The sequence below is a fragment of the Streptomyces sp. NPDC030143 genome, from assembly GCF_055573695.1.
The window spans coordinates 434,342-491,313 of record NZ_JBVIAY010000004.1; the positions used below are offsets into that span (position 1 = coordinate 434,342).

Genomic DNA, 56,972 nt, shown 5'->3' on the forward strand with positions numbered 1-56,972 from the left:
CGGTCGGTGTGGGGCGTGCGGGTGAGCGCTGGACGTCGGTGTCTGTCTGCGGGCTCGGGGCCGCTTCCGTGGCCCGGTCCGGGGTGGTGGTCGACGGTCCGTTCGTGGGTGTTGCGGTCGGTGTGGGGCGTGCGGGTGAGCGCTGGACGTCGGTGTCTGTCTGCGGGCTCGGGGCCGCTTCCGTGGCCCGGTCCGGGGTGGTGGTCGACGGCCTGTCCTGGGGCCGTGGCGCGGGGCGGTCGGCCGGGGGCTTGTGAACCGGCGGCTGGGTCGGCGTGGGGGCGGGGAGCGGGTGCGCCCTCCGCACCTCGGTGCCGGGCCGCAGGGCCGGAGGTGCTGCGGGCCGGGCGGGTGCCGTGGGGGACGGTGACGCCGTACGGTCCCTGGGCGCTCGCCGGACGGCGGGGCCGCTGTCCGGCGCCGACGGGCGCGAGGGCGCGGAGTGACGGTCGTCCGCCGTATCCGGAACGTCGATCTGCCCTGGACCGGGGGCCGTACCGGTGGGCGGGGCCATGGCGGGGTCTTGGCCGCGTACCGGGAGCTCAGCTTGCGAGACGCGCGGCACGGGATCCGTCTGCGCCCGCTGCACGACCGGTGCGACCTCGCCGGACGCCGGAGCGGCCGGGGCCGCGGCCGACGCAGGGCGGGCAGCGGGCGTCGTCCCGGCGGTCGCCGGCTCTCCGTGCGGCTCCTCGTGGGCCGGCTCCTCGCGGGCCGGCTCCGCGCGCTCGCCGGTGGCCGCGGGGGTCTGAGTCCGCGTCGCCGGGACCCGGGCGGGCAGGCTGCGTCGTTGCACCGGGGCGGTGGACGACTTCGTCAGGGCAGTCGGAGCCGTCGCCGGGCGCGGCGGCGCCGGGTGCACACGGACGCCCCGCGTCGACGGCTGCCGCACCACGGGGGCGGGCTCGACGGACGAGACGGGGACGACGGGCAGGGCGTGGACGGCGGGTGCGGCGGACGGCGCGGGTACGACGGGCCCGGCGGCCCCGGCCCCTGTTGCCGGCGGTGCCGCCACCCCCGGCCCCGGCGCCTCCCCCACCGGCACCCGCTGGACCGGCACCGCCGCTGCCGGGTGTTCCGTCCGGGCCCCCGGCGTGAGCCCCAGGTGTCCCAGCAGGGCGCCCGACGCGCCGTTCAGGACCGCGGGCGAGGCGGTGACCGTGAAGGACGGGTTCTGCCAGGTGGCCAGACGGTCGCCGAATCCGGGATCGGCGACGCCCGCGGGGCCCCGGTCCGCCGCAGCCCGCTGGAGCGGCGGCAACGCGGGCCAGGCGGCGGCCCTTCGCGGACGCACCGCCTCGGCGCCACCGGCCGGCTCCCCGGCCGGCCCGCCGGCCCTGCCTCCACCGGCCGACGCCACCACCATGTCGGCACCCGCCGAAACCGCCGTGTCGCCACTCGTCGGCGTCACCGCCGTGCCCGCGCCCGCCGCGCCCTCCGGCCCCGTCCGGCGTCGCAGACGATCCAGGAACCCCATGTCTCAGCCCTCCGCCCCTGAAGCGCGCGTCACCAGGTGGGTGATCCGGTCCGTGTAGCGGCGGCGGTCGTGGTGTTCCAGGTCCAGGATCTCCTCCTGGCTCCAGTGGAAGTGGAAGGCGACGTACGCGATCTCCTCGTGCAGCCGGTCGGTCGCGTACGTCACGATTCCCCCAGGCGGCTCCCGCCGAGTTCGACCTCGAAGGGCTCCGCGCAGTGGGGGCACTCCACGGTCGCCCGGGTGTGTCCCTCCGCGTTGACCTGCCGGTAGAAGTCCTGGAGGAACGCCAGGTCGGAGGCGAACATGTTCTCCACGATCCCGTCGTGGACGAGCGGCAGCGTGCCCAGCCGGGTGATGACCCGGCCCAGCAGGACCACCGACAGGTACGCCGGGTTCTCCTGGACGCGGATGTCGCGCAGGGGGACGAGTTCGTCCCGCGCCGTCGCCAGCCGCATCACGCCGTCGCGGTGGACGGTGCCCGCCTCGTCGACGTAACCGCGCGGCAGTTCGAAGGGGAACTCCGTCTGCAACCGTCGCTGGACGGGCGCGGGCGCCGGGGCCGTGGGCGCGAGCGGGGCGTGGCCCTGCTCCTCGCCCGTCGGCGCCGGCACCCGCACGGCCGTACGCCGCATTACTCGATGACCAGTTCTTCGAACGTGATCGTCACCGTCTCGGTCAGCGCGGACGCTTCGCCCGCCTTCACCGTGCTGGTGTCGATCTTGCTGCACCAGGCGTTGCGCATGTTGTACCGCTTGACCGGGTTGTTCTGGTAGTCCATCACCATGATCGTGGCGTTCTTGCGGGCGCTGCCCATGACGCCGTTGATCGACTCGGTGATCCACTGGTTGAAGGCCGCGGACTGCGTCATGCCGCGGACGACCGTGCAGGTGCCGGCCTTCTTCACGCCCGGCAGCTTCTTCGTGACCGGCTTGCCCTGCGCGGAGACCTGCTGGTACTCGATGACGTCCTGTTCGAGGCTGAGGCCGCTGACCTCGGCGAGGTACTCGACCATCACGCCGTCGATCTGGAGCCCGAAGTTGTGCGAAGTGAGGGCGTCACCCGGCTGGAGACTCATCTGGCTTTCCTTCTGAGGATGTTGACGACAGGGGTACGGGAGCAGGCGTGGCTACTCCTCCAGCTCCCCGCTGCCGCTGGAGAACTGCGCCAGTCGGAAGATCACGAACTCGGCGGGCTTGACCGGTGCGATGCCGATCTCGCAGACGACCCGGCCGACGTCGACCGACTCCGCGGGGTTGGTCTCCTCGTCGCACTTGACGTAGTAGGCGTCCTCGGGCCGGGCGCCGAACAGGGCGCCGCTGCGCCACTCGTTGACGAGGAACGCCGAGACGTTGCGCCGGATGCGCGCCCACAGCGCGTGGTCGTTCGGCTCGAACACCACCCACTGGGTGCCGATCAGGATCGACTCCTCCAGGTAGTTGAAGTACCGGCGGACGTTGAGGTAGCGCCACGCCGGGTCCGACGACAGCGTGCGGGCGCCCCAGACGCGGATGCCGCGGCCGGGGAACGCCCGGATGCAGTTCACGCCGATCGGGTTGAGCAGGTCCTGCTCCCCGCGGGTGATCTGGATCTCCAGGTCCACCGCGCCGCGCACGACCTCGTTGGCCGGGGCCTTGTGCACGCCGCGCTCGGCGTCGTTGCGGGCCCAGACGCCGGCGACGTGACCGCTCGGCGGGACCAGCCGGGCCTGGCCGGTCGCCGGGTCGAAGGACTTGATCCACGGGTAGTAGAGCGCCGCGTACTTGGAGTCGTAGCCGGCCGTCTCCTGCCGCCAGACGCGGATCTGGCGGGCGTTCAGGCCGGGCGGCGGGTCGATGATCGCGACGCGGTCGCCCATCAGCTCGCAGTGCGCGATCAGCCCGAGCTGGACCGCCTTCACGGCCTCCAGGTCGATCGCGCCGCGCTGGTAGGCGGCCATCAGGTCGGGCACGGCGACCATGGAGATCTCGTCGACCGCTTCCAGGCCGCCGAAACCGGTGCGGTCGGCGCTGTCGCCGAGGTACTGCGCCGGACCGGCCTGCCCGGACCGCTCCTCGGCCGCGGGGGCGGCGGGGGCGGCGGGCGGCGCGGCCAGCGCCACCGTCTGGTTGTCGGGGCGGGCCAGCTGCGCGGACGGCGCGGCCTCCGCGACCGTGACGAGCTTCGAGCGCTCCTTGACCTGGGTGACGACGTAGGAGCGGTTGCCCTTCTTCGCGGTCACGTCGAACGTCTCGACGGCCCGGTCGCCGTCCTTGACGATCAGCCGGAAGCGTTCGGCGGGGCCCTCGCCCTCCGCGTCGGCGACCTCCACGCTCAGCGCGCCGCCGTGGGGCCCGGGCGCGGTGGCCGTGACGGTGAACGTGCCGAGCTGCGCGGGCTCGCCGGCCGGCAGCGCGGCGGGCGCCGCGCCGGAACCGGTCACGGCCGCCGGGGAGCCCGCGGGTGCGCCCTCGCCCGCCTCGCCGGCCGCACCCGCCGGGGAGCCGCCCACCCGGACGACGTACGCCGCCGAACCGCCGTTGTTGAAGAAGCCGTAGACCGAGTGCGCCAGGTAGTACCCGTCGGTGAAGTCACCGAACGCCGCCACGTACTGGGTCCAGTTGGTCACCAGCGTCGGCTCGTTCAGCGGGCCGGTGGGCGCGAGCCCGACGAAGGCCGCGACCGAGGTGCCCACCCCCTCGATCGGGCGCGAGCCGCTGGCCACCTCCTCGACGTATACGCCGGGCGACAGGTAGGACGGCATGCTGTGCTCTCCTCGGGGTACGCGTCAGGACGTCTCTCACCGTCACGCGCGCAGCGCGTCCGCCGAAACGGCCCCCGGTGCCATACCGGGGGCAACGTTCCTGCCCGCAGGGGCAAGCACGCGGAGCGGGACGGGCCGCGCGCCCGAAGGCCGGTGCGGGGGACACGGCCGGGGCAGCGCGGGAGGGGACGTTCGGGCAGCGGCCCTGCCCCGGCGCCTCTGACCCGGGCCGCCGCCCTCGCCCTAGCGTGGGCGCGTGAGCCTGTGGACCTCCCTCGAACCCTCCTCCGCCACCGTGGACCCCGGTGCCCGCACCCGGGTGCGGCTGCGGGTGCGCAACACCGGTGACGTCGTCGACGAGTACCGCTTCGAGCCGGTGGGGAGTGTGGCGCCGTGGACGACGGTGGAGCCGCCGACCCTGCGGTTGTATCCCGGTACGACGGGCACGGTGGAGCTGTCGTTCGCGCCGCCGCGTACGCCGGACGCGACGGCGGGCCCGAACCCGTACGCGGTCCGTGTCACGCCGACGGAGCATCCCGACGCGGTGACGGTGCCGGAGGGCAATGTGACGGTGACGCCGTTCACCGAGGTGCGGGCCGAGCTGGTGCCGCCCACGGTGAAGGGGCGTTTCCGCGGCAGGCCCCGGCTCGCCGTCGACAACCTCGGCAACACCCCGGTGACGGCCTCCCTGAGCGGAAGCGACACCGGTGACCGGCTGTCGTACGAGATCCAGCCGGGGAGTGTGCGGATCGAGCCGGGGCGGGCGGTGTTCGTCGACGCGACGCTGCGGCCCCGGCAGATCATCTGGTTCGGGTCGAAGGAGGAGCAGCCCTACAGCCTGGCGGTGCGGCGGTCGGGGGCGGTGCCGCTGGAGGTGGAGGGGACGTTCGTGCAGCGCGGGTTACTGCCGCGCTGGCTGGCGACCGCCCTGAGTGTGACGGTGGCGCTGGCGATCGCGTTCGTGATGATCTGGCTGGCCTACCGGCCGCAGGTGCGCAGCCTGGCCTCGGAGAAGGCGGCGGACGCGAACGTCTCCACGCTGCCTCCGCCGACCCCGTCCGCGGCGCCGAGCGCTCCGCCGCCGCCGAGCCGGGAGGCGGCCGCCGAGCCGGAGGTCCCCCTCCCGGCCGAGACGGAGAAGGCCCCCGGCGGGGGCGGTGGCGGCGGAGGCGGTGGGGCGAGCAAGGAGCCGCAGCCGCGGGAGGAGACCGCCGCGACGGCCGTGCAGCAACTGGCCGCCCGCAGCGCGGGCCGCCACATCTGCTATCGCGCCTATGTCGCCGACCGCGGCTGGCAGAAGCCGGTGTGCGACGGCGCCGAGGCCGGCACGGTCGGCAAGGACCTGCCCATCAAAGCCCTCAACATCGCCGTGGCGGGGACGAAGGGCGTGGCGGGCAACGCGGCCCACGTGGTCGAGGGCTGGAAGACCGGGGACCGGTGGTCCTCGGCGGCGGACGGCATCGACATGTACATCGGATCCTCCAAGGAGGCCGTCTCGCCGCTCCAGGGCTACACGATCCAGGTGCGGGACGGCTCCGTCTGCCAGAACCCGAACGTCGCGACCAAGGGCTGGATGGGTCTCGGGTGCACCGAGCCGGGCGCCTGGATGTACGGCGGGAGCCCGATGGAGGAGCGGCACCAACTGGAGGCCGTCCGCTTCACGGTGTGAGCCGCCCGCGCCCGCGGGGAAAGGGCACGCCGGGACTACCCCTTCGGGCACCGGTCGTGCCCCGCGGCTTCCTGACGGGCCGCCGCCCGCCGTCTTAGCGTCGACAGGTGACTCTGTGGACTTCCCTGGAACCGGCATCCGCGACGGTGGACCCCGGCGGCAGCACGACCGTGCGGCTGCGGGTGCGCAACACCGGTGACGTCGTCGACGAGTACCGCTTCGAGCCGGTGGGGAGTGTGGCGCCGTGGACGACGGTGGAGCCGCCGACCCTGCGGTTGTATCCCGGTACGACGGGCACGGTGGAGCTGTCGTTCGCGCCGCCGCGTACGCCGGACGCGACGGCGGGCCCGAACCCGTACGCGGTCCGTGTCACGCCGACGGAGCATCCCGACGCGGTGACGGTGCCGGAGGGCAATGTGACGGTGACGCCGTTCACCGAGGTGCGGGCGGAGCTGGTGCCGCCCACGGTGAAGGGGCGTTTCCGCGGCAGGCCCCGGCTCGCCGTCGACAACCTCGGCAACACCCCGGTGACCGCGTCCGTCGCGGGCTCCGACACCGGTGACCACCTGGCGTACGAGATCCGGCCGGGGAGTGTGCGGATCGAGCCGGGGCGGGCGGCGTTCATCGACGCGACGCTGCGGCCCCGGCAGATCATCTGGTTCGGGTCGAAGGAACAGCGGCCCTACGCGCTGACCGTGCAGCGCTCGGGCGTGGTGCCGCTGACCGTGGACGGGACGTTCGTGCAGCGCGGGTTCCTGCCGCGCTGGCTGGCGACCGCCCTGAGTGTGACGGTGGCGCTGGCGATCGCGTTCGTGATGATCTGGATCGCATACAAACCGCAGGTCAACAGTGGTGCCTCCGAGAAGCTGGCGGAGGCCGGCAGCACCGCGCTGCCCCGTCCCGTCGTCTCCGCGCCGTCCGCCCCGAAGACCGACGCCTCCGCCGAGGCGCTGCCCGAACAGCCGGTACCCGCCCCGCCCCCGCCAAAGGAGGACAGCGGCGGCTCCGGTACCACCGGGGCGGCGACGTCGGGCGGCGGCGGGGAACCGGACGAGGACGACGGCGGGGGCGCGGCGCCCGAGGCCGAGCCGCGACCGGTACCCGGCGTGCTGATCATCGGCCGGGGCTCCGACCGGTGCGTCGACGTCACCGACTCCCAGGACGGCAAGGGCCGCGACGGCACCCCCCTCCAGATCCGGGACTGCACCGGCACCGCCAACCAGAAGTGGGACTTCCGGGGCGACGGCACGGTCCGCTCGCTCGGCATGTGCATGGACGTCGCCTGGGGATCACGCGAGGACGGCGCCGTCATCCAGCTCGCGCGGTGCAGCGGCAACCCCGCCCAGCAGTTCGTGCTGAGCGGTGAGGGCGACCTGGTCAACCCGCAGGCCGACAAGTGCGTCGACGTCAAGGACAACGGCACCGGCAACGGCGCCAGGCTCCAGCTGTGGACCTGCGCGGGGACCCCGAATCAGAAGTGGCGCGTGGAGTAGCGGCGGGCGGAGCGGGTCCCGGCGAGGCCGCTACCAGGTGGCCTCTCCGGGTACCAGACGGCCCGCCTTGCGGTACTCGCGGCGGGCCCCCTCCAGCAGGTCCCGGTCGCCGACCGGTTCGCCCCGCCCGGCGGCGAGGTAGGCGGCGGTGACCACCGCGCTGCGGATGGACCCGCCGGCCAGCTCGAACTCCCCGGCGAGCGGCGCCGGGTCGACGCCGTCGGCGCACGGCAGGTGCGTCAGCCCGTGCCGCCACAGCGCCAGACGCTGTTCGGCGTCCGGGAAGGGGAAGTCGACCACCAGGTCCAGACGGCGGGTGAACGCCTCGTCGATGTTGGCGCGCAGGTTGGTGGTGAGCAGCGCGATGCCGTCGAAGGACTCCAGCCGCTGGAGCAGATAGGCGCTCTCCATGTTGGCGTAGCGGTCGTGGGAGTCCTTGACCTCGGAGCGCTTGCCGAACACGGCGTCGGCCTCGTCGAAGAGCAGGACGGCGTCGGTGCGGTCGGCCTCGGTGAAGATGCGCTCGAGGTTCTTCTCGGTCTCGCCGACGTACTTGTCGACGACCGACGACAACTGCACGACGTACAGGTCCAGGCCGAGTTCGGCGGCGACGACCTCCGCGGACAGGGTCTTGCCGGTGCCGGACTCGCCCGCGAACAGGCCGAGCACGCCCCGGCCCCGGCCGCCGCCGGCGCTCAGCCGCCAGTCGCCGAGGACGCGGTCGCGGTGGCGGGCGCGCAGGGCCAGCTCCCGCAGCTGGGTGAGGGGCCGTTCGGGCAGGACCAGGTCGTCCCAGGTGACGTCGGGCCGGATACGGCGGGCGTGCCGTTCCAGGCCGGACGCCGACTGCTGGCGGGCGGCCAGCCGGACGTGGTGCGCGGTGAGCGGGCCGCCCTCGAAGGCGGCGAGGCCGAGGGCGGCCCGCGCGGCCCGGGCCACCCGGTCGCCGCCGAGCCGGTACGGCGCCACGGCGCCGGCCAGGTCGAAGCCGGCGGCCGGTGCGCCCAGCGCCGCCGACCAGGCATCCGTCCCGCCCGCCCGGCGGCGCGGCGCGTCCAGGACGAGGGGGTCGCGGGGGCACCAGTCGGGATCGTAGGGGCGCGGGTCGGTCAGCAGCACCGTCAGGTCCGTCGCCGCGGTCAGCGCCCGCACCAGCGGGCCGGGCCGCTCGGGCAGCCCGGACAGCACGACGGCCCGTCCGGTGAGGCGGGCCTCGCGCAGCAGGTGGGGGACGTGGTCCTCGGGGCCGGTGAACCGCAGCGCGCCGAGCCCGGCCGTGTCCAGGGCGGCGGCGAGCGCGGCCGGCCCGTCACCCTCGCGGTGTTCGCGCAGGTACGCGGTGCACGGCCCGGCGGTGAGCCGGGCGGCGAGCCGGTCGGTGAAGCGGGCGTCGTCACCGGGGAGGGGGTCCGGCATGGGGAGCAGCCCGCCGTGCAGGGCGGCGTCCGGGGTGTCGTCGCCGAGGAGGTGCGCGAGCACCCGGTCCGGCACCCGCAACGAACGCGACAGGAACGGCCGTTCCGGCTCCTCCACCTCCAGCAGGCCGAGGGCTTGCAGGGGCGCGGCGGCGTGGAGGCGGGAGCGGGCCCGCACGTCGTGCGCGGGGACGCCGCACAGGTCGAGGGCGAGCCCGACGGTGGCCCGGCGTCGGCTCACGTCGTCGTTGAGGTAGCCGTAGAGCGGTTCGAAGGCGCGGTCCAGGTCGGGGGCGAGGGCGACGAGGAGGATCGCGCTGTCGAGGTCGGTGAGCGGGAGGCGGGGCAGGAGCGGGGCGGTGACCGGGAGACCTGCGGACGCCGTGTCCGGCGCCCGGTCCAGCAGATGCCGTACCGCCGTCTCGGACAGGTAGAGGCCGCGCAGCGGGTCGGTGGCCGTCGGGTCGGCGGCGCCGCGGTGGTCGACGAGGGCGGCGACGTGCTCGCGCAGGGCGGCGAGATGCCCCAGCAGGGCGGTGAGGCGGGTCTGCGCGGGCGTGACGGCCGGGGCGGTCACCGGCGCTCCCGGGCCTCGCGGGCCGCCGCGACCTGGTGGGGGCGGTGGGCGCGTCCGGCGGAGGCCGGCGGGTCGTCGTCCAGGCCGTGGACGCGGACCACCGCGCCCTCGGTGACGGGCGGCCCGGCGTCGTACTCGGGGTAGGCCGGAAAGGGCGCGGTCACCACCAGGTCCAGGGACGGCTTGAGTTCACCGCCGAGCGCCGACCAGATCTCGGCGAGGGAGCGCGACTCGGTGTGCAGTCCCGCCACGGTCAGCGGCACCGCCAGGCCCAGGGCGCCGAGGGACCCCGGGAATTCGTCGGCGGGCAGCAGCTCGCGCGGCAGCAGGGTCGCCAACACGGCCGACAGCAGCCGGTGTTCGTCCTGCGGGGTCCGGGTCCACGCCGTCACCAGGTACGACAGCCGGAACCAGCGCGGGGGCTGGCGCCGCCGTACGACGACGTCCCGGGCGTCACGCACCGCCATCTGGCCGCGCTGGCGCCGGCTGACGTCCTCGCGGATGTCGTACAGGTAGGCGTTGACGACGGGGGCGTTGCGGCGGGCGGCCCAGTCGCGGGTCGGGGCCTCGAAGGAGACGTCGATGCCGGAGCCCGTGAGGGCGCCCCCGCCGAGCAGGCCCTTGAGGACCTCGTCCACCTCGTGGATCACCGTCGTGCCGCTCCTCGGTCGCCTCGACCGTCGTGTCCCGTACGGCCCTTGTCCGGTTCTGATCGTGCCGTGCGGTGGGCGGGGGCAGCGAGCGCGCCGGGGTCGGTGGCCGGGCAGGAACGCTGCCCGCGTGTCCGCCTTCGATTGCCCGTTCGGTCAGATGTAGCCTTCCCGGAGGGCATATGCCACGGCGTGCGCCCGGTTGCGCAGATGCAGGCGTGTCGTGAGTCCGTGCATCACGTTCTTGACGGTTCGTTCGGAGTAGGACAGCTTGCTGGCGATCTCTCCGGTGTCGAGGCCCTCGGCGACCAGCCGCAGGACGTCCACCTCACGGGGCGCGAGTCCCAGCGAGGGGGCGCCGGGCCGGCTCGCCGCGCCCCGGTGCAGCGTGCCCACCTGGCTGATGAGCCGGCCGAGCAGGTCGGAGGGCAGGTCGCCGTCCCCCCGCGCGGCCGCCAGCACGGCCTGCACCAGCCGGTGCGCGGTCGCCTCGCGGCGCCAGACGATCGCCCCGACCCCGCACTCGATGACGTCCAGCAGTTCGTTCTCGCGGATCGTGCCCACCACCAGCACCGCCCGCACGCCCTCACCGCGCACGATCCGGCGCAGCCGGGCCAGCGCCGCCTCGTCCAGTGTGTCCTCGATCAGCAGGGCCACCGTGCCCGGGCCGGACTCCTCGCGCAGCTCGACCTCGGGGCGTGAGCGCAGCTGTCCGACCGCGCCCTCGCGGGAGATGGGATCGCCGGCCTGCACGGCCACCGGCGTGCGGCGGGCCGTTCCAGCGGCGCTGTTCGGTGTGCGGGATGCGCTGAGCAACCGTCTCTCCCCTGTTCACGGGCCCGCCGACCGACGCAGGCCGGTGACGGAAGGGCGGCTTCCACACTTCTGTGGCCGCTGCGGCCGGCGCAATCGTGGAGCACCACGAGGCGTACCACGAGACCAGGGCCGCGGGTACCACGAGAAGCCGCTGCGGCGGGCGTTGTCGCAGGTCAGGAAGGGTTCCGTGGGCCGGCTGGCACGTCGGCCGCGCGCAGTGAGCCTCGCCACAGCGGGCAGCGGGTCCGCGCTGCCCCGCATCTCCCCTCCCGCCGACGCCGTGCGCGTCGACGCCGGAGCGCGCCCCCCGTCGCCACCGCACGCCCCGTCTCCACCGCGGGTTCCGGCCATACCGCGTGCCCCTTCGCCACGGCGGGTTCCGGCCATACCGCGTGCCCCGTCACCACCGTGGATCCCGTCCGCACCGACGACCCCGTCGACACCTCGGACGACGTTCACACCGCGCACCCCGTCGACACCGCCGACGTTGACACCGGACCCGTGACACCGAGGACCCCGTCGACACCGCTGACCCGGCGGACACCGCAGAGACCCGACCGGCACCAGGACCCGTGCACCCCCCAGGACCCGACACACCCCAGGAACCGCCACGTCCCAGGACCCGTGCACACCGCAGACCCGACCGACACCACAGGACCCGTGGACACCCGCAGACCCGACGCACACCACCACCCCGTCCACACCCATCATCACCGGAGGCACGGATGACCGGACCGCTGCTGGAACGCGCCGACGCGCTCGCGCTGCTCGCGTCCGAGACCGAACGCGCCCGCGCGGGGAGCGGACGGCTGGTCCTGCTGCGCGGCGCCACCGGCACGGGCCGCTCCGCCGTCCTGGAGGCCGCCGCCGCGCGCGCCGCCGCCGGCGGACTGCGGGTCCTGCGCGCCCGCTGCTCCCCCGAGGACACCGCCGTGCCGTTCTCCGCGGTCCTCCATCTCCTCGGTCCCGTCCCGGAGTTCGCGGACGTTGCACCCGGCGGCGACGACCGCGGCAGCGCGGCCCGGCTGTGGCGGCTGCTGCGCTCCTACGCCGCCGAGACCCCGCTGCTGGTGGCGGTCGACGACGTCCACCTCGCCGACGACGCCTCCCGCCGCTGGCTCGTCGAGTCCGCCCGCCGCGTCGACCGATTACCGGTGCTCGTGGTGGTCACCGAACGCAGTCAGTACGACATCGCGCCCCAGCCGGCCGGTCTCACCCAGGCCCTGTCCCCGTCCCTCGTCCGCACCCACACCCTCGCCCCGCTCACCGACGACGCCGCGGCCGCGCTGGTCCGCGCCGCGTTCCCCACGGCGATGCCCGACTGGATCGCGGACTGCGTCCGCGCCGGCGCGGGCAGTCCGCTGCTGCTGCACGCGCTCCTGGAGGACCTCCACGGCACCCCGCCCCCGAGCCCCGTACCGCACACCTGCGCCGCCCTGTACCCGGGCGCCTACCCGGCGAAGCTCTCATGGTGGCTGGACACGACGGGCCCGGCGACGGCCCAGGTCGCACGGATGCTGGCGGCACTGGAGGAGACGGACCGGCACGACCCGGGCCCGCCACCGGCCACCCCCGTCACCGTGCCCATCACTCCGGCCCCCGTGGCCCCGCTCCTGGCCGACGCCTCCGGTGCCGACCCCGCGCGGGTGGCGGGGTGGCTGACCGCGATGGGGCGGCTCGGACTGGTGCGGCCGGACGCGGACGGCCGGCCCCGGTTCGCGCACCCGCTGCTGCGGGACGCCGTGCTCAGCGGCTGGCCGGCCGGGGAGCGGCAGGCGGCGCACCGGGCGGTCGCGGAGGCCATGCTGCGACGCGGCGACCGGGTCGAGGCGGTGGCCCGGCAGTTGCTGGGCAGTACGGCCGTCGGCCGGCCGTGGGCGCAGCGCGTCCTGCGCGACGCCGTCACCGTCGCCGTCCGCGCCGGCCGCCCCGACGACGCCGTCGCCTACCTGCGGCGCGCCCTGAACGAGCCCCTCGTCGACGACGCGCGGCAACGCCTGCTGACCGAGCTGGGATCGCTGGAGTACGCCTCCGCCGACGCCCTCGCGGGCATCCCCCGGCTCGCCGAGGCGCTGAACCTGCCCGCCGAGCCCCGCGACCAGGTCCGTACCGCCATCGCGCTCGGCACGGCCCTCGCCGGCCGCGGTGAGGTCCGTACGGCCGTGGAGGTGCTGCGCCGGCTGGAGGTGCGGCTGGCCGGCCACCCCGAGCTGGCCGGCACCGTGCAGACGGCGTCCGCGCTGCTGTCCGACCAGGACCAGACCGTGCGCGGGGAGGCCTACCGGTGGCTGACCGACACCGCCGAACGCTCGCCGGAACTCGTCGGCGCCACCGGCCGGGCACTGCTCGTGCGGTACGCGGCGACCGCCGGCGCCACGTCCGCCGAGGCGGCGATGGCCCGGCTGCGGACCCTGCTGACCGAACCCGCCGACCCGCTCGCCGAGCCCTTCCTGCTGGGCACGGCCGCCGCCGTCGCCCAGTGGGCCGACGCGCTCGACGAGGCGGAACGGCTCGTCGAACGCGGCCTTGCCGGCCAGCGCCCGTCCCTGCTGCACCCGATGGCCCGGGCCCTGCGCGACGTCCGCACCGACATCGCCGCCGCCCGCGACGACTACGCGGCCCTCCTCGCACCGCGCCGGGACGGCACCCGCCCGGGCCGCCCCACCAACGCCGACGCCCACGCCGTGCTCGCCCTCGTCGAGACCGGCCGCAACGACGAGGCGCGGCGGCTCGCGGCCGGGTTCGACCTGCGCGAGGCGCCGGACTCCTGGGAGCTGAACCGTTTCCTCTATGCGCGGGGCGTGTTGCGCCGCGCCGAGGGTGACGCCACCGGCGCCCTCCACGACTTCCTGGAGTGCGGCCGGCGTCAGACGGCCCGGGCCGTGGCCAGCCCGGTCGTCACGCCGTGGCGGACGGCCGCCGCGCAGGCCCGGCTCGCCCTGGGCAGCCCCCGGGAGGCGCTGGCCCTCGCCGAGGAGGAACTGCGGCTGGCCCGCGTGTGGAACACCCCGCGGACGGTCGGACGGGCCCTGCGGGTGCTCGCCCGGGCGACGGGCGGCCGGCGCGGCCTCGAACTGGCCGGAGAGGCGGTGGACGTGCTGCGCGCCTCCCCGGCCGCCGCCGAACTGGCCGCCGCCCTCCTCACCCACGGCCGTCTGCTGACGCTCGCCGGGGAGCGGGCCCGCGGCCGGGACCGTCTGCGGGAGGCCGCCGAACGGGCGGCGCGCCTGGGCGCGGTACGCCTGCGCACCCGCGCCGAGGACGCCCTGCGCGCGGGGGGCGCCCGCCGGACCACCACCGGTACCGCCGCTCTGACCGACAGCGAACGCCGCATCGCCGAACTCGCCGCCGACGGACGCACCAACACGGAGATAGCCGACCTCCTCCACCTGGCCCGCCGCACCGTGGAGACCCATCTGACCAGCACCTACCGCAAGCTGGGGATACGGCGGCGGGGGGAGCTGCGGCAGACGTTGGACGGTGGGGTCTGAGGGGTCCTCGCACCATGAGCGCCTGATCGGGCCGCGCGGCCCGGGCGGCCCCCCTTGTGTGCGCAGTGGCGAGCCGGCCGGGTGTGACAGGGCTGTGACCGGGGGAGTGGCTCCCGTCACAGCCCGCCCGGCCGGGGCCTGATGGGGTGACCGGATGTCCACCGTCCTCACCGTCGTCCGCCGGTACACGCCGCCGCTGCTGGCGCATCTGCTGATCGGTCTCCCGACGACCGTCGCCCTGTGGTCCGCGCGCTGGTACGCCGAACACGGCCACTGCGGCGGCGTCGACGACATCGAGCGGATGGAGGGCTGCACCTACGACGACATCGAGAACAGCCCCCTGATCGGGGTGGCGCTCGTCGTGACGGGGCTGCTGGTGCTGCTGCTGATCCTCGTCTACGACGTCCTGGGGCCCCGCTCCGGCGGCCGCTCCGCGAAGCCCCGGCTGGTGACCCTCCCGGCGGTCCTCCTGCCGTACGCCGTCCTGAGCTGGATGGCCGCGCGGGGCATCTGACCCCCGGGGCGTCGGGTAGGACAGGAGGATGATCTACCACATCGTGCCGAAGGCGGAGTGGGACGCCCGTCCCGACGCCCCCTACGCGCCCGCCTCCCTCCGGACGGACGGCTTCGTCCACTGCTCCCCCGACGAGAGCACCACCCTCGCCGTCGCCAACGCCTTCTACCGCGACGCCCCGAGGCCCCTGCTCGTGCTGGCCCTCGACGAGGACCGCCTCACCGCCCGCTGCGTCCGGGAGGCCGCCGACCCCGTCCCGCCGCCCGGCGTGGCCGGATCCACCCTGTTCCCGCACGTCTTCGGCCCCCTCGACCGCGACGCCGTCACCCGCGTCCTGGAGGTCCGCTGGGACGAACGGAACCGGGCGACGGCCCTGGCGGCGACGGGCCCCTGAAACCGCCCGTCCGCGCCCGCGCACCCCACCGCGGTCAGCGGCCGAGGGGTTCGTCGCGCGGCACCAGCGTCACCCGGCGGAAGTTGCAGGCGACGGGCGAGGGGCCGGTCCCCGGTGCCTGAGCGAGGTGGGCCTTGAGGGCGACGCTGACCAGACTCATCAGCAGGTCGACGTCCGTGTCGCAGTCCAGCCGGATGGTCACCCACCGCGAGCCGGGCACCAGCCGGACGGCGGTCGAGGCGCGCAGGTCGCTGCGGATGCGCTGGATGGCGGGGACGGTCAGGTGCAGATCCACCTCCCGGCCGGAGTGGAAGTGGACGATCTCGCTGTGGACGGAGCGAAGGGCCCGCCCCGTGCCGCAACTGGCCCGGCCCGCAGTGAGGTCGGGCCAGTTCTCCAGTCGCTCGAGGGCACGCTCGGCCAGGGTCATGCGCCCATGGTCGCTCGATCACCGCGGCGCAACCAGTAGTTGAGCGAAATGTAACCGTGGCGTGAACCGTCGCTCCGGTCGGTGATCAGCCCTCGGGCCTGGTCAGCACCTCGATCAGGCTCGCGTAGCTGTCGGACCCGTGGCCCGCCGCCCGCGCCCGCTCCATCATGTCCTTCAGCAGCTCGGGCAGGGCGTTGTCGACGCCCCGCGCCTGCGCGGCGTGCAGGAGGTGGCCGATGGCCGCGATCTGCACGTCGACGGTGGCGTCGTCGCCCGGGTAGCGGCCGGCGTCCACCTGCGGCGCGTACGTGGTCAGGAACCCCGCGACGGCGGTCAGCCAGCGGACCGCGACGGGTGTGAACGCCGTGGCCGGGGTCTTCTCCGCGCCGACCAGCGCGGTGCCGTGCAGCCAGCCGGTCATGGTGGCCCACATCAGCCCGAGCAGCGCGGCGTCGTACAGCGAGGCCAGCCCCGGCTCGGCGCCCAGGTACAGGGGGTCGCCGAGGGCCGTCAGGGTCGCCCGGTGGGCGTCGAGGACCGCGGACGAACCGCTGTACAGGAACATCATCTCGGGGTTGCCGACACCCGGCGGGGTGGTCATGATCGCGCCGTCGAGGTACTCGGCGCCGTGCGAGTGGGCCCACGCGACGGCTTCCTGCGCCTGCTCGGGGGCGCTGGAGGTGAGGTTGACCAGGGACTTACCGGCCAGGGCGCCGGCGGCGGCGACGGGGTCGAGGACGGTGTGCAGCGCCTGGTGGTCCAGGACGCAGACGATGGTCAGCGGGCTCGCCGCGACCGCCTCCCCGGGGGTCGCGGCCGAGCGGGCGCCCCGCTCGACGAGCGGTCGCGCCCGCTCCGGGGACCGGTTCCACACGGTCGTCGGATGGCCCCGGTCCAGCAGCGCGGCGGCCAGGGCCGAGCCCATCGAGCCCAGTCCGAGCACGGTGACGGCCTGACGGTCGGCGTTCATGCAGCAACTCCTCGGAAAACAGATCACAGGTGGTGAAAGGTGGGACAAGTGACGAACGGCCACGTACATCCCGTACGGATCACCCTCGCAGCGCCCGGTGGACGGAACCAGTGACACCGGTGACGGCCGCCACCAAATTCCTGCCATAGCCTTCGGGGCATGAGCGCCGGGTCTGTCGCCGTTGTCGTGACCGAGGAGATCGGGGTCCCCTCCTGGGACCTGTACGAACTGAGCATCCCCTGCACGGTGTTCGGCAAGCCGCAACCCGATCTGGCCGACCCCTGGTACGACTTACGGCTCTGCGGAACCGGAACGGACGCCGATCCGCCCGCGGACACCGCCGCGGACACCACCGGGCACAGCGGTGCGGCCGGACTCGCGCTGCGCACCCGCCACGGCCTCGACGACCTGGTCGGCGCGGACACGGTCATCGTCCCGTCGGTCCCCGACGCCTGCGTGGAGGAGGGCAGACCGCTGTCGCGGGAGCTGATCACGGCCCTGCGCCGCGCCCACGCCGCCGGTGCCCGCATGGTCTCCCTGTGCACCGGCGCCTTCGCGCTCGCCGAGGCGGGGCTCCTCGACGGACGCCGGGCCACCGCCCACTGGATGCACACCGCCCAACTGGCCGCGCGCTACCCGAAGGTGCGCGTCGACCCGTCGGTGCTCTACGTCGACGAGGGCGACGTCCTCACCAGCGCGGGCCTGACCGCCGGCCTCGACCTGTGCCTGCACCTGGTGCGCCGCGACCTCGGCGCGCACGTCGCCAACCAGCTGGCCCGCCGCATGGTGGTGCCCGCCCACCGGCCCGGCGGACAGGCCCAGTTCATCGAGCTGCCCGTGCCGAGCAGCGACGACCGGGGACTGGCGCCCGTGCTCGACTGGGCCAGGGCGCGCCTGGACCGGCCGCTCACCGTCGAGGACCTGGCGCGGCGGGCCACGATGAGCCCCCGCACGTTCTACCGGCGGCTGCACGCGGCCACGGGGACGACTCCCCTGCGCTGGCTCCTCGACCAGCGTCTGGCACGGGCCCGGACGCTGCTGGAGTCGACGGACCTGCCGATCGACAGGATCGCGGAGCTGAGCGGCCTCGGCACGGCGAACAACCTGCGCCACCACTTCCTCAGACACCTCGGGGTGCCACCGGGCGACTACCGGCGGGCGTTCCCCCGCAGCGGTGCCGGCGCCTGACCCCGGCGGGCGGCGCGGTCCGGCGGCCCGGCGGTCACTGGTCGGAGTAGCCGATGTCCCCGATCGTCCAGGCGCTGACGTCGGCGAGGGCGACGCGGTACATGCCGCCCGAGTCGGGGATGCCGAAGCTGCCCTGGAGGATGCGGGCGAGATGGAAGTGGAGGTGCGTGGGAGGGGAGTCGCGCAGGGAGGCAGGCCCGGGCAGCGGCTGCTGCCGGGAGGCCCGCTGCGCGGCGAAGACGGGAGCGAAGTCCTTCAACTGACTGGACCCCCGCAGCACCTCCGCCACGCGCTGCTTCCACATGGCCTCGGGAGCCAGCCGTCCGGTGATGACGGCTCCGGGAACCACCACGGTGAGAGACATCTGACTGTGCTGCTCCGTCTCCACCATCGCGGCGATGTCGACGAGCAGATCATCAGGGTGCGCCATGGTGGAGGAGCCTACTCGCCGGAGCCGTGACGCGAGGGGAGGAAGCAGACCTCGACCGGATCGCGTCGGGTCGGCGGCGGGCCGCGCGGAACTCCTCCCGGCCTCCCGCACGCCGGTGGCGTCCTGGCCGGCGACCGCGCCCCCGTCCGGCGAGAACCGTGCCGTGACCGCGCCGGCCGGCCGACGGTCACGGCACGGGGGCCGCGGCACGGGGGCCGCGGCCCGGCCCTCAACGGGTGGCGGCCGGTTCGTCGGCCTCCGTGGCCGCGCGGGCGGGCGCGGTCCCGTCCGCCTCCCCCGCGTCGACGGGCTCGTCGGCCTCGGCGGGGGCTTCGGCGTCCGTCTCCCTGCCGTCCGTCTCCCTGCCGTCCGTGCCGCTGCCGCCTGTGTCCTCGCCGTCCGTGCCGTTGCCGTCCGTGTTCTTGCCGTCCGCTCCCGTGCCGTCCGTGTCCTGGTCGGCGGGGGCGGATGCGCCGGGGGCCGTGGCGCTGTCGGCGGGGGCGGGCTCGCCGGTCGCCCGCGCCGGCAGCTTCGCCCCCTCGATGTCCACGTCCGGGGTGATCCGGTCCAGGAGCCGCGGCAGGCCCCAGGCGCGACGGCCCAGCAGGGCCATGGCCGCCGGGACGAGGGTCATGCGGACGACGAACGCGTCGATGAGGACGCCGAACGCCAGGGCGAACCCGATGGACTTGATGATCGGGTCGTGGTTGAACACGAAGCCGCCGAAGACGGCCGCCATGATGAACGCGGCGGCGCTGACCACACGGCCGCTGCTCGCCATTCCCCGCGTGACGGCCCCGGCGGCGTCGCCGGTGTGCTCGTAGTGCTCGCGCATGCGGCTGACCAGGAACACCTCGTAGTCCATGGCGAGGCCGAACAGCACGCCGATCAGGAGCACGGGCAGGAAGCTGGTCACCGGGCCCGCGGAGGGGATGTCCAGGAGGCCGTTGAGGTGGCCCTGCTGGAAGACCCAGACCGTCGCGCCGAGCGACGCGGCGATCGACAGCAGGAAGCCGAGCGCCGCCTTGACCGGGACCAGCAGCGAACGGAACGCCACGGTCAGCAGGAGCAGCGCGAGCACGACGATGATCGCCACGAACAGGGGCAGCGCGTCGGACAGCTTGTTCGACACGTCGATGCCGGCGGCGGTGGCGCCCGCGATGTAGAGGGTGCCACCGGCCTTCTCCACGTCGGGGGCGTGCGCGCGCAGGCGGTGGACGAGATCGGTGGTGGCCCGGGCGTCGGGCCCGGTCCTCGGCACCACGGCCAGCAGGGAGAGGGTGCCGTCGGCGTTCGCGACCGGCTGGGAGACGGCGGCCACACCACGGTCCGCGGACAGTGCCGCCCGCAGGCCGGTGAGGGTGGCGGCGCGCTCGGCCGCCGGGACCCCACCGGTGTCGATTACGGCGGTGAGCGTGGCGTTGAAGCCGGGGCCGAAGCCCTCGGTGAGCAGGTCGTAGCTCTTGTGCTGCGTGCTGTCGGCCGGCTGGGAGGCGAAGCTCGGCAGGCCGAGGCGCAGGTCACGGGCCGGGACGGCGAGGGCGAGCATACCGACGACGCCGGCGAGGAGGACGAGCAGGGGCTTGCGGGTGACCGCGCGCGCCCAGGCCAGGCCCCAGGCGCCGGGGGCGCGCCCCTCGCCCCGCGAGTTGGTCGGCCTCCCCTTTCGTTCGGAGCTCTCCGGGCGCAGCCGCTCGCCGAACAACGCCAGCGCCGCCGGTACGAGGCTGACGGCGATCAGCACCGCCAGCAGGACCGTGACCGCCGCCGCCAGACCCATCACCGTCAGGAACGGGATGCCGGTGACGACGAGCGCCGCCAGCGCGATGATCACGGTAGCCCCGGCGAAGACGACCGCCCCGCCGGCGGTGGCCACCGCCCGGGCGATGGAGTCCTCGACGTCCTGCTCGGGGTCGGCGAGCTGCTCGCGGTGCCGGGAGATGATGAACAGGGCGTAGTCGATGCCGACGGCGAGGCCGATCATCAGGGCCAGCACGGTCGCGGTGTTCGTCATCTCCATGAAGCGTGAGGCGAACTGCACACCGAGCACGCCGATCGCCACGCCCACGAGCGCGGTCAGCAGCGGCAGGCCGGCCGCCACCAGCGAGCCCAGCGCGAGCGCGAGGACGACGAAGGCGAGGACCACCCCGACGACCTCCGCGGGGCCGCCGACCTCGGTCTTCGGCTGCATCGCGGAGCCGCCGAACTCCACCTCGAGACCGGCCGCGCGGGCCGGGTCCATGGCGGCGGACAGCGCGTCCTTGGAACTCTCGGGAACCTCGGCGGCCTCGTCGCGGAACTGGACGTCCGCGTAGCCGATGCGCTGGTCGGGCGCGATCGTGCGGCTCCGCACCGGGTCGGTGACGCGCAGGACGCCGGATATGGCGGCCGCCTTCTCCAGGCTCGCCGCCATGGCCGCCCGGGCCGCGGTCCCGGTGAGCGTCGCGCCCTTCGGCGCGGCGAAGACGACCCTGGCCGTGCCGCCGGCGGCCTGCGGGAACTCCTTCTTCAGCAGCTCCTGCGCCCGCTGCGACTCGATGCCCGGCACCGTGAACTGCGTGGTGGGCTTGCCGTGCAGTGCGATGCCCAGGCCGCCGACCGCCGCGAGCAACAGCAGCCAGACCGCGATGACCCGACCGCGGCGGCGCACCGCCCACCGCCCCCAGGTGTACAGGCGTGACGCCATGACCGTCCCCGTCTTCCTCGTCTCGTACGAACGAACCACTCCGGCGACCGCAGCACTGGAGCCTGCGTAGGCCCGCGGTGCCCGCAGGGCCCGCAAGGCGCGCACGGACCCGAGGACTGCGATGACCGGCAAGTGTGCAGCCTAGGGCATTTTTGCAGTCCAATGTAAATTCACAGTCGGTGGCAAGTGCGGTGATAAAATGCCGCGCATGACGAGCGACGGTCTGCGGGAGCGGAGCAAGGCGCGGCGCAGGGAGGCGATCCTGCGGGCCGCGTACGAGCTGTTCGCGGAGCGTGGGTTCGAGACGACGACCATCGCCGACATCGCCGAACGCGCCGAGGTCTCGGCCCGCACCGTCACGCTGTACTTCCCGTCGAAGCTGGACCTCGCGCTGGCGCGGTCGACCGCTATGGCGGACCGGCTCGCGGCGGCCCTGCGGGAGCGGCGGCCGGGTCGGCGGACGGTGGACGCGCTGGAGGACTGGGTCCGCGCCGACCTCACCGACCCGTCGGAGCTCGACGACCTCTCGGAGCGGATGTTCGCGCTGAACCCGCAGCTCAAGGCCGTCGCCAACGCCCGTCTCGCGGAGGTCGTGGAGGAGGGGACCCGGTTGCTCGCCGAGGAACACGGCGTCGACCCGGGCGACTTCGGGCCCCGCATGGCGGCGGCAGCGGCGGCGGCCGTCATGAGCGAGCTGTGCCACCGCCCGGAGGCGGGCGACATCGACGCGGCGATGGCCTTTCTGCGGGCCGGCCTGGCCACCCTGCCGACGGCGCGGCGCACCGGGAACTGACCGCCGTCGAGCGATCGGGCAGGCGCTCGCCCGCGGTCGGGCAGGCGCTCGCCCGCGCGGTCGGGCACGCCCTCGCCCGCGGTCGGGCACGCGCTCGGCCCGCCCGGGGGGCCGGACGGGCCGAGGGGATGAGCTCCGAAGGTCTGCAGGGCCGGTTCTGCCGCGACGACGCCGAGCGTCACCCGCCGGAGGTCACCCGCCCAGCGTCGGCCGCCGGAGGTCACCCGCCCAGCGTCATCCGCCGAACGTCACGACCAGCCGCCCGTCGCTCGCGAACGACCAGCGCAGGGCGCCCGCGTAGGCGGAGCAGCGGGAGCCGTTCGACCCCGCCCACCACTGGTTGGAGCTGTCCGAGCTGCCGATGATCCGGTCGTTGGACCCGCTGTCGCACGAGGTGTTGTTCTTGAACACCGACGTGCTGCCCGCGTCGAAGTTGAAGTTGCGCTGGTCGTTGCCGACGCTCACGTTGTCCGAGATCTGCATCGCGCCGGTGTTGCTGTTGTAGGTGAACCCGTGCTTGCCGTTCCGGTAGGCGATGCTGCGACGGACGACGTGGTTGACCCCGATGTCGTCGCCGCCGAGCTTGTAACCGTTGCGGTCGCCGTTGCCGGCCTGGGAACCGTCGCTGAGGGTGCCGTTGTCGTAGGCGAGGGAGTCCTCGATGGTCACTGCGCCGATGGGACCCGTGTCCGGCTTGGTGTAGAGGTCGTAGCCGTCGTCGATGTTGTGGTGGGCGACGGTGTACCGGAAGACGTTGCCGGACCCGACGGTGAGCTTGGGGGCGAAGCCGTCGGCGTCCTCGCCGTCGGAGTCGACGTTGTCGTGCGACTCCGCGCTCAGGATCAGGTTGTGGGACGGCCACTGGTCCTTGGGGGTGCTGGAGAGCGCCCGCGAGAGCTGGAGCCCCGAGTCGCGGTTGAAGCGCGTCACCGTGCGCTCGATGACGTTGTTGCTGCCGCTGAGGAAGATGCCGTTGTCACCGGCCCGTTCCACGACCAGGCCCTTCACGTGCCAGTACGACGCGTTGACGGCGAGCCCGCGGTTCGCCGGGTCCTCGGTCTGGGCCGAGAAGTTCAGCACCGGCGTCTCGCCCGGATACGCGAACAGTTCCGTGCGGTCGGCCGCGGTGCCGTTCCTGCCCGCCGGGATGGTGACCGTCTGCGTGGGGCGGTAGGTCCCGCCGCGCAGGTAGATGGTGCCGCCGGCGGCGACGCGGCTGATCGCCGAGGCGAGCGTCGTCGGCGCCGACTCCGTACCGGCCGCGCCGTCGGTGCCGTTCGGGGCGACGTGGATCGCGCCGCCGGCGGGCGGGGTGGTGGTGTCACCGGACGTCTCCACGTCGAGGTAGTCGAGGTTGGGCAGGCCGACCGAGGCGGTCGGGTTGAGGCGGACGGTGTTGGCGCCCGCCCGCAGCGTCACGGTCAGCGTCTTGGTCGCCCACGTGTCCCAGGCGCCTGTGCTCTCGAACGACGCCGAGCCGGCCGTCGTGCCGTTCACGACGAGGTCCACGGGGCGGGCGGCGGTCGCGCCGTTGGCGAACCGGACCCTCAGCGTGGCCGCGCCGGCGGCGGGGGCGTTCACCGTGAACTGGGCGTACGCGCCCGAGGCGTTGGTGCCGTTGCAGAACCCGCTGCCGGAGTGGCCGGCCCAGTCGGAGTCGAGGGTGCCGGTGCAGACCGCCGGCGAGCTCTCCGCCTCGTAGCGGGTGGTCGCGGCCTGCGCCGTGGTGCCGGACAGCGCGACGACGGTGCCGGCCAGGAGGCCGACGGACGCGACGACGGGTCTCAGGTACATGTGCGTCTCCTCAGGGGTGCGGGTGCTGGTTCGTGGACGTGAACAGGCCACACGGCCGGAGAGAGGCTCCGGGCTGGAGAAAGCGCTTACCCTCTGGGAAGTTAGGGGGTGGCTGAGGAGGCGTCAATACACTTGTACGTGATTGCTGTTCACCTACATGAACCGTAGGCGTCGGACGGGGCCCCCGGTCCGCGGTGGTGAGGTCGCCCGACGTCCCGCCCGCCGCCCGCCGCCCGGGAAGCGCCCCGAGACGGCGAAGTCGCCCACCGTCAGGAAGTCGGCCCGACACACGAGGTCGCACACCGTCGGGGCGTCGGCCGTGCGCGGCGAAGTCGCCCCGACACGGCGAAGCAGCCGGGAAGCCGCCCACGGTCGGAAAGAAGGGCCGGGCGCGGCGAAGCCGCCCGCCGTCGCGAAGCCGCCCGCCGCTGGGAGGCCGCCCACCGTCGGGAGGCCGCCCACCGTCGGGGCGTCGCCCCGGCACGGCGAAGTCGTCGTGCCCTCCGGGACGACGCCCCGCCCACCGTCGGGGCGTCGTCCCGGCACGGCGAAGCGGGCCGTGCCCTCCGGTGTCCGGTGTCCGGGTGGAGGCGGGAGGCGCGGCCCGCGTGTTCGCGATCAGCCGGGTGGGACGGCCAGGGGCCTCACATGCCCGGCATGCCGCGGGTGCGTTCGGCCGAACCGCGTGAACGGCCACCGCCGCGTCCCTCGCGGGGCGTGCGGGCGGCGGCGCTGGCGGCCAGGCCGAGCAGCAGGGCGACGATTCCGACGATGACGTTGTTGACGATGCTCCTCGTGGTGCTGACGTCCCCCGCGACGACCCAGGGGGAGATGATCGTCCAGGCGCCGAGGGCGCAGGCGGCCCACGCCATGCTGTGCGTGCGCTCGTAGGCCCGTCCGAAGCCGCCGCTCATGAGGAGGGCGTAGGCGATGCCGACGACCAGGTTGGTGACGGCCAGGGTCGTGAGGCCGTTGAACCCCGCGATCCAGGGCGAGGCCGCCAGGTAGAGGCCGGTGAGGAACGCCAGGGTCTCCACGGCCTGCGCCTGGGGCGTGCTGGCCGCCCGTTCCGCCATCTCGTGGCGGGAGCGCATGTCCAGGATGTCGGGGTGGGTTTCCATGGACGAGTGGGGAGAGGTTGCCATACCTGTCACCTCCGAGTGCGAGGTCCCCGAGTGCGCCCCACGGGTACCCACCGCAGGGCGCCGGGACTCAGTTGTCACGCGCGGATCCACCGTCGGCGTGCATGGGCCGCGTGGTCCGCGCGCAGGCCGCCGTTCTGCCGGCGCAGACGGATCTCCACGTGGCCGCCGTCGACGGTGCGGCTCTCGAAGGCGGGCTGGGGTGCGGTCGCGGGACCGCGCACGTTCCAGCCGTCCGAGAGGCGGAAGACGCTGCCGTGCCAGGGGCACTGCACACAGCCGTCGGAGACGGTGCCCTCCGACAGGGGGCCGGCGAGGTGGCTGCACCGTTCCGCGAGGGCGTGGACGGTGCCGCCGGACTCCCGGACCACGAGGACCGGGACGTCGTCGACGACCCGGCGGACGGGCCGGCCGACCGGGAACTCGTCCATGGTGCCGACGCGGTGCCAGCCCTCGGTGACGACGTGCGGGACCTCTTCGGCGTGGTTGGCGCCGGACGCCTGACGGTAGGCGAGGTGACCGCCGAGCGCACCGCCGGCCCCGACCGCCACCAGCCCGAGGAACCCGTACGTCTTGCCGGCCGCCGTGCGTCCCCTGACCCGGCAGGCGAGCGAGGCGGCGTACAGGGCGACGGCCGTCACGTTGGTGAGGGCGTGCAGCAGGCCGACGCGCATCTGCTCCCGGTGCAGTTCCGCCCAGTCGACGGCGCCGGCCAGGGCCGCGGGCGCGGCGGCGGCCAGACCCACGCCGACCAGCAGGCCCGCCTCGCGGGAGCGGCCGGGGCGCAGGTCCAGCACGGCGGCGGAGAGCCAGCTGCCGATCGGCACCTGCACCGCGAGCGGATGGACCGGGTGCCCGATCCACCTGCCGTGCAGGACGTCCCGGCCGCGCCCCAGCGGCAGGGCCCGTACGCCCGCTCCGAGGGCGTCGATCACCGGATCGGCCCGCCGTTCCTCCTCCACCCGGTCCAGCCACCACAGGAACCTGCTCTGCCGCGTCCGCCGACGCCGAGGTCTTCTGGTCATGCGTCACCGGGTCCCCCCGACGACGGAAGGACAAACGGGACATCGGCCGCGGTCGCCGAGTCCGGATCAGGTGCCGACCGGGCCGACGGCCCGTCCGGCCCTCCCGCGGAGCCTGCGCGGCCGTTGCCGGTCCCCCGGTCGTCGGTGGAGCCGCGGTTCGGCTGCCGTGCTGCGCGGTCATGCCGTCGGTTCGTCCATGACCGGGTGTCCACGGGCCAGGACCGGAGGGGAGGCGTCGTCGGGCGGCGGCGGGAAGTCGGCGACGGCCAGGTCGACCAGTTCCTCGCACCCGGGCCGCGCGCACTCGCAGGAGAACGGCAGCACGACGTCCTCGGTGGTCCCGAGGCCCTGTGCCCACGCGCGCGTGAAGAAGGTCCGGTACTGGTCGACGAAGGCGCGGTTGGCGTAGCGCAGGAGTCGCTGTCGTTCCGTCCGGCTCGTGGCCACGGGCCCCTCGGCGAGCAGGTCGGCGAAGTGGTCCTCGACCTTCGCGACGACGTCTTCCACGCCGTGCGAGTCGTCGATCAGCACCATCGGGCCGCCGAACCGTTTCACCTCCGCGGTGATCTCACAGCCCAGCCGCAGGTAGAGATCCCGCACTCCGGGCAGCAGGTCCCTTTCGTCCAGCCGGGCGCGCTGCAGTTCCGGAGTGGGGACGAGCCAGAGTGCCCGGCCGCCGACGGCCACCTTGGGGGTGATCGGCGTGCCCTCGGCGATGGTCAGCGGCGCGGGCGGCAGGGCGCTCAGGTCGTCCAGGACCATGGGGCCGCGCTCGTGGTGCAGGGACATCGCGAGCCGGTCCTCCATGGGGGCCGACCAGCGCTCCGGGATGGGCAGCGTCTCGTACCGGATCGCGTCGGGATGTCCCGCGGCGATCGCCCGGTCACGGTGTTCCCAGGTGTGGGCGTCGGCGTTGTACCAGCGCAGTCCGTGACGTCGGGCGAGCAGTCGGGCGACGGTGGTCTTGCCCGCCCCCGGCGGGCCGCCCAGCCATATGACGGACACCGGGCCATCCATTGCGACTCCTTGGTTCGGCAGGTGAGGTGGTGAGGGGTCACGCCGCCGGCGACCAGCGCCAGCCCGAGGCGTGCAGGGCTTCGGCGCGGTCGATGACGATCTCCTGACGGATCCTCGTCTCCTCCTCGTCGAGGTACGCCGGGGTGACGGTGTGCTGACCGGGGTGCTTGCGGTACAGCTCGCCCGGCTCGGACTGCATCCAGCCGCGGCTGACCGCCTCGCAGAACAGCACGACGGCGGCGTCCTCGAAGGCGGGGAGGGCCGGCCAGGCGCCGGTGAGCCGCACGAGGTCGGTCCGGGCGGTCAGCGTGGTGCCCATGACCGGGAACTCACCGCGCCGGGCTCCGTCCAGGAGTGCCCGCTCCGGCAACGGCCCGGGCGCGGGGTCGTAGGGGCCCGGTACCAGACGGCCGTCGGGGTGCAGGTCCAGGCAGGGGGCGACCGTCCAGCCGTACGAGGGGTTGGCCTCCAGGATCTCGATGTCGCGGGCGAGGGTCTTCTCGTCGGGCAGCAGGTCGTCGGCGTCGACGCAGCGCAGGAGGGTTCCGGTGGCGCGGGCCATCCCCAGCGTGCGGGCCTGGGCGGCTCCGCCCCGGCGGCCGGTGCCCTTCGATATCCAGGGCGCGTCGGGGACGGCCTCCAGCGGCCTGCCCGTCCGTCCGTCCTCCTGCACCACCCACTGGAGCCGCCAGCCGGCGGGCAGCTCCTGGCCCGCGAGGCAGTCGTGCAGTTCGTGCAGGTAGGTGTGCCCGCCCTCGTGCACGGGCGTCAGAACGGTGATCGTCGCCATGGGGGAGTCGCTCCACTTCGGCCAGTCAGTGACATGGTCATGGTGCCTCGAAGATCGTCCGCACGGGGCGGAGGAGTCGTGACTTGTCATCAACATCCCGCGGAGCACGGGCCGTTGCGGCGGCGGCGTCCTCCTGCGGGCCTGCGCGACCCGTGGTGCGCGTAATCCCTGCGGCCGACCCCGCGACCTCTCCGTACTGCGTTGCGAGTACCGGCGATTGTCGGCAGGCGCACGACGACAGGGGGGTTCCCGCCGGGGAGGCTGGGCGGACAGTCGGCACCAGATGCGGAGATCCCCTGTCGTGGCTACTTTCCTTTACCGAGTGGGCCGCCTGGCCTTCCGGCGGCGCTGGTACGTCGCCCTGGTCTGGGCGGCGGTCCTGGCCGCCGTCGGGCTGGGCGCGCTGAAGGCCCCGGGCGCCTCGGACGAGGAGTTCTCGATGCCGGGCATCGAGCCCCAGAAGGCGTTCGACCTGATGGAGCAGCGCTTCCCCGGGGCCACGGCCGACGGCGCGACCGCGCGGGTCGTGTTCGTCGCGCCGGGCGGTGAGAAGGTCACCGCGACCGAGAACAGGCAGGCCGTCGAGAAGGCCGTGACCGCGCTCGGCGACGGCACGCAGGTCGCGAGCGCCGCCGACCCGTTCCGCACGCAGGCGGTCAGCAGGGACGGCACGACGGCGTACTCGACCGTCACCTACAAGGTCGCCGCCAACGACCTCACCGACGCCGGCCGGACCCATCTGGAACAGACCGTCGACCGGGCCAGGGACGCCGGGCTGACGGTCGAGGTCGGCAGCAGCGCGACGAGCGACGGCGGGGGCGCGGGCGGCACGGCCGAGGTGATAGGCATCGCCATCGCGGCCGTCGTCCTGCTCGTCACGTTCGGTTCGCTCGCCGCCGCGGGGCTGCCGCTGCTGACGGCCGTCATCGGTGTCGGGGTCAGCATGGCCGCGATCCTCGCCCTCTCCGACGCCCTCGGCCTGTCCACGACCACCGGCACCCTGGCGATGATGCTGGGCCTCGCCGTCGGCATCGACTACGCCCTGTTCGTCGTCTCCCGCTACCGCGAGGAGCGCGCCGCCGGCCGCACACCGCAGGAGGCGGCCGGGACGGCGGCCGGAACCGCAGGTTCGGCGGTCGTGTTCGCCGGTCTCACCGTCGTCATCGCGCTCGCCGGCCTCATGGTCGTCGGCATCCCGATGCTCACCAAGATGGGCCTGGCCGCCGCCGGCGCGGTCGTCGTCGCCGTACTGATCGCGCTGACGCTGGTCCCGGCGTTCCTCGGCTTCTGGCCGAACGCGGTGCTGCGGCGCCGGGCCCGCAAGAGCGGCACGATCGGGGAGGGCACCGGGAACAACGGCGGCACCCGTTGGGCCCGGTTCGTGCTGCGCCGCCCGCTGCCCGTGCTGCTGCTCGGTGTCGTCGGGCTCGGCGTTCGCTGCTCGTCCCGCTGAAGGCGGCCCTGGGCTTCCTGCTGTCCGTCCTGGCCTCCCTCGGCGCGGTCGTGGTGGTCTTCCAGCAGGGCCACGGCGCCGGGATCCTCGGCGTGGAGCAGGCCCGATCATGAGCCTGATGCCGATCTTCCTGGTGGGCATCGTCTTCGGTCTCGCCATGGACTACGAGGTCTTCCTCGTCTCCCGGATGCGCGAGGCGTACGTCCACGGCGAGCGGCCCGCGCAGGCGGTCGTCTCCGGCTTCCGGCACAGCGCCCGGGTGGTCGTCGCCGCCGCCCTGATCATGATCGCGGTCTTCGCCGGGTTCATCGGCGAGAGCGACTCCATGATCAAGATGATCGGCTTCGGGCTGGCCTCCGCCGTCCTGCTGGACGCCTTCGTCGTCCGGATGGCGATCGTCCCGGCGGTGCTCGCGCTGCTCGGCGACAAGGCGTGGTGGCTGCCCACGTGGCTGGACCGGGTCCTGCCGCGGGTCGACGTGGAGGGCGAGGCGCTCACCCGCCGCTCCGGGACGGACCCGGTGCCGGCCGAGACGGGCGACCTCGAGGTCGCCCGCACCTGACCGGCCGCGAACGCGAGGTCATGGCCCTCGCCGCCGAGGGCAGATCCAACACCGAGATCGCCGAGGACCTCACCCTCAGCCCGCTGACCGTGCGCACCCACATCCACCGGGCCATGACCAAACTGCACGCCCGCGACCGCGCCCAACTCGTCGTCATCGCCTACCAGACGGGTCTCGTCCAGGCCAACCCGCCTCCGTCTTGACCGATAAACACCTCTGATCCCCGGGGGAGTTGGGCATGCTGGGGAGGGGATCACCCGGAGGGGGACGCATGGCGGTGTCGGTCGGCCACGAGGACTTTCCCGCGCTGTACCGTGCGGCCGACGCGAACTCGCTCAGGGGGCAGCGGCGCCATCTGTGGGTGACGCGGTTCCAGCTCGGCGCGCTGGTGGTCGCCGCCGCCTTCGGGGCGACGGCGCTGGCGGTCCGGGGCGCGGACCTGGCCGCTGTGGTGGCCTCGGTGGCCTTCGGGGCGGCGCTGGTGAGCGATGTGTACATGCTGCGGGAGCGCCCCGACCGGCAGTGGTACGCCGGGCGCGCGGTCGCCGAGTCGACCAAGACGCTGGCCTGGCGGTACATGGTGGGCGGCAGCCCGCTGGGGGTCGCCGAGTGCGACGACGAGCGGGCCGCGGACCTGCTGCTCGAACGGTTCACCGAGATCGAGTCCGACGTCGAGCGGGTGCTGCTCATCCCCGACCGCGGCGATCCGGAGCAGGTGACCGAGGGCATGCGGCGGGCCCGGGCGCTGCCGCTGGAGCGGCGCCGCGAGCTGTACATGCGCGAGCGGATCGGCAACCAGCGCGAGTGGTACGGGGCCAAGGCCCGCTGGAACGAGCGCCGGGCCACGCAGTGGTCGGTCGCCCTCGCCCTGCTGGAGCTGTTCGGCCTGGCCGCCGGTGTGCTGAGGGCGGTCGGCGTGGTCGACTTCGACCTCATCGGCCTGGTGGCGGCGCTGGCCGCGGCCGGAGCGGCGTGGGTGCAGACCAAGCAGCACCAGAACCTCGCCACGGCCTACGCGATGGCGCACCACGAGCTGTCCACGATCGGCTCGCGCGGGCGGTTCGCGCGGACCGAGGAGGAGTGGGCGAACTTCGTCGGGGGGTCGGAGGACGCGATCTCGCGTGAGCACACGCTGTGGCGGGCGTCGCACTCATGAACCCGTCCCCCGGGCCGGGCAGCCCCTACGACGCCTTCCTCTCCTACAGCCACGAGGCGGACGGCGCGCTCGCCCCCGCCGTGCAACGCGGCCTGCACCGGCTGGCCAAGCCCTGGAACCGGCCACGCGCCCTGCGGGTCTTCCGCGACCAGGCCAGCCTCGCCGCCAACCCGGATCTGTGGACGACCATCGAGACGGCCCTGGCGAACTCCCGGCACCTGATCCTGCTGGCCTCGCCGAAGTCGGCGCGGTCGCCCTGGGTGGGCCGGGAGACGGCCTTCTGGAGGGAACACCGCAGCACCGACACGCTGCTGATCGTCCTCACCGACGGGGACATCGTGTGGGACCACGAGCGGGGCGACTTCGACTGGGAGCGGACCACCGCCCTGCCGTCGGACCTGCGGGGCTGGTTCGAGGGCGAGCCCCTGTGGGTGGACCTGCGCTGGGCCGCCTCCTCCCCGCAGCCGCTCTCCCTCAGGCACGGCAGGTTCCGGGAGGCGATCGGCATGCTGGCCGCCGCCGTCCACGGGGTGTCCAAGGACGAGCTGGACAGCGAGGAGGTGCGCCAGCACGCCCGCACCGTGCGCCTGCGCCGCGCCGGCGTGGCCGCCCTGACGGCGCTGCTGGTGATCGCGCTGATCATGTCGAACCTCGCCAACGAGCGCCGCAAGGAGGCCGAGGAGCAGCGTCGGCAGGCGGAGGAGCAGCGCCGCCTCGCCACCGTGCGGGCGCTCCAGGCGGAGGCGGAGAACCTGCGGGAGACCGATCCGCTCACCTCCCTGCGGTTCAGCCTGGCCGCGCTGCGCGTCAAGCCGACTCCGGAGGCCCGGGAGGGGCTGGTCGCCACGTTGCGGGACACGCGGCTGGCGGGCAGGTCCGAGAGCGGCGTCGGGAAGGCGGATCCGGCGTCCTACACCGTCGACGGCACGCTGCTGGCCGTCCCCGGCCCCTCCCCGGACGAGGGCGCCGAGCACACGGTCGCCCTGTGGGACACCCGTGACGTCGTCCGCCCGCGCCGCCTGGCCACGCTCTCCGGTCACACCGAGGCGGTGCAGTCCGTCGCCTTCCGGGCCGACGGACGACTGCTGGCGGCCGTCGGCAACGCCGGCCGGGAGGCGCGGTACCGCAGCAGTCTGACGCTGTGGGACCTGACGGACCCGGCCCGGCCGCGCCGGGTGCTGCACCGGACCGGACTGCGCGACACCTCCGGTGCGGCGTTCAGCCCGGACGGCAGGACCATGGCCGTGGTGTCGGGCCGGTCGAACGGCAGCCTCCAGCTGTGGGACGTGAGCAGGCCGTCCGCGCCCCGCGCGCTGACCGGATCGCTGCCCGCGTTCGACGCGGCCGACGTGATGTTCAGCCCCGACGGGCGCACCCTCGTCACCGGCTCGCCCTGGCTGAACGCGTCCGACGACTCCCTCGACCCCGGGAGCATCACCCACACCACCGGCTGGACGGCGTGGGACGTCCGCGACGTGCGCCGCCCCCGGGCCGTCTCCCGCCGGGCGGCCTACGGCGGAGCCGCGTTCAGCCCCACCGCGCCCCTTCTCGCGGTGCACCGCAGCGACACCGTCACGCTGTGGGACGTCCGCCGTCCCGACGCACCCCGGCGCCTGGCGGCGTTCGACCACAAGGAGCAGATCGAGGCGAGCGCGTTCAGTCCGGACGGCCGCCACCTGGCCGTCTCCCTGCTGGACGAAACGGCCTTCCTCCGTGACGTGAGCGACCCCTCCCGTCCCGGCCCGCCGGTCCTGCTGGGCGGGCACGGGGACTGGGTCACCGCCATCGCCTTCAGCCGGGACGGCCGTTCGGTCAGCCTCGCGGACGCGTCCGGTCACCTCTCCCGCTGGGCGGTGGGCAGCCACGCCCCGCACCGGGTCGCCGCGGTGGGCGTGGACACGGTGGGCCTGTTCACGTCGGCGTTCAGTCCGGACGGCCGCAAGCTGGCGGTCGGGGGCTACCGCGGCGAGGTGTGGCTGTGGGACACCTCCGACCCCGCCCGGCCGCGCGGACGGAAGACGCTGACGGGACAGCTCCAGCGGGTGGAAGCACTGTCCTTCAACGCCGACGGCACCGTCCTGGCCGTCGGCAGCCAGGCGGGCGACGGCCATCCGGACGGCAAGATCACACTGTGGGACACGGGCGACCTGGGCGCGCCGCGTCCGCTGGGGGAGATCCCCGCGAGGTCCGGGGTGTCGTCGCTGGCGTTCAGCCCCCGCCGGCCGCTGCTCGTGACCGCCGGCTCCCGGGCGTTCGGCGCGTCCTGGGTCGCCGTCTGGGACGTCCGCGATCCCCGGCACCCGGTGCGCACCTGGCACATGGACCCGTACGAACCGTACGAGAAGCTCACGAAGGTCCCCTACATGCAGAACGCGCCGGTGGTCTTCGGCCCGGACGACACCACGGTGGCGCTCCCCGACGCCCTGTGGAACGTCACCGACCCCGCCGCCCCCGTCCAACTGCCCGCGCGGGGCTCCTCGACGTACCGGTCGCTGCTCGAGGAGAGCTTCCGCCACGCCGGCTACCGCGCCGACGGACGGCAGCTGGTGACCTCCGACGACCTCGGCCTGTCCGTGTGGGCGGTGGACCCGCGCACGGGACGCAGACTCCTCGCCTCGGTGAAGACGGACGACAGGCTCGAGCGGATCGACGCCCACCCGGACGGGCATCTGGCCGTCACGGGCAGCAGGGCCGGCCGGGTGGAGCTGTGGACCGTCGGCGGTGCGACGCCTCCGGCGCGCGCGGCGACGCTGACGGACACGACGGCCGAGGTGGAGGACGTACGGTTCAGCGGCGACCGCAAGACGCTCGCCGTCGTCCTGGGAACCGGCAGGGTGGAGCTGTGGAACCTGGGCGACCTGGTGGCCGTCGCCGCCGACCCGATCGCGCAGGCCTGCGCCATCACCGGCCGCGGGCTGTCCCGCGAGGAGTGGAGGAAACAGGCCCCGGGCCTGCCGTACGAACGGACCTGCCCGGGGCGGTGACGGTCAGCCGAGGCAGACGACGAGGAGACAGAGCTGCGTCGGCGACGTCGTCCCCGTGTCGGTGCCGCCCGTCCCGCTGCCGGTGCCCGTGCCGTTCTCCGGGGCCGACGGTGCGGGGCTCGGCTGCTGGGCCGTGTCCGCGGGAGCGTCGGCGGCGGGCGGCGCGGGGGTCTGCGCGTCCGTCCCGCTGCCGCCGGTGCTGCCGCCGGTGCTGGTGCGGCCGGTGAGTGCTCCGGTGAGGTCGGAGACCGGCGAGGTGGTCCGCTGCCGCGGCACCGTCGGCACCGCCGTGGGCGGGAGGGCCGCGGCGTCCGGCCGGACGTTCGACGGCGTGGCGGGCCGCCGGGCCGGGTCCTGGGTGTCGGCCGCCGGCGTGGGCCGGGTGGGCAGAGACCGGTCGGTGGCCGGCGGGTCCGTCCGCGGACGGCCGTACGGCACCGCCGGTTCCGTCACGCCGCCCATGCCCGAGGTGTCCGACGCCGTGGCGGCCTGCGCGCGGTCGCCGGTCTGCCGGTCCAGGCCGTTCGTGGCGACGGTCAGGCCGCCTCCGACGAAGGCGACGGCCGTGGCGACCAGCGCGCGGCGCTGCGTCTTCTTCCAGCGGGCCAGCCGGCGTCGCCGTGCCGCCCGCCCCATCGGCGCGGTCGTCCCGCCCTGCGGGGTGTCGGCGGACGGCTGCGGCTCCTCGTCCGCGTCGGCCGCGGCGGTGGCCGTCGCCCCAGGCGTCGGCTCCCAGACCGGCGCGGCGCTCATCACGGTGGCGACCCGGTGTGCGACGGCGTGACCGTCGACGACCTCCGGGGCGATGTCCGGTGCGTAGGCACCGCACCCGGGGCACACCAGCGCGCCGTTCAAGTGCCGACGACACGTCGAGCAGTAGTCCATCTGCGGCCTTCCTGAGTTGACCTGCCGACGACCCTCGAGGCCGTGGTGCGGCCGCGTTCGTACGGGAAGAGAAGTCGTCGCAACGCTAACGACACCAAAGCGGGGCTGTGTGCAGCCTGTGTGACACTCCTGCGCGGATTCTCCGAACGGCGCGTGACGGCCGGCGAACGGCACGGCGGGCCCCCGCCGCACGTCACCGGGTGTGTGTCATCGGTGGCCCTCCGTGCCGGACGCCCGGCGCAGCAGCCCCCGCTCCAGCGCCACGACCACCGCCCTGGTCCGGTCGTTCACGTCGAGCTTGGCGAACAGGCGCAGCAGATGGGTCTTCACGGTCGCCTCGGCGATGACCAGACGACGCCCGATCTCGGCGTTGGTCAGACCGTCCGCCACCGCGTCGAGGACGTCCGCCTCGCGGGCCGTGAGCGGCACCCGGGCGGGCTGCCGCATGCGGGCGACCAGTCTCTCGGCCACGCGGGGTGCCAGCACGGTCTCCCCGCGGGCCGCCGCGTGGATGGCGTCGACCAGTTGGTCGCGGGTGGTGTCCTTCAGCAGGTAGCCGATGGCGCCCGCCTCCACCGCGCGCTCGATCTCGGCGTCGGTGTCGTACGTCGTCAGGATCAGCACCCGGGTGCGGGGGAAGCGCGCCACGATCTCGGTCGTCGTGGCCACTCCGTCGAGCACCGGCATCCTGAGGTCGACCAGGGCGACGTCGGGCCCGTACCGCTCGACGAGTTCGAGTGCCGCGCGGCCGTCGCCCGCCTCGCCGACGATGTCGATGCCGGCCGCGGAGGCGAGCAGAGCCACCACTCCGGCCCGCATGACGGTGTGGTCGTCCACGACGACGATGCGGATCGCCCCGCCGCTCACGCCGCGGCCCCGCTCGCACCGGACGCGGGGGAGGCCAGCGGGATCGACGCCAGGACGCGGGTCCCGTCGCCCACCGAACTCGTCACCGTCAGCCTCCCGCCCAGTTCCGCCAGCCGTTTGCGCATCCCGTCCAGTCCGAACCCGGCGGACTCCTCCACCACGAAGCCCGTCCCGTCGTCGGTGATCTCCAGTTCCACCCCGTACTGCTGCCGGGCCAGCACCACGCCCACCGTGGAGGCGCGGGCGTGCTTGCGCACGTTGGCCAGGGACTCCTGGGTGCAGCGCAGCAGCGCGATCCGGGTCTGCTGGTCGCACTCCGGGTCCGCCAGGTCCGCCTCGACGGTCAGGCCGGTGTCCTCCGCGAACCGGTCCAGGGTCCGGCGCAGCGTCTGCGCCACCGAACCGGTGGCGACCTTGCCCGGGCCATGCACCGAGCCGACCAACTCCCGTGCCTCCGCGAGGTTGTCCCGTGCGGTCGACTCGATCGACCGCAGTTGCTGGGCGCTGCGCGCGGTGTCGGCGTCGAGCCCCGCGCGGGCCGCCTCCGCCAGCACGATGATCGAGGCGAAGCCCTGCGCGAGCGTGTCGTGGATCTCCCTGGCCATTCGCTCCCGTTCGTCCGCCGCCCCCTGACGCTGGTGCGCCTCGGACAGCTCCGCCTGGGTCCGCTCCAACTCGTCGATGAGGTGCGCCCGTTCGGTGCTCTGCGCCACCACCGAGTGCGCCCACAGACCGATCAGGACCCCCACGGCGACGACGATCAGCGTGGACACGAGCGTCTCGCTGAAGAACTGAACCGACCAGCCGTCCTGCCGCAGGACGCTCCCGATCAGCGTGCCCGCGGTGGCGAGCCCCAGGAAACGCATCGACGCCCTCGGGGTGCGCCCGAACATCCAGTAGTGCGGCAGCGTCACCATGAACAGCGCCGCGTAGTTGCCGCGCAGGTACGCCAGTCCGCCCACCGCCACCGCCAGCACCGACAGATACCCGTGGGGCCGTACGACGGGGTTGTCCGGGAAGCGGTCCAGGACCGCGTAGCACAGCATCACGCTGCCCAGCAGCGCCAGCGCGGCGTACTTGTCCCCGCCGGGCCGGTCCAGGGCGGCGAGCCCGACGGCCATCACGGCGAACAGCACCCAGCACACCGTGTTCCAGCGGCGCAGCGAGGTGGCCCAGAAGGCGTCGGCGGTCGGCCCGGCGAGAGCGGTCATACCGATCAACGTACGTCGGCCGCCGTACGCAGGGGTTCCCTTTTCCCCGCCCCGGCCGCCGGGGTCCGCGCTCCGCGCGAGGGCCACCAACTCGCCTCGCCGAGCAGGAGCATGGCCGCCGGCAGCACCAGGACCCGCACCACGAACGCGTCGATCAGCACGGCCGCCGCCAGTACGAAGCCGATCTGCTTCATCTCGATGATGTGCAGGAACACGAAGCCGGCGAAGACGGTGGTCATCACGACGGCGGCGCTGGTCACCACGCTCGCCGAGGAGCTGATCCCGTCGAGCACCGCCTGCCGCGTGGGAACGCCCGCGAGCACGGCCTCCCTGATCCGGCTGACCACGAACACCTGGTAGTCCATGGAGAGTCCGAAGAGGATGACGAAGAGGAACAGCGGCACGCGGGAACCGATCGATCCGGTGGAGTCGAAGCCGAGCAGCCCCTCGGCCCAGGTCCCCTGGAAGACCAGCACGAGCAGCCCGAGTGCCGCCGCCGCGGACAGCAGGTTCAGCGCGACGCCGAGCAGGCCCAGGACGACCGACCGGAAGGCGTACACGGTCATCGCGAAGGTCACCAGCAGCAACGCAACGAGAACCAGCGGGAGTCTGCCGTTCTGGTGGGCCGGATAGTCGGTGTAGCGGGCGACGTCGCCGCTCACCCCGAACTTCGCGCCGCCGACGCGGCCCACGGTGGCGGGCAGGAAGTCGTCCCGCAACCGGTCGAGGGAGGCGTACGCCTGCGGGGAGTTGCCGAGGTACGGCACCTTCAGTTCGAGCACGCTGGTGCGGTGGTCGGCCGACGTCCGCGTCCGCGAGGCGCCGGTGAACAGCCGGTCGGCGCCGGCGCGCCGGGCCACCTCGCGCAGGGCCGACGCGACCTCCGGGGCGCGCGAGGCGTCGGCGCGCACCACGACCTGGTGGGTCACCCGCTGCTCGGGGAAGGCCTCGTTGAGCCGGTCGTACACCCGCATCGCGGGGATGTCGCGGGAGTGCGTGTCCCGGCTCATCTCCGTGATGTTCAGCCCGGCCAGCGGCGCGACGAGCGCGAGCAGCCCCACGACCGAGACGCACAGGGTGGCCAGGGGGTGCCGGGCGGCGGGCCGCAGCAGCACGCCCCACACCCGGCCGCCGCCTCCCGCGTCACGGACCCGGCGGGCCGGCTTCCCGCGCCGGGCCCGCCGCCGTTCCCTGCGCTCGGCCCGCTGCCCCAGCTTGACGAGGAGCGCGGGCAGCGCCGTGAGTGAACTGGCCACCGCGACGAGGACGACGACGATGGTGCCGGTCGCGAGCGAGGAGAAGATCACGTCGGAGGCCAGGTACAGCGTCGCGGTGGACGCGACGACCGCCATCCCGGAGACCACGACCGCCCGTCCCGAGGTCGCGGCCGCCAGCTCCACCAGCGCCTCGGGGCCGAGCCGGCCGGCGTGGCGGGCCCGCTCCTCGCGCTCGCGCTTGAGGTGGAAGAGCGTGTAGTCGACGCCGACCGCGAGGCCGATCATCAGGATGACGTTCGTGCCGACCCCGGCGTCGGGGGAGAGGTGCGAGGCGACCATGGCGAGCCCGACCGCCGCCGCGATCGACGACAGCGCCAGCAGCAGCGGCACCCCCGCCATGGTGACCGAGCCGAACACCACCAGCAGCGTCACCAGGGTGACCGGAAGGGTGATCGCCTCGGAGAGCGCCAGGTCGTCGCTGCGCTGCCGGTCGACGCCCTTGCTGATGGAGGGGCTCCCGGTCTCCTGGAGGAGGAGGCCGGGGTGGCCGCGCTGGACCGCCGCGGTCTGCGCGGCGAGCGCGTCGACCTTGTCCTTCGCATCGCGTTCCTCGCCCTTAAGCGCCACCTCGACCATCAGGACCGTGCGGTCGTCGGAGAGCAGCGGGGCGGTCACGGACGCGACGTCGGACAGCCGTTTCATCCGGGCGGTGAGGTCCTGTGCGGCGGCCTGAGCGGCGCGCCGGTCGAGGGGGCCCGAGCGGGCGGAGATCAGCACCTGTTCGGTGGCTCTGCGCTCCAGACCGCCTTCGGCGGCCAGGGCCTCGGCGCGGCCGGCCTCACCGACCCGGTAGTCGGCCGTCCGGGCGCTGTTCGTGCCGACGGCGCTGCCGGCTCCCAGGCACAGCGCCACGAACACCAGCCAGCCGGCGATCGCCCGCCAGGGGTGCCGCGCGCTCCAGCGAGCCGTGCGCACAGTGAGTGAGTTCATGCCCGAAAGCCTGGTCGGCCGGGGCCGTTGTCCGACAGAGGTGCTCGGTTGAACCTGGTGTCCACCGGCCGGTGGACACCAGGGCGGGGGAGAACCCCCGGGTGCCGCCCGCCCCGGGCGGGGGCGGGCGGCGGGTCAGCGCAGGGTTCCGATGCGGTCGAGGCGCTCGTTGACGCCGTGGACGAGCTCGGTGAGCGTCGTGCCGGGCGGCGCCACCGTGGGCGTGGAGGAGGGCGGCTGGGTCTCGTCCGCGCAGGTCGCGCCGCGGTCCGGGACCTTCAGGTCGAGGAGGTAGCCGGTGACGGCGTCGGTCGCGCACGCGCTCCGGCCGAACGCGGTGTGTCCCTCGGCCCGGAACGTGAGCAGCCGGCCGTTGTCGAGCCGCCGGGACAGGGCCACCGCGTCCTGGTACGGGGTGTCCGGGTCGCCGGTGGTGCCGATGACGAGGATCGGCGCGGAGCCCCGGGCGCGGTAGGAGCCGTCGTAGCGGCTGACGTGTCCGCCGGTCCACTGGGCGCAGGCGGTGGCGTGCTGGTGGTCGTAGGTCGGCGGGCCGTAGGCCATGGCCGGACCGAGCAGCGGCGCCAGCTTGGCGTTGGTCGTGACCTGCCACTTCAGCAGCGCCGGGTTGCTCGGGTAGTCCTTGTCGACGCACTCGACGACGACGTTCGGGTTGAGGAAGTCGAAGCTCGCCGGGGACGGCGGCCGCAGCAGGAAGGAGGTGTTGTCGCGGGCCTGTGCCTTGCGCAGGGCCGCGCCGAGCGAGGGCCAGATGACCTTGCCCTCGTTGATGTTGAACATCAGGCGGTAGACGAGGGTGTAGCCGTTGGCGCGGCCGCCGTTCGCGGTGGGCACCGGGTCGGCGTCCAGGTCGGCCTTGAGCTTCTCGAACGCCGCACGCGGGTCGCCGTCGCCGAACCCGCAGGTGGCCTGGTCGCGGGCGCACCAGTCGAGGAAGCGGCTCATCGCCCCGTCCAGGGCGAGGTACTGGGGCCGGTCGTAGGCGTAGGGCCGCTCGGCGTAGTTCACCGGGTCGTAGGCCCCGTCGAGGGCGAGGGCGCGCACCCGGCCGGGGAACAGGGCGGCGTAGACGGTGCCGATGTAGGTTCCGAACGACCGGCCGTAGTAGGTGAGTTGCTCCTCGCCGAGCGCCTGGCGCAGCAGGTCGATGTCCCGGGCGACGTACTCGGTGCCCACGTAGGGCAGCAGGTCGCCGGAGGTGTCCGCGCAGGCCCGGTCGAAGTCGGCGGCCTCGCTCACGGCCCGGTCGAAGGCGCCCGGACCGGGGACGCCCTTGGCGTCGGTGACGGCCTGGGTGTACCGCTGGTCGTCCCAGCACTGGACCTGGGAGCTGCGCCCGACGCCGCGCACGTCGTAGCCGAAGACGTCGAAGGAGTCGCGGAGGGCGGCGGGCAGGCCGGCGTGGTTGTTGCGGACGAAGTCCACACCGGAGTTGCCGGGTCCGCCGGGCTGGAGGAAGAGGGTGCCCTTGCGCTTCTCGGGGTCGGCGGCCTTCTTGCGTATCACCGCCAGGGTGATGGTCCTGCCCTGCGGGTCGCGGTAGTCGAGCGGTACCTGGGCGTTCGCGCACTCGAAGCCGCCCTGGCAGTCGGACCAGGCGAGGGACGGCACGGGCGGTGCGTCCGGCGCGGTCGTCGTCGTGGTGGTGCCGCTCGGTGCGGCCATCACCTGGGTCCCGGTCCCGGCGGCGAGGACCAGGGCGGCCACGGCGGCGCCGGCGAGTCTCAGGCGGCGTCTCCCGCGGCGGGACGGAATGTGCTCTGGCGTGGTCAACGCGAGCTTCCCCTCGTTTGATCGTCAAGTACCCCTTGCATAGAGGGGGGTTCGCGGATTGTCCAGCGAAACGGGAGAGGAAGCAGCCACCGGAGTGACCCGAGGGACGACCTTCCACGAGATCTCTCCCCTGCCCGGCGGAAGTCGTGCCCAGGTCACACGGTGTGTTGGGAGCGGGTGACGCGGGCGCGGAGTGCGTCGGGACCGGGTGACGCGGGCAGGCCGCACGACGGTGACGGCCTCTCAGGCCTTCCTCCCCGTCGCCCCTCGACGGCGCGGGGACGCCGGGCAGCGCACCTCGCCGCACTGCCGGAGAGCCCTGGCAGCTCCGCTGCCAGGGCTCTCCGGCGCCTTGCGATGCACGGCCGGACCACGCGGCCGGTTCAGGCGCTCACAGTGCAAGGACCCCTGAGAGCTCCGAACAAGAAGGGGGCCCGGCTCGCGACGCCCGGCACGCACGCTCGCCGCGTTGCCGAAGGCCCCTGGTCGCTCCGCAATGAGGGGCTTCCGGTGTCGTGCGATCGCCCGCACCGGTCGCCGCGAGCTGATCGCCCTGGGCGGGCTCGCCTTTTGTTCGGGGCTCTCAGGACCGACCTGTCTGCGGCCTCAGCGCGGCGACGCGGAGGATCGGCGCCCCCCGGCGGGCCGCCCGCCGCCCCGGGTGCTCTGTCCGGCTCGGCTGCCCTGGCCGCTGCGAGCGCCCTGGCCGCTGCGGTTGCTCTGGCCGCTGCGGTTGCCCTGGCCGCCCTGCGCTCCCTGGCCGCTGCGGTTGCTCTGGCCGCCCTGCGCTCCCTGGCCGCTGCGGTTGCCCTGGCCTTGCTGTCCGCCCCGGTTGGTCTGTCCGCCCTGTCCGCCCTGCGCGCCGCGTCCGCCCTGGCCACCCCGCCTGCCGCGGCCGCCCCGGGCTCGGGTGGAGGATCCGGTGGGCTCGGGACGTTCGACGTCGGGGACGGGGATGGTGACCGGCACCCCGGAAGGTGCCTGGGCGCCGGTGATGCGGTTCAGTTCGGGCTGGCCGGCGCGGACCCGGGTGGTCTGGGGGGTGATGCCGGCGTCGTCCATGAGGCGGGTCATGGCGCGCCGCTGGTGCGGCAGGACCAGGGTGACGACGGTGCCGGACTCGCCGGCGCGGGCGGTACGGCCGCCGCGGTGCAGGTAGTCCTTGTGGTCGCCGGGCGGGTCGACGTTGACGACGAGGTCGAGGTCGTCGACGTGGATGCCGCGTGCGGCGACGTTGGTGGCGACCAGGACCGTGACCTGGCCGTCCTTGAACTGCGCGAGGGTCCGGGTGCGTTGGGGCTGGGACCTGCCGCCGTGCAGGGCCGCGGCACGCACGCCGACGGCCAGCAGCTGCTTGGTCAGCCGGTTCGCCGCGTGCTTGGTGTCAAGGAACATGATCACGCGTCCGTCGCGGGCGGCGATCTCCGTGACCGTGGCGCTCTTGTCGGCGTCGTCGACGTGCAGGAGGTGGTGGTCCATCGTGGTGACGGCGCCCGCGGACGGGTCGACCGAGTGGACCACGGGATCGTGCAGGTAACGGCGTACGAGGAGGTCGACGTTGCGGTCGAGGGTGGCCGAGAACAGCATGCGCTGACCCTCGGGGCGCACCTGGTCGAGCAGTGCCGTGACCTGCGGCATGAAGCCCATGTCGGCCATCTGGTCGGCTTCGTCCAGGACGGTGATGTCGACCCGGTCCAGAGCGCAGTCGCCCCGGTCGATGAGGTCCTTGAGCCGGCCGGGTGTCGCGACGACGACCTCCGCGCCGCCGCGCAGCACGCTCGCCTGACGGCCGATCGACATGCCGCCGACGACGGTCGCGAGCCGCAGGCGCACCGCGCGGGCGTAGGGGGTGAGCGCGTCGGTGACCTGCTGGGCCAGTTCCCGTGTGGGGACGAGCACGAGGGCCAGCGGCTGCCGGGGCTCGGCCCGTCGTCCGGCGGTGCGGGCCAGCAGGGCGAGGCCGAAGGCGAGCGTCTTGCCGGAACCGGTGCGTCCACGGCCCAGGACGTCCCGCCCCGCCAGCGAGTTCGGAAGGGTCGCCGCCTGGATCGGGAACGGCACGCTCACGCCTTCCCCGTGGAGCGCCGTCAGCAGGGGCGCGGGCATGGCGAGGTCGGCGAAGTCCTCGACCGCCGGCAGTCCCGGCGTGTGGGTGACCGGCAGCGCGAACTCCGTGTTGCCCGCGGCGGGTCGACGTCCCCCACCGCTTCCGCCGGCCCCGGCCGAACGGGAGGGGGTGCGGGAGCGGGAGCGGGAGGAGCGGTTGGTCGTGGAGGCAGTGCGGGCGCGGTACAAGCGGAACCTTCCTCGATGCGGCGCGTGTCGCGAATTCCGGTCGGCGAAGTCGAGCCGCACGGGGATACACAGAGAATGAGCCGAAGAAAAGGCCGGAACGAATCGGCTGGAAGCAGTGTGCCGGTTCACCGGAAAGGGGGAGTGCCGCGACTGCGATGGAGAGGAGGGTGCGGCTTTCCGTCCGGCTGCGGCGGGAGGGCTTTTCTCGGACCCGTACGGCGGCGGTCGGCGGAGCAGGGAAATCGCGGCGGGAACGCAACGAGCCGGGGCCCGCACCCAAGAGTGCGGGCCCCGGTCACGTGTACGCGTCAGCGTCAGGCGGGAACGATGTTCTCGGCCTGCGGGCCCTTCTGGCCCTGCGTGACGTCGAAGGTCACCTTCTGGCCCTCCTGAAGCTCACGGAAGCCGCTGGTGGCGATGTTCGAGTAGTGGGCGAACACATCGGCGCCGCCACCGTCCTGCTCGATGAAGCCGAAGCCCTTTTCCGCGTTGAACCACTTCACGGTGCCAGATGCCATATTCAATCTCCCTTTGGGGCAGTGCCCGGAGCCCGCACCTCGCGGACCCGGAGTCGCCGCGATGATCAACCCCTCCGGAAACATCCGGAAAGCTCCGGAAACAACAAGAGTGCTCATCGACGCAAGGTCAGAAGAGCACTCGAAGTCTCTGGCAACCAAAACTGCAACTGTTATCACGGTAGCACAGGCCGGGACGCGATGGCCGAGCTGTTTCCGGGTATTCACGCGCCGGTCATCACATCTCATGACGTGCGGACGGTATATCTACAGCGGCGGCGAGAGATATTCGGTCGGGGCCGGTGGTGCGGTTCGGAGTCCGCCAGCGGTGCGGTTCGGAGTCCGACGGGGCGGTTCAGTAGCCGGCGGCGGGAGTCCTCAGCGGGAATGGCAGTGCTCCCGGGCCCGGAGGCCGCAACGGAAACCTGGCATTGTCCATGCCGGTTCTCTGCTGCGTCCGAGACAGGTTCGTGCGACGCCGACGCCCGCGCACCTTCTCCGGGGGGCGGAGGCCCAGGCCGGCGGTCAGTGCCTGCCCTCGATGCGGTGCCCCCGACGCGCCGCCCGGCGGCCGGGGCCCGCTTTCCGCCAGGGCCGCCGGGAAGTGGCGCAAACCGGTGTTGCGACCATGAAGTCCGAAGCGCAGCCTGGGCGATGTGGGAGCGCTCCCAATGCGGAGTCCGCGTACCCGTTCACTCGCGCGCCTCCGCACCTCCGTACGTCGCACCCCCCACCTCACGGCTCCCACGCCCCCCACATCCCCACACAGGAAAGAGGGAGACTGTGTTGCGCCGTTCAGATTGTCATGATCACGACAGCAAGCGGTCCCGCTTCCGGTTCCGCCCACCGGCTGTCCTGCTCAGCGTCCTCGCCGCCCTGCTGCTCAGTCTCGTCCCCGGCGGTGGCACGGCCGTGGCCCACGGTTCGGTCGTCGACCCGGCGTCCCGCAACTACGGCTGCTGGCTGCGCTGGGGCAACGACTTCCAGAACCCCGCGATGGCCCAGCAGGACCCCATGTGCTGGCAGGCGTGGCGGGACAACCCCAACGCCATGTGGAACTGGAACGGCTTGTACCGCAACGGGTCCGCCGGCAACTTCCCGGCGGTCGTCCCGGACGGCCAGCTGTGCAGCGGGGGCCGCACGGAGGGCGGCCGTTACAACTCCCTGGACGCCGTCGGTCCCTGGAAGACCACGGACGTCTCGGGCAACTTCACGGTGCGGCTCTACGACCAGGCCAGCCACGGCGCGGACTACTTCCTGGTGTACGTCACCCGTCAGGGATTCGACCCCACCACGCAGCCGCTGCGCTGGAGCGACCTGCAACTCGTCGCCCGCACCGGCAGGTACGCGCCCAGCCAGAACTACGCGATCAACGTGAGCACGTCGGGCCGGAGCGGCCGGCACGTCGTCTACACGGTCTGGCAGGCGTCGCACCTGGACCAGACCTACTTCCTGTGCAGCGACGTCACCTTCCGCTGAGCACCGTGCGGGCGGGAGCCGTGCCCCGGCTCCCGCCCGTGCCCGGTGCGGTCAGCGGACGACGTCGAACACGTTCTTCTGCAGGCCGTTGGCGTAGGCCTCGTGCTCGACGAGCTTCAGCTTCTGGGTGTCCTTGTCCGTCGCGCTGAACAGACGCTTGCCCGCGCCGAGCAGGAGCGGGAAGACGAGCAGGTGGTAGCGGTCGATCAGTCCGGCGTCCGACAGGCCGTGGTTCAGCTCGGCGCTGCCGTGGACGATGATGGGGCCGCCCTCGGTCTCCTTCAGCGCGGCGACGTCGTCGAGGGAGCGCAGGATCGTCGTCTCGCCCCAGTTCGTCACCAGGTCGTCCTCGGTGAGGGTGGTGGAGACGACGTACTTCGGCATCACCTTGTAGTCGGCGAAGTCCTCCATGTCCGGCCACACCGCGCTGAAGGCCTGGTAGCTGACCCGGCCCAGCAGCATCGCGGTGGCCTCCGTCTGCTCCCGGCCCTTGATCTCGAACGCCTCGGGGAGGAACTCGACGTCCTTGAAGGTCCACCCCGAGTTGCGGTAGCCGGGCTCGCCGCCCGGGGCCTCCACGACACCGTCGAGCGAGATGAAAGCGGTGCTGATCAGGGTACGCATCTGGTCTTCCTCGGTGTCTCGTGTGTCCGGGTCTCGTGGCCCCGCTCCCGGCGGGCCCGGCCGGTGGCGCTCCGACGTTACTCACGACAGGGGCGCACCGGCTGTCCTTTCCGACCCCGGGTCACGGAGAAACTCATCGGTCGTCGTCCGCCCCTCCCGCCGCCCCGCACCGGCCGGCACCCGCCCTCGTCATGCGTCGCCGTCCCTGCGCCCCGCCACCCCCGTGTCGTGGGCGGCGCGGGCCTCGGCCATGGACGATCCCGGCGGCGTTCGGCCCGGCGACCCGTCCGGTGAGCGAGGTGGAGAGCTCCCCGCCATCGGGTGAGGCCGTACTCGACCCCGGGCGGCGGGGGCGGGATCGAGGGCGACGCCGGCTCCGACCCGGCCACCCTCACCGTGGCGTCGATTACCCGAGAGGTCATCGACCCCGACGCGCCCGGCTGCGAAGGTCGTCCGGTACGGACCCGACCGGCCCGCGCAGGAACCCGACCGACCGGAAGGCAGCCATGACCGCCTACGCCATCGCGCACCTCCAGGACGCCGCCCCGCACGGGGAGGTCGCCGAGTACATCGAGCGTCTCCCCGCCACCTTCGAGCCGTACGGCGGGCGCCTCCTGGTGCACGGCACACAGCACGAGACGAAGGAGGGCAGCTGGCCCGGGGCGGTCGTGATGATCGGCTTCCCCTCGATCACCGAGGCGCGGAAGTGGTGGGACTCGCCCGCCTACCGGGAGATCGCCCCGCTGCGGTCCCGGCACATCGCGGGTGACATCATCCTCGTCGAAGGCGTGCCCGACGGCTACGACCCGAAGACCACCGCGGCGGCGATCCGGGCGGCCCTGCCCGCCGAGTAGCCGCCGGCCCGGGCCGGCGCGCCGTGGCGGGGTCCGCCGTCCCGTCTGCAGGGGAACCTCGGACGTCCGTTCGCCATCAAGCAAGACGGACAGGCTGAGGCCTACGGACGACATGGGGTGGGACGGATGGACCGGCGGACCAGGGGGGCGGCGCTGGCCTGTGCCCTGCTCGCGACAGCCGTGGTGACGGGCTGTACGGCGGACGCCCCGAAGGACTCCCCGGCGAAGTCCCGTTCCGCCTCGCCGTCCGGCCAGGACCCGGCCGGTGAGCCTCCCCGCGGTGACGCGGGCGCGCCGGCGGCCACGGCGGCCGCCTGGCGCAAGTGGGGCGTCGAGCCGTTGGCCGCGCCGCCCGCGCCGCCGGCGTCCAGGCCGACGGGGCGGGCGACCGACGGCGGCCCGGTGCCGGTGATCAGCGAGATACCCACGCGGGAGAAGATCGTCTTCCTCACGTTCGACGACGGCGCCGAGAAGGACCCGGAGTTCGTGACGATGATGCGGGAGCTGAAGATCCCGTTCACGATGTTCCTGACCGACTCCGCCATCCGCACTGACTACGGCTACTTCGACAAACTCCGGCAGCTCGGCAACGGCGTCCAGAACCACACGCTGACCCACCCCAACCTCCGCACCCTGGGCGCGTCCGCCCAGAAGGAGGAGATCTGCGGCCAGCAGACCAAACTGAAGGATCGTTACGGCACCACACCGCGCCTGTTCCGCCCGCCCTACGGCAACTGGAACGAGGACACCCGGGCCGCCGCCGCGTCCTGCGGTGTCGAGGCGATCGTCCTGTGGCGCGAGTCCATGCAGATCGCCAACATGCAGTACCAGCGCGGCGACAAGAAGCTCCACCCGGGCGACATCATCCTGGCCCACTTCCGCGGCCCGTCCGAGCTCAAGGGCACGACGATGACCGAGATGACGGCGAACCTGCTGCGTCACATCCACGCACAGGGCTACACGGTCGCCCGCCTGGAGGACTACCTCTAGGGGTGCTCAGGGGACCGTCCCGGGCCGGGTCCGAAACCCGTCACGGCGCCGGGTGCGCGACCGTCCCGCCGCCGGGTGCGCGACCGTCACGGCGAGCGCAGCGCGTCGACGGCGATGCGGGCGGCCGTGCCGATGACCGCGTCGGCCGCGGGCAGCGTCGCGGCCGTGTGGGCGGTGCGGGTGAAGACGGCGACGGCGTAGCGGCCCCCGTCGGGGTACTCCACGACGCCGACCTCGTTGCGCACGGTCGGCAGGCTGCCGGTCTTGCCGGCGACGTGCACGTCGTCGAAGGGGAAGCCGGACGCCATGCGGTGCGGCCAGACCTGCAGGCCGAGGACGCGGCGCATGGCGTCGCCGTGCTCGGGCGGGCAGGCCTCGTCGCGCCAGACGGCGCCGAGCAGCCGGGTCATGTCGCGCGGGGTGCTGCGGTTGGAGCGGGCCGGGTCGAGGGCCCGCAGCCGGGTGAGGACGTGCGGGTCGGTCAACGCCCGCGCACCTTCGGGCCCGGCGTCCTCCCTGACGGTGGCGAGCATCTCGCCGAAGGAGTGGGCGGCGTACGTGCCGGTGAGGCCGAGACGGCGCGTGGTGGCGTTGACGGCGTCCAGGCCGACGCGCCGCAGCAGAAGGTCGGCGGCGGCGTTGTCGCTGACGGCGATCATCAGGTAGGCGGCGTCGCGCAGGGACATGCGCACGGGGTCGAGCATGGCGGCCAGCCCGGTGGGGCCCGGGGTACGGTCGGCCGGCGGGCACTCGATCTGTTCGCCGAGGTCCAGGTGTCCGGCCGCGGCGAGCTCGTGGAGGGCGACGAGCACGCACAGCTTGTGGACGCTGGCGGTGCACACGGGCCGGTCGCCACCGGCGTCGATCTGGGCGCCGGAGTCGATGTCGAGGGCGTGCAGCCAGCCGGTGACACCGGCCTCGGCGAAGGCCGCGCGGATGCGGCCGGGGGTGTCGGTCACAGCCAGTACTCCGAAGCCGGGCGAAGGTGCAGCGGCCGGGCGGACACGTCGGCGGTCGCACCGGCCGTCGTGCGCAGCGCCTGCGTGGCCGCCTCGGCGAAGGCGGTGACGGCGGCGTCACCGCGTCCCTTCGGCCAGGCGACCGAGTGCCGCCAGGCCAGCGGACCTCCGGCGAGCGGGCGCCAGACGACGTCCGCGTCCCGGTCGCGGACGTCCGCGGGCTGGACGTCGCGCGGCCCGAAGGCGACCGCCCGCGTCGACACGACCAGGCCGCGCACGAAGCTCGGGGCCTGGCCGTGCCGGACGGCGGCGGGGGTGTAGCCGCCCCGGGCGCATGTGGTCAGCAGGTCGTCGTACAGCGCCGGAGCGTCGGCGCGCGGGAAGAGGACGAGGTCGTGGCCGACGAGCGCCGCGAGCGGCACCTCCTCGTGCGCGGCCGCCGCGGCATCGCCCGGCAGCAGCACCCCCAGTTCGCGGCGCAGCACCGGGCCCAGTTCCAGTCCGGAGACGTCACAGGGGTGGTGGACGACCCCGACGTCCAGGTCGTGGGCGGCGAACCGGGCGAGCTGCTCGGTGGTGGACAGCTCGTGCAGCTCCAGTTCCAGACCGGCGTGACGGCGCTGGAAGTCCGCCAGCAGCGCGGCGACGGTCCGCCCGGCGATGTCGGGCGACAGCGCGGCGCGCAGCAGCCCGCTCTCACCGTCGCGGATGCGGCGCGCGGCGGACAGGAACGCCTCGGAGCGCGCGAGGAGTTCACGGGCCTCCGTCAGCAGCAGCGTGCCCGCCTCGGTGATGGTCACCCGTCGGCTGGTGCGCTCGAACAGGCGGACGCCCAACTCCCGCTCCAGGCGCTGGATGCGCTGCGACAGGGGCGGCTGAGCCATCCCCAGCCGGGCCGCGGCACGACCGAAGTGTGACTCTTCTGCAACAGCCACGAAGCACTCCAGGTGACGCATCAGGTCCACGAGCAGGAACCATACCGGCAGTTGATCGATCCGAGATCGATAGGTGTCTTGGACGGATCCCGGCGGGCACTGTTCTGCTCGGAGCATGGACCCGCTCACCCCCGTTCGCCGTGGCCACCCCCTGGGTTGGTGGTTCCGCGGACCCGTCCTCGCCCTCACCCTCGCCGCCTGTGGCACGGCCGCGCCGCCGCCCGCGTCGCCGCCGCCGGCCGCCGACCACCGCACCGCGGGCCCGGCGGACGGCGGTTCCCCGGGGCCCGGCGGTGACCGCCCCCCGGGCCCGGACGGCCGCTCCACCGCCCCGGCGGACGGCCGACCCCCGGGCCCGGCGGACGGCCGTTCCCCGATGTCGGCGACGACGGTCACCCGTGAGCGGCTGCGGGTGGACGGCCGTTCGCGCGCGTTCCTGCTGCACCGGCCGCCCGCCACGGCCGGCGCCCGGCCCGCAGCCCTGATCATCGCCTTCCACGGCCGCGGCGCCACCGCCTCCCACCTGCGCGCACAGAGCCGCCTGGAGGCGCACGCCGAGGCGCGCGACATGCTGGTCGCTTATCCCGAGGGCCTGGACGAGGGGTGGGCCGCCGGTACGGCGGCGACGCGGCGACGACCCGATCCGGACGCCGACGTGCGGTTCACCGAGACCCTGGTCGACGCCCTCGTGCGCACGGAGCGGGCCGACCCCGAGCGGGTCTTCGTCGTCGGGTTCTCCATGGGCGGCTCGATGGCCCTGCGCGTGGCGGCCCAGCGCCCCGGCCTGCTGGCGGGCGCGGCGGCGGTGTCCGGCCAACTGCCCACGGGGGCCGCGGCGGTCGTCCCCACCGGTCCGGTGCCCGTGATGGTCGTGCACGGGTCCGAGGACCCGGTCCGCCCCCTGGCGGGCCTCGCCCGCCCCGCCCCGGCTGCGGCCGGCGAGGAGCCCGTCACGCCGACCCTGTCGACGCGGGCCGGCGCCGAGGCGTTCGCCGCCGCGGGCGGCGCGGGCGCCCCGGTCACCCGCGCGGAGAAGGGCTACGACCGCACGGTGTGGCGACTGGAGGACGCGACGGCCACCGTCCAGCTCCTCGTCGTGCACGGTGGGGGACACACCTGGCCCGGCTCGCGCATCACCCCGCCCGCGGACTTCGGCCGCACCAGCACCGCACTGGACGCGACCGACACGATCCTCGACTTCTTCACCCACCCCGCACCCGCCACCGGCACTCCCACGGACAAGGACTGACCGCACATGTCTGACCACGGACACGTCACCACCGCTCCCGCCCCCCGCCGCCGGCCGCGTGCGACGGTCCGCGCCGTCACCGCACTGGCCGCGGTGGCCGCGGTGACGGGCGGGGCGTACGCGGCCGGCGTCGGCCCCTTCGCGCGGGGCGACGACGGCCCCGACCCCGCGGCCCTGACACAGGCGCGGGCGTTCCTCGCCGACTGGGCCGCCGGCCGCCTGCCCAGCGCGGCCGGCCGCACCACCAGACCCGACACGGCACGGGAGGTGCTCGGCAACTTCACCGCCGGACTCGACATCGCCGCGCCGACGCTCACGGCGGCGCGGCCCACCGAGGCCGAGGACGGCACCGTCCGCGTCCCCTTCACCGCTCGGATGCCGATCACCGACCTGGGCACCTGGACGTACCGGTCGGCCCTGCCGCTGCGCCGGCAGGACGACGGCACCTGGAAGGTGGACTGGACCCTGTCCCTCGTCCACCCGCGCCTCAGCGAGACCGAGAAGTTCCGCCTCGAACGCGAGGAGGTGAAGCCCGTCGAGGCCACCGACCGCGACGGCGTCCCCCTCTCGGCCGACGAGCACCCGTCCCTGACCCCTCTCCTGGCCTCTCTCGGCGGCGGAGCGGGTTCCGGCCCGCGCGGCGCCGTGCGACTCGTCGACCGGACCACCGGGAAGGTCGAGCGGACGGAGGTCACCTTCGGCACGCGGCCCGGCCCGTCGGCCGAACCGTCCGTGCGCACCACCCTCGACGCCGGCTGGCAGGCCGCCGCGGAGAAGGCCCTCGCCTCCGGGGCCGACGGCAGGAACGCCGCACTCGTCGCCCTCCGCGTCGACAACGGCGAGATCCTGGCCATGGCCAACTCGCCGGCGTCCGGGTTCAACCGCGCCGCCTCCGGAACCTACGCCCCCGGCTCCACGTGGAAGATCGTCACCACCAGCGCCCTGCTGCTCAAGGACGCCGTCGCACCCGACGACGTCGTGGACTGCCCCCGCTACCTCACCGTGGGCAAGCGGTTCCAGAACGTGGAGACCTCGGAGTTCCCCGGCGCCACCTTCCGCAAGGACTTCACCGAGTCGTGCAACACCGCGTTCATCAGCCTGCGCGACAAGCTCGCCGACGGCGAACCGGGCGAGGTCGCCGGCAGGTACTTCGGCGTCGGTCAGGAGTGGCACATCGGCATCCCCTCCTACGACGGTGCGGTGCCGGCTCCCCGGGACGAGACCGAGAAGGCCGCCTCGATGATCGGCCAGGGCAGGATCCAGGCCAACCCGCTGATCATGGCGTCGGTCACCGCGACCGCCGTCTCCGGCACCTTCCACCAGCCCTCGATCACGGCCGGCAACGAGGACACGACCACCACCACCCCGCTCCCGCCGAAGGTCGTCACCGCACTGCGCGAGATGATGCGCGCCACGGTCACCGACGGCACGGCGCGGATCCTGGCCGACCTGCCCGGCGACATCGGCGCCAAGACCGGCACCGCGGAGGTGTCCGAGGACCAGGAGAACAACGGCTGGCTGGTCGCCCACCGGGGCAACGTCGCCGTGGCCTGCGTCGTCGAGGAGGGCGTCACGGGCGGCGGTTCGGCCGGACCCGTCGTCCACGACCTGCTCGCCGCCGTGCCCGACGACCCCTCCTGACGCCCTCTTCCGGGCGGCGTCGGGCGGGACGGACCGTCACCGCCGGCAGCCGCACCCGGAGGCGTCCTCGGCCTCGGCCGCCGGGGTCGCTCGGCCGGCGGCCCGTTCGTCCGACGCGCAGCAGGCGGTGACGCCGCAGCACTCGTCCGCGGCCGGAACCGAGCCGCTCGTCGTGTTCCGGTCGGCGGGCTTCGTCGCGCGCACGACGGCGGAGTGCATGCCGTCGGCCACCGGGTGGGTCGGGGTGATCGCGACGTCGGTGAAGCCGGCGGCCTCCAGTCCGGCGCGGTACTCGGCGAAGGACAGGGCACCGGCGACGCACCCCACGTGGTCACCGCGCTCGGCGCGCTGCGCGGCGGTGAGGGCGTCGTCGGCGACGACGTCGCAGACGCCGACGCGGCCGCCGGGCCTGAGCACCCGGAAGGCCTCGGCGAAGACGGCGGGCTTGTCGACGGACAGGTTGATGACGCAGTTGGAGATCACGACGTCGACGGTGTGCGCGGGCAGCGGGATCGCCTCGATGGTCCCCTTGAGGAACTCCACGTTCGCCACGCCCGCCTTCCGCGCGTGGGACAGGGCCAGGGCCAGCATCTCCTCGGTCATGTCCAGCCCGTACGCCTTCCCCGTCGGTCCGACGCGGCGGGCGGAGAGCAGGACGTCGATGCCGCCGCCCGAGCCGAGATCCAGCACGCGCTCCCCCTCCCGCAGCTCCGCGACGGCGGTGGGGTTGCCGCAGCCGAGCGACGCGGCGACGGCCCGCGCGGGCAGGACGTCGCGCTCCTCGGCGGCGTAGAGGGTGGCGCCGAAGTTCTCGTCGACCTCGACGGGCTGCGGCCCACAGCAGGCGGTACCGCCGTCGGCGACCTCCACGGCCGCCGCGGCGTACCGTCGGCGGACGGCTTCGCGCAGGTCAGTGGCGTGCTCGGACATGACTCGACTCCTGGGCCGACGGGGCGCGTCGTCCGCACCCCGGAACGGCTTGTATCGACGTTCATTGATGCCATGACCAGCCTGCGCCTTGGATCGAAAGACGTCAACATAGACCCATGTCGAAACAGCAGGGGGAAAGCGGCTGCGCCTGCGCCTGGCCGGACTCATCGACGGGGAGCGGCCCGAAACCCGGCTGTCCTGCCGCCTCGCGGCAGCCGGCTGTCCTATAGGTGAGGGAGATCCGTCCGGGACCCGACCGACGACCGGGCTTCGCCGACGGCCGGGGGAAGACCTGCCGGCGCCGGCCGCACCCCACAGTCGTCCGAGCGAGCCGGCACGGCGCGGCGGGACACAGGTCCGGGTCCCGGAGTCGTACACACGCGAGTCGGCCCGCCCGCGCCCACCGCGATCAGCTCGAACCGGAACCGGCGCGCTCGGACGCCTCGTTCGCGGCACGGCGGTACTCGGCGTTGATGCGCTGAGCTTCCTCGAGCTGATCCTCGAGGATGACGATGCGGCAAGCGGCCTCGATGGGGGTTCCCCTGTCGACGAGCTCGCGGGCGCGGGCGGCGACCCGCAGTTGGTAGCGGGAGTACCGGCGATGTCCGCCTTCCGAGCGCAGCGGCGTGATGAGACGGGCCTCGCCGATGGCTCGGAGGAAGGCAGGGGTGGTGCCGAGCATCTCGGCGGCCCTGCCCATGGTGTATGCGGGGTAGTCGTCGTCGTCCAGACGATCGCTGAGTGGAGTATCTGCTGCTGCCATGTCACCTCGTTGTACAACGCGTCGAGGGGCCCTGGTGCCGTACGGCACCAGGGCCCCGAAGGAAATTCAACACCATCTGTCGGCCCTCATGCTGTGCCGACCTTCTGTTTCCGCTACCCGGCCCGGCTGCGGGAGGGGTGCGGGGATCGCGGCTGCGTGACCGGGGACCACCATCCAATCCGGGGTCTTGCGGTACCCGGTCCGATATCCGCTCGGGCCGGGCGATCCTGATGGCGCCTTGCTCCTCCGTCCTTGCTCCTTGGTCTCGGAACTCCGAGACCGTACTGACCTGCGATCTTCTGGTACTGCTACCCGCCAGTTCGTGTCTGCCGGGTCTCACTTGACCGTGTCAACGAGAAGAAGACTAACCGCATCGGGGGCCAATGTCTACTCTGACAAGAGCAGATTTTGGCGCCCAGTGGTCCGAGGTAACGTGCGGCCCGCGACAACGGGCGGAACGGGTCGTCGTGTGCGGCGCGAACACGGTGCTCACAGCGGCGAGGGACCGCCGGAACCCCACCCGCACGACGGGACGGCGGTACGACGACGAGGGCCCTGCCGACGCGCGTCGGCAGGGCCCTCGTCGGGTCTTGGGTGGCGGGTGTCCGCCGGCCTCACTCCTGCGGGGAGGCGGTACCGCCGAGCAGCGCCGACGCGGTCTGGAGCGGAGTGGGGACGCCCACCGGCGCGCTCTCGAGGTGGTCGTGGCAGACGAAGCCGAGGCGGGTCATGGCCCGGACGACCTCGCCGCTGGTGAAGTCGCGGCGGTCCTGCCGGGTGATGACCTGGCCCACCTGCTTGACCGGGTAGCGGCGGCGGCCGATGGTCACGGACTCACCCGTGACGAGTTCGGGCGTGATGCCCTTCATCGAGGCCAGCACCCCGTCCTTGGTCAGTTCGAACGGGTACCGGGCGATGACACAGCGCATGGATGCCTCACAGATGAGAAAGAAACGGACTGACCGGGGCGAGTGGATCAGCGGGCGAGGGCGGGGACGCCCGGGGTCCGGCCGTGCCCCTCGACGGCTCCGGGCCGGGCGCCGGCCGGGGGGAACGGTCCGGCGAGGACGTCCCGCAGGCGGACCCGGTCCGTGTAGGTGGGGCTGTCCCGGAGAACGGTGAGCCCCGCCAGAGTGATCAGGCCCGTGCTCTGGTCGTCCCCGTCGCAGAGGACGAGGTGGTCGACACGGGCACCCGCCATGAGGGACAGAGCCACCTCGACCGTCATGTCGTCACGGACCCGGGGTCCGGGCCCGTCCCCGTCGTCGGCCGCGACCGCGACCGCGCGGGAGCGATGCACTGCGCGGGGCGGCGTCTGAGCCGGCGTCATAGGTGCCTCCAACAGGGAAAGGATGGGCTGGTGATCACGGCGGCTCTAGGGGTGCTTCGAAAGTCCTGTGTGGGTGCTCTGCGGGACTCTCGAAACACCCCCTAGGCGGCCGAGCCGAAGCCGGTCCGCCGCTGTGCCCTGCGGCGCCCCGCTTCGCCGACGGGCCGGCCCTGACCCGCGCGACCCCGGCCACCCCGGCGGCCCTGGGACGGTGCGGACGCGCCGCGGGGGCGTTCCACGCTCGGCGCGCTGACGACGACCGGGACACCGGAAGGGGCCTGGGCGCCCGTGATGCGGCTCAGCTCCGCCTCGCCCGAACGCACCTGGGCGACCTGCGGGGTGATGCCCGCCGAAGCCATCAGCCGGGTCATACCGCGCCGCTGGCCGGGGGTCACCAGGGTGACGACGCTGCCGGACGCGCCGGCGCGGGCGGTACGGCCGCCGCGGTGGAGGTAGTCCTTGTGGTCGCTGGGCGGATCCACGTTGACGACCATGTCGAGGTTGTCGACGTGGATGCCGCGTGCCGCCACGTTCGTCGCCACCAGCACCGTCACCTGCCCGCTCTTGAACTGCGCCAGGGTCCGGGTGCGCTGCGGCTGGGACTTGCCGCCGTGCAGGGCCGCGGCGCGCACGCCACTGCTCAGCAGGTGCTTGGCCAGCCGGTCCACCGCGTGCTTGGTGTCGAGGAACATGATCACCCGGCCGTCCCGCGCCGCGATCTCGGTGGTCGTCCGGTGCTTGTCCGCGTCGTGCACGTGGAGCACGTGGTGCTCCATCGTGGTCACCGCGCCCGCCGACGGGTCGACGGAGTGGACCACCGGGTCCGTCAGGTAGCGGCGGACCAGCAGGTCGACGTTGCGGTCCAGGGTGGCGGAGAAGAGCATCCGCTGCCCGTCGGGACGCACCTGGTCGAGCAGGGCGGTGACCTGCGGCATGAAGCCCATGTCGGCCATCTGGTCGGCCTCGTCGAGGACGGTGACGGCGACGTCGCCCAGCCGGCAGTCGCCCCGGTCGATGAGGTCCTTGAGCCGTCCGGGCGTCGCGACGACCACCTCGGCCCCGGAGCGCAGCGCACCGGCCTGCCTGCCGACGGACATCCCGCCGACGACGGTGGCGAGCCGCAGGCTCACCGCGCGGGCGTACGGGGCGAGCGCGTCGGTGACCTGCTGGGCCAGCTCGCGGGTGGGGACCAGCACGAGGGCGAGCGGCTGCCGCGGCTCGGCACGCCGCCCCGCCGTACGGGCCAGGAGGGCCAGGCCGAAGGCGAGGGTCTTGCCCGAACCGGTGCGACCGCGGCCGAGTACGTCACGACCGGCCAGGGAGTTCGGCAGGGTCGCCCCCTGGATGGGGAACGGTACGGTCACACCCTCGCGGCCGAGCGTGGCCAACAGCCGCGCGGGCATGGCGAGATCGTCGAACGACGCGACGGCGGGCAGGGCGGGTGTGACCGTCTTTGGTGGCGCGAACTCGCTCCGGACGGCCTGTCGCTTTCCGTGATCCTTCGCACGCCGCTGCCCACCGGAGCGGTCGGCGGCAGCGCCTCCTTTGAAGCGATCATATGTGCGGGTTTTGTGTGTGCGATTCATGCGGAACCTTCCTTGATACGGCACGTGGCAAGGAATTCCCGCAGCAAAGAGGCGGCGCAGAGAATTTCGAGAACGAGCCATGAGTGATGCGGGCCGCGCCCGGAAAACGCAGCGAGCCGGGGCCCGCACCCCAGAGGTGCGGGCCCCAGCTGCGAAGTATGCGTGAGCGCCGGTGTCAGGCGGGAACGATGTTCTCGGCCGT

46 protein-coding genes and 2 pseudogenes (1 of these 48 cut by a window edge) are annotated in these 56,972 nt (G+C 73.7%); 16 read left to right on the forward strand and 32 right to left on the reverse strand.

Going from position 1 to position 56,972, the window contains the following annotated elements; all coding sequences use genetic code 11:
- Positions 1-1,480 precede the first annotated feature (1,480 nt).
- From ACZ4YY_RS10385 to ACZ4YY_RS10400, 4 genes are read right to left on the reverse strand one after another with little or no spacing between them, the layout of a single operon-like run.
- On the reverse strand, positions 1,481-1,642 hold the full coding sequence (locus tag ACZ4YY_RS10385) for a DUF6760 family protein (RefSeq protein ID WP_468286382.1): 162 nt from the start codon (positions 1,640-1,642) through the stop codon (positions 1,481-1,483).
- Positions 1,639-2,109, reverse strand: coding sequence for a hypothetical protein (locus ACZ4YY_RS10390; protein WP_468286385.1), 471 nt, complete (start codon positions 2,107-2,109; stop codon positions 1,639-1,641). Before ACZ4YY_RS10390 ends, ACZ4YY_RS10385 begins: the two co-directional genes overlap by 4 nt.
- Positions 2,109-2,552, reverse strand: a complete 444-nt coding sequence (locus ACZ4YY_RS10395; protein WP_189291008.1) for a phage tail protein — start codon at positions 2,550-2,552, stop codon at positions 2,109-2,111. Before ACZ4YY_RS10395 ends, ACZ4YY_RS10390 begins: the two co-directional genes overlap by 1 nt.
- Before the next feature lie 51 nt (positions 2,553-2,603).
- The gene (locus ACZ4YY_RS10400; protein WP_468286389.1) at positions 2,604-4,217 is read right to left on the reverse strand and encodes a phage tail sheath family protein; all 1,614 of its coding nucleotides are present in this window, start codon (positions 4,215-4,217) and stop codon (positions 2,604-2,606) included.
- Positions 4,218-4,473: 256 nt separating this feature from the next.
- Between ACZ4YY_RS10400 and ACZ4YY_RS10405 the strand changes: the two genes are divergently transcribed.
- Together ACZ4YY_RS10405 and ACZ4YY_RS10410 are read left to right on the forward strand one after the other, a co-directional pair.
- The gene (locus tag ACZ4YY_RS10405; protein WP_468286392.1) at positions 4,474-5,886 is read left to right on the forward strand and encodes a hydrolase; all 1,413 of its coding nucleotides are present in this window, start codon (positions 4,474-4,476) and stop codon (positions 5,884-5,886) included.
- A gap of 107 nt (positions 5,887-5,993) precedes the next feature.
- Positions 5,994-7,379 carry a ricin-type beta-trefoil lectin domain protein gene (locus ACZ4YY_RS10410; protein ID WP_468286395.1) on the forward strand — a complete coding sequence of 462 codons (1,386 nt, stop codon included), beginning with the start codon at positions 5,994-5,996 and terminating at the stop codon, positions 7,377-7,379.
- A 30-nt stretch (positions 7,380-7,409) separates the two neighbouring features.
- Here the strand turns inward: ACZ4YY_RS10410 and ACZ4YY_RS10415 are convergent, their stop codons facing one another.
- The 3 genes from ACZ4YY_RS10415 to ACZ4YY_RS10425 form a co-directional block, all read right to left on the reverse strand.
- Positions 7,410-9,371, reverse strand: coding sequence for an ATP-binding protein (locus ACZ4YY_RS10415; RefSeq protein WP_468286398.1), 1,962 nt, complete (start codon positions 9,369-9,371; stop codon positions 7,410-7,412).
- Positions 9,368-10,021 carry a Pvc16 family protein gene (locus ACZ4YY_RS10420; protein WP_468286401.1) on the reverse strand — a complete coding sequence of 218 codons (654 nt, stop codon included), beginning with the start codon at positions 10,019-10,021 and terminating at the stop codon, positions 9,368-9,370. Before ACZ4YY_RS10420 ends, ACZ4YY_RS10415 begins: the two co-directional genes overlap by 4 nt.
- Before the next feature lie 156 nt (positions 10,022-10,177).
- Positions 10,178-10,837 carry a helix-turn-helix transcriptional regulator gene (locus ACZ4YY_RS10425; protein ID WP_468286404.1) on the reverse strand — a complete coding sequence of 220 codons (660 nt, stop codon included), beginning with the start codon at positions 10,835-10,837 and terminating at the stop codon, positions 10,178-10,180.
- Positions 10,838-11,562: 725 nt separating this feature from the next.
- Between ACZ4YY_RS10425 and ACZ4YY_RS10430 the strand changes: the two genes are divergently transcribed.
- The 3 genes from ACZ4YY_RS10430 to ACZ4YY_RS10440 all read left to right on the forward strand — a co-directional run bounded on the left by ACZ4YY_RS10430 (position 11,563) and on the right by ACZ4YY_RS10440 (position 15,236).
- Positions 11,563-14,328, forward strand: a complete 2,766-nt coding sequence (locus ACZ4YY_RS10430; protein ID WP_468286406.1) for an AAA family ATPase — start codon at positions 11,563-11,565, stop codon at positions 14,326-14,328.
- A gap of 154 nt (positions 14,329-14,482) precedes the next feature.
- Entirely contained in the window at positions 14,483-14,842 is a 360-nt protein-coding gene (locus ACZ4YY_RS10435; protein WP_468286409.1) for a hypothetical protein, read from the forward strand.
- Between the two features lie 28 nt (positions 14,843-14,870).
- Complete coding sequence (locus tag ACZ4YY_RS10440; RefSeq protein WP_468286412.1) at positions 14,871-15,236, forward strand: DUF952 domain-containing protein; 366 nt, start codon at positions 14,871-14,873, stop codon at positions 15,234-15,236.
- A gap of 34 nt (positions 15,237-15,270) precedes the next feature.
- Here the strand turns inward: ACZ4YY_RS10440 and ACZ4YY_RS10445 are convergent, their stop codons facing one another.
- Entirely contained in the window at positions 15,271-15,666 is a 396-nt protein-coding gene (locus ACZ4YY_RS10445; RefSeq protein ID WP_468286415.1) for a luciferase domain-containing protein, read from the reverse strand.
- A gap of 85 nt (positions 15,667-15,751) precedes the next feature.
- Entirely contained in the window at positions 15,752-16,636 is an 885-nt protein-coding gene (locus ACZ4YY_RS10450) for an NAD(P)-dependent oxidoreductase (RefSeq protein WP_468286418.1), read from the reverse strand.
- Between the two features lie 159 nt (positions 16,637-16,795).
- On the opposite strand from ACZ4YY_RS10450, the gene ACZ4YY_RS10455 reads away from it, so the two are divergent.
- Entirely contained in the window at positions 16,796-17,824 is a 1,029-nt protein-coding gene (locus ACZ4YY_RS10455; protein ID WP_468286421.1) for a GlxA family transcriptional regulator, read from the forward strand.
- Positions 17,825-17,858: 34 nt separating this feature from the next.
- Here the strand turns inward: ACZ4YY_RS10455 and ACZ4YY_RS10460 are convergent, their stop codons facing one another.
- A complete protein-coding gene (locus tag ACZ4YY_RS10460; protein ID WP_468286424.1) occupies positions 17,859-18,254 on the reverse strand; it encodes a hypothetical protein in 396 nt (131 codons plus the stop codon).
- Between the two features lie 229 nt (positions 18,255-18,483).
- Positions 18,484-20,940, reverse strand: a complete 2,457-nt coding sequence (locus ACZ4YY_RS10465) for an MMPL family transporter (protein WP_468286427.1) — start codon at positions 20,938-20,940, stop codon at positions 18,484-18,486.
- Between the two features lie 208 nt (positions 20,941-21,148).
- Here ACZ4YY_RS10465 and ACZ4YY_RS10470 point away from each other — a divergent pair, with 208 nt between their 5' ends.
- The gene (locus ACZ4YY_RS10470) at positions 21,149-21,733 is read left to right on the forward strand and encodes a TetR/AcrR family transcriptional regulator (protein WP_468286430.1); all 585 of its coding nucleotides are present in this window, start codon (positions 21,149-21,151) and stop codon (positions 21,731-21,733) included.
- A gap of 234 nt (positions 21,734-21,967) precedes the next feature.
- Here the strand turns inward: ACZ4YY_RS10470 and ACZ4YY_RS10475 are convergent, their stop codons facing one another.
- From ACZ4YY_RS10475 to ACZ4YY_RS10495, 5 genes are all read right to left on the reverse strand, one after another.
- Positions 21,968-23,527, reverse strand: coding sequence for a carbohydrate-binding protein (locus ACZ4YY_RS10475; protein WP_468286433.1), 1,560 nt, complete (start codon positions 23,525-23,527; stop codon positions 21,968-21,970).
- Between the two features lie 644 nt (positions 23,528-24,171).
- Complete coding sequence (locus tag ACZ4YY_RS10480) at positions 24,172-24,672, reverse strand: SPW repeat protein (protein WP_468286436.1); 501 nt, start codon at positions 24,670-24,672, stop codon at positions 24,172-24,174.
- A gap of 74 nt (positions 24,673-24,746) precedes the next feature.
- Positions 24,747-25,694, reverse strand: coding sequence for a Rieske (2Fe-2S) protein (locus ACZ4YY_RS10485; protein ID WP_468286439.1), 948 nt, complete (start codon positions 25,692-25,694; stop codon positions 24,747-24,749).
- Positions 25,695-25,871: 177 nt separating this feature from the next.
- A complete protein-coding gene (locus ACZ4YY_RS10490) occupies positions 25,872-26,711 on the reverse strand; it encodes a nucleoside/nucleotide kinase family protein (RefSeq protein WP_468286442.1) in 840 nt (279 codons plus the stop codon).
- A 37-nt stretch (positions 26,712-26,748) separates the two neighbouring features.
- Positions 26,749-27,501: a GltA gene (locus ACZ4YY_RS10495; RefSeq protein WP_468286445.1), complete on the reverse strand. Its 753-nt coding sequence runs from the start codon at positions 27,499-27,501 to the stop codon at positions 26,749-26,751.
- A 301-nt stretch (positions 27,502-27,802) separates the two neighbouring features.
- On the opposite strand from ACZ4YY_RS10495, the pseudogene ACZ4YY_RS10500 reads away from it, so the two are divergent.
- The 4 genes and pseudogenes from ACZ4YY_RS10500 to ACZ4YY_RS10515 all read left to right on the forward strand — a co-directional run.
- Positions 27,803-29,432: pseudogene (locus ACZ4YY_RS10500) on the forward strand (MMPL family transporter); the annotation flags it as partial.
- Between the two features lie 80 nt (positions 29,433-29,512).
- Positions 29,513-29,719: pseudogene (locus ACZ4YY_RS10505) on the forward strand (response regulator transcription factor); the annotation flags it as partial.
- Positions 29,720-29,787: 68 nt separating this feature from the next.
- Positions 29,788-30,672: a DUF4231 domain-containing protein gene (locus tag ACZ4YY_RS10510; protein ID WP_468286448.1), complete on the forward strand. Its 885-nt coding sequence runs from the start codon at positions 29,788-29,790 to the stop codon at positions 30,670-30,672.
- Positions 30,669-33,656, forward strand: coding sequence for a TIR domain-containing protein (locus ACZ4YY_RS10515; protein WP_468286450.1), 2,988 nt, complete (start codon positions 30,669-30,671; stop codon positions 33,654-33,656). The genes ACZ4YY_RS10510 and ACZ4YY_RS10515 overlap by 4 nt, the downstream gene beginning before the upstream one ends.
- A gap of 3 nt (positions 33,657-33,659) precedes the next feature.
- Here the strand turns inward: ACZ4YY_RS10515 and ACZ4YY_RS10520 are convergent, their stop codons facing one another.
- From ACZ4YY_RS10520 to ACZ4YY_RS10550, 7 genes are all read right to left on the reverse strand, one after another.
- Positions 33,660-34,541 (reverse strand): SCO2400 family protein, encoded by an 882-nt coding sequence (locus ACZ4YY_RS10520; protein WP_468286453.1) that lies wholly within the window; start codon positions 34,539-34,541, stop codon positions 33,660-33,662.
- 207 nt (positions 34,542-34,748) lie between these two features.
- Positions 34,749-35,408 carry a response regulator gene (locus ACZ4YY_RS10525; protein WP_468286456.1) on the reverse strand — a complete coding sequence of 220 codons (660 nt, stop codon included), beginning with the start codon at positions 35,406-35,408 and terminating at the stop codon, positions 34,749-34,751.
- Entirely contained in the window at positions 35,405-36,619 is a 1,215-nt protein-coding gene (locus ACZ4YY_RS10530; RefSeq protein WP_468286461.1) for a sensor histidine kinase, read from the reverse strand. The genes ACZ4YY_RS10525 and ACZ4YY_RS10530 overlap by 4 nt, the downstream gene beginning before the upstream one ends.
- 5 nt (positions 36,620-36,624) lie before the next feature.
- On the reverse strand, positions 36,625-38,826 hold the full coding sequence (locus ACZ4YY_RS10535; protein WP_468286464.1) for an MMPL family transporter: 2,202 nt from the start codon (positions 38,824-38,826) through the stop codon (positions 36,625-36,627).
- Between the two features lie 135 nt (positions 38,827-38,961).
- Positions 38,962-40,620 (reverse strand): alpha/beta hydrolase, encoded by a 1,659-nt coding sequence (locus ACZ4YY_RS10540; RefSeq protein ID WP_468286467.1) that lies wholly within the window; start codon positions 40,618-40,620, stop codon positions 38,962-38,964.
- 606 nt (positions 40,621-41,226) lie between these two features.
- Complete coding sequence (locus ACZ4YY_RS10545; RefSeq protein WP_468286470.1) at positions 41,227-42,915, reverse strand: DEAD/DEAH box helicase; 1,689 nt, start codon at positions 42,913-42,915, stop codon at positions 41,227-41,229.
- A gap of 314 nt (positions 42,916-43,229) precedes the next feature.
- Entirely contained in the window at positions 43,230-43,433 is a 204-nt protein-coding gene (locus ACZ4YY_RS10550; RefSeq protein WP_007383480.1) for a cold-shock protein, read from the reverse strand.
- 852 nt (positions 43,434-44,285) lie between these two features.
- Here ACZ4YY_RS10550 and ACZ4YY_RS10555 point away from each other — a divergent pair.
- A complete protein-coding gene (locus ACZ4YY_RS10555) occupies positions 44,286-44,909 on the forward strand; it encodes a lytic polysaccharide monooxygenase auxiliary activity family 9 protein (RefSeq protein WP_468286601.1) in 624 nt (207 codons plus the stop codon).
- Positions 44,910-44,960: 51 nt separating this feature from the next.
- On the opposite strand, the gene ACZ4YY_RS10560 is transcribed toward ACZ4YY_RS10555, so the two are convergent.
- A complete protein-coding gene (locus ACZ4YY_RS10560; protein ID WP_468286473.1) occupies positions 44,961-45,533 on the reverse strand; it encodes a dihydrofolate reductase family protein in 573 nt (190 codons plus the stop codon).
- 506 nt (positions 45,534-46,039) lie between these two features.
- On the opposite strand from ACZ4YY_RS10560, the gene ACZ4YY_RS10565 reads away from it, so the two are divergent.
- Together ACZ4YY_RS10565 and ACZ4YY_RS10570 are read left to right on the forward strand one after the other, a co-directional pair.
- Positions 46,040-46,387 carry a DUF1330 domain-containing protein gene (locus ACZ4YY_RS10565; protein ID WP_468286477.1) on the forward strand — a complete coding sequence of 116 codons (348 nt, stop codon included), beginning with the start codon at positions 46,040-46,042 and terminating at the stop codon, positions 46,385-46,387.
- Between the two features lie 126 nt (positions 46,388-46,513).
- Entirely contained in the window at positions 46,514-47,377 is an 864-nt protein-coding gene (locus tag ACZ4YY_RS10570; protein WP_468286480.1) for a polysaccharide deacetylase family protein, read from the forward strand.
- An 86-nt stretch (positions 47,378-47,463) separates the two neighbouring features.
- Here the strand turns inward: ACZ4YY_RS10570 and ACZ4YY_RS10575 are convergent, their stop codons facing one another.
- Positions 47,464-48,336 carry a serine hydrolase gene (locus ACZ4YY_RS10575; protein ID WP_468286483.1) on the reverse strand — a complete coding sequence of 291 codons (873 nt, stop codon included), beginning with the start codon at positions 48,334-48,336 and terminating at the stop codon, positions 47,464-47,466.
- On the reverse strand, positions 48,333-49,301 hold the full coding sequence (locus ACZ4YY_RS10580) for a LysR family transcriptional regulator (protein WP_468286487.1): 969 nt from the start codon (positions 49,299-49,301) through the stop codon (positions 48,333-48,335). The genes ACZ4YY_RS10575 and ACZ4YY_RS10580 overlap by 4 nt, the downstream gene beginning before the upstream one ends.
- A gap of 85 nt (positions 49,302-49,386) precedes the next feature.
- Between ACZ4YY_RS10580 and ACZ4YY_RS10585 the strand changes: the two genes are divergently transcribed.
- Both ACZ4YY_RS10585 and ACZ4YY_RS10590 read left to right on the forward strand, forming a co-directional pair.
- Entirely contained in the window at positions 49,387-50,520 is a 1,134-nt protein-coding gene (locus tag ACZ4YY_RS10585) for a CE1 family esterase (protein ID WP_468286490.1), read from the forward strand.
- Positions 50,521-50,526: 6 nt separating this feature from the next.
- The gene (locus ACZ4YY_RS10590) at positions 50,527-52,161 is read left to right on the forward strand and encodes a penicillin-binding transpeptidase domain-containing protein (RefSeq protein WP_468286493.1); all 1,635 of its coding nucleotides are present in this window, start codon (positions 50,527-50,529) and stop codon (positions 52,159-52,161) included.
- Between the two features lie 36 nt (positions 52,162-52,197).
- Here ACZ4YY_RS10590 and arsM read toward each other — a convergent pair whose 3' ends face one another.
- From arsM to ACZ4YY_RS10620, 6 genes are all read right to left on the reverse strand, one after another.
- Entirely contained in the window at positions 52,198-53,091 is an 894-nt protein-coding gene (arsM, locus tag ACZ4YY_RS10595; protein ID WP_468286497.1) for an arsenite methyltransferase, read from the reverse strand.
- A gap of 409 nt (positions 53,092-53,500) precedes the next feature.
- Entirely contained in the window at positions 53,501-53,854 is a 354-nt protein-coding gene (locus ACZ4YY_RS10600; RefSeq protein ID WP_468286503.1) for a helix-turn-helix domain-containing protein, read from the reverse strand.
- 614 nt (positions 53,855-54,468) lie between these two features.
- Positions 54,469-54,783, reverse strand: coding sequence for an SCO5918 family protein (locus ACZ4YY_RS10605; RefSeq protein ID WP_468286509.1), 315 nt, complete (start codon positions 54,781-54,783; stop codon positions 54,469-54,471).
- Positions 54,784-54,830: 47 nt separating this feature from the next.
- Positions 54,831-55,082, reverse strand: a complete 252-nt coding sequence (locus ACZ4YY_RS10610) for a CBS domain-containing protein (RefSeq protein ID WP_468286512.1) — start codon at positions 55,080-55,082, stop codon at positions 54,831-54,833.
- Positions 55,083-55,285: 203 nt separating this feature from the next.
- Positions 55,286-56,770, reverse strand: a complete 1,485-nt coding sequence (locus tag ACZ4YY_RS10615) for a DEAD/DEAH box helicase (protein ID WP_468286514.1) — start codon at positions 56,768-56,770, stop codon at positions 55,286-55,288.
- 175 nt (positions 56,771-56,945) lie between these two features.
- Positions 56,946-56,972 carry the 3' end of a cold-shock protein gene (locus ACZ4YY_RS10620; protein WP_028799214.1) on the reverse strand. It continues 177 nt past the right edge of the window, so the window shows 27 of its 204 coding nt (coding positions 178-204); the start codon falls outside the window, past its right edge — the gene reads right to left on this strand; it ends in the stop codon at positions 56,946-56,948.

What these genes read in the sequence shown, in the direction of transcription:
- ACZ4YY_RS10610 (WP_468286512.1), bottom strand. Translation starts at nt 55,082, where the DNA reads ATGACGGTCGAGGTGGCTCTGTCCCTCATGGCGGGTGCCCGTGTCGAC.
- ACZ4YY_RS10400 (WP_468286389.1), bottom strand. Translation starts at nt 4,217, where the DNA reads ATGCCGTCCTACCTGTCGCCCGGCGTATACGTCGAGGAGGTGGCCAGC.
- ACZ4YY_RS10535 (WP_468286464.1), bottom strand. Translation starts at nt 38,826, where the DNA reads ATGAACTCACTCACTGTGCGCACGGCTCGCTGGAGCGCGCGGCACCCC.
- ACZ4YY_RS10515 (WP_468286450.1), top strand. Translation starts at nt 30,669, where the DNA reads ATGAACCCGTCCCCCGGGCCGGGCAGCCCCTACGACGCCTTCCTCTCC.
- ACZ4YY_RS10490 (WP_468286442.1), bottom strand. Translation starts at nt 26,711, where the DNA reads ATGGATGGCCCGGTGTCCGTCATATGGCTGGGCGGCCCGCCGGGGGCG.
- ACZ4YY_RS10440 (WP_468286412.1), top strand. Translation starts at nt 14,871, where the DNA reads ATGATCTACCACATCGTGCCGAAGGCGGAGTGGGACGCCCGTCCCGAC.
- ACZ4YY_RS10590 (WP_468286493.1), top strand. Translation starts at nt 50,527, where the DNA reads ATGTCTGACCACGGACACGTCACCACCGCTCCCGCCCCCCGCCGCCGG.
- ACZ4YY_RS10605 (WP_468286509.1), bottom strand. Translation starts at nt 54,783, where the DNA reads ATGCGCTGTGTCATCGCCCGGTACCCGTTCGAACTGACCAAGGACGGG.
- arsM (WP_468286497.1), bottom strand. Translation starts at nt 53,091, where the DNA reads ATGTCCGAGCACGCCACTGACCTGCGCGAAGCCGTCCGCCGACGGTAC.
- ACZ4YY_RS10560 (WP_468286473.1), bottom strand. Translation starts at nt 45,533, where the DNA reads ATGCGTACCCTGATCAGCACCGCTTTCATCTCGCTCGACGGTGTCGTG.
- ACZ4YY_RS10565 (WP_468286477.1), top strand. Translation starts at nt 46,040, where the DNA reads ATGACCGCCTACGCCATCGCGCACCTCCAGGACGCCGCCCCGCACGGG.
- ACZ4YY_RS10445 (WP_468286415.1), bottom strand. Translation starts at nt 15,666, where the DNA reads ATGACCCTGGCCGAGCGTGCCCTCGAGCGACTGGAGAACTGGCCCGAC.
- ACZ4YY_RS10395 (WP_189291008.1), bottom strand. Translation starts at nt 2,552, where the DNA reads ATGAGTCTCCAGCCGGGTGACGCCCTCACTTCGCACAACTTCGGGCTC.
- ACZ4YY_RS10570 (WP_468286480.1), top strand. Translation starts at nt 46,514, where the DNA reads ATGGACCGGCGGACCAGGGGGGCGGCGCTGGCCTGTGCCCTGCTCGCG.
- ACZ4YY_RS10435 (WP_468286409.1), top strand. Translation starts at nt 14,483, where the DNA reads ATGTCCACCGTCCTCACCGTCGTCCGCCGGTACACGCCGCCGCTGCTG.
- ACZ4YY_RS10480 (WP_468286436.1), bottom strand. Translation starts at nt 24,672, where the DNA reads ATGGCAACCTCTCCCCACTCGTCCATGGAAACCCACCCCGACATCCTG.
- ACZ4YY_RS10495 (WP_468286445.1), bottom strand. Translation starts at nt 27,501, where the DNA reads ATGGCGACGATCACCGTTCTGACGCCCGTGCACGAGGGCGGGCACACC.
- ACZ4YY_RS10600 (WP_468286503.1), bottom strand. Translation starts at nt 53,854, where the DNA reads ATGGCAGCAGCAGATACTCCACTCAGCGATCGTCTGGACGACGACGAC.
- ACZ4YY_RS10475 (WP_468286433.1), bottom strand. Translation starts at nt 23,527, where the DNA reads ATGTACCTGAGACCCGTCGTCGCGTCCGTCGGCCTCCTGGCCGGCACC.
- ACZ4YY_RS10390 (WP_468286385.1), bottom strand. Translation starts at nt 2,109, where the DNA reads ATGCGGCGTACGGCCGTGCGGGTGCCGGCGCCGACGGGCGAGGAGCAG.
- ACZ4YY_RS10460 (WP_468286424.1), bottom strand. Translation starts at nt 18,254, where the DNA reads ATGGCGCACCCTGATGATCTGCTCGTCGACATCGCCGCGATGGTGGAG.
- ACZ4YY_RS10510 (WP_468286448.1), top strand. Translation starts at nt 29,788, where the DNA reads ATGGCGGTGTCGGTCGGCCACGAGGACTTTCCCGCGCTGTACCGTGCG.
- ACZ4YY_RS10520 (WP_468286453.1), bottom strand. Translation starts at nt 34,541, where the DNA reads ATGGACTACTGCTCGACGTGTCGTCGGCACTTGAACGGCGCGCTGGTG.
- ACZ4YY_RS10530 (WP_468286461.1), bottom strand. Translation starts at nt 36,619, where the DNA reads ATGACCGCTCTCGCCGGGCCGACCGCCGACGCCTTCTGGGCCACCTCG.
- ACZ4YY_RS10465 (WP_468286427.1), bottom strand. Translation starts at nt 20,940, where the DNA reads ATGGCGTCACGCCTGTACACCTGGGGGCGGTGGGCGGTGCGCCGCCGC.
- ACZ4YY_RS10430 (WP_468286406.1), top strand. Translation starts at nt 11,563, where the DNA reads ATGACCGGACCGCTGCTGGAACGCGCCGACGCGCTCGCGCTGCTCGCG.
- ACZ4YY_RS10485 (WP_468286439.1), bottom strand. Translation starts at nt 25,694, where the DNA reads ATGACCAGAAGACCTCGGCGTCGGCGGACGCGGCAGAGCAGGTTCCTG.
- ACZ4YY_RS10455 (WP_468286421.1), top strand. Translation starts at nt 16,796, where the DNA reads ATGAGCGCCGGGTCTGTCGCCGTTGTCGTGACCGAGGAGATCGGGGTC.
- ACZ4YY_RS10615 (WP_468286514.1), bottom strand. Translation starts at nt 56,770, where the DNA reads ATGAATCGCACACACAAAACCCGCACATATGATCGCTTCAAAGGAGGC.
- ACZ4YY_RS10470 (WP_468286430.1), top strand. Translation starts at nt 21,149, where the DNA reads ATGACGAGCGACGGTCTGCGGGAGCGGAGCAAGGCGCGGCGCAGGGAG.
- ACZ4YY_RS10450 (WP_468286418.1), bottom strand. Translation starts at nt 16,636, where the DNA reads ATGAACGCCGACCGTCAGGCCGTCACCGTGCTCGGACTGGGCTCGATG.
- ACZ4YY_RS10585 (WP_468286490.1), top strand. Translation starts at nt 49,387, where the DNA reads ATGGACCCGCTCACCCCCGTTCGCCGTGGCCACCCCCTGGGTTGGTGG.
- ACZ4YY_RS10550 (WP_007383480.1), bottom strand. Translation starts at nt 43,433, where the DNA reads ATGGCATCTGGCACCGTGAAGTGGTTCAACGCGGAAAAGGGCTTCGGC.